Origin of the sequence: Spirosoma spitsbergense DSM 19989 (assembly GCF_000374085.1) — a bacterium.
Classification (GTDB): domain Bacteria; phylum Bacteroidota; class Bacteroidia; order Cytophagales; family Spirosomataceae; genus Spirosoma; species Spirosoma spitsbergense.
Map to the genome: position 1 here is coordinate 115,344 of NZ_KB893388.1, position 57,671 is coordinate 173,014.

Consider the following 57,671-nt stretch of genomic DNA (forward strand, 5'->3'; position numbering starts at 1 on the left):
GTCGCTTATTTGCCCGCGTGGCTTTTGCTCGTTGTTTCGTATAAATTAGCGATGATCGGCTACGTCATTGCCATTGCTTACCTACTCACCAAAGACGCGTTGCCCGAGACCGCTGGTTTTCTGGGTGGACAAAGTGTCGGTAAAAAGCTGATGGGTATCAAAGCGATTAAAGAGGATACTGGAGCGAGTTTGGTGGGTGATTATGGCACCGCCATTACCCGGCAGGTATCGCTGATGATTCCATTTTTTGGTATTATCGATGCCCTGATGGTGTTTAGCGATGACCGGAAGCGATTTGGCGATAAATGGGCGAAGACAATTGTTGTCAAAGTATAAAAAGCCTGATTAGGTATCAGCCTGTTTGGCTGAAAAAGTCCCACCCGCGCCGGTTGGGGCTTTTTTTATGACCGCTTGTACTAGTGGTTGACTGTTCATCCGTAAATTAGTTGCCAATACACGGGTGCCGTGTGTAGCTTGACCCACTGGTAATCGTTTCTCTGGTCTTATCCTAAGCTAAATGACTAACAATATCCTTGAAACCCATCATATCGTTAAGCAGTATGCTGCCCACCGGGCATTGGACGATGTGAGTCTGGTTGTGCCCAAAGGCAGTATTTTTGGGCTGCTTGGCCCCAATGGAGCCGGTAAAACATCCCTCATTCGTATCATCAATCAGATTACGGCCCCCGATTCGGGCGAGGTGATTCTGGACGGTGAGCGACTCAAACCCGACCATATTAAACGCATTGGCTATCTGCCTGAAGAGCGGGGACTGTACAAAAAAATGAAGGTGGGCGAGCAACTGCTGTACCTGGCCCAACTGAAAGGACTCACCGAGAAGCAGGCGATGGATAAACTGAAAATATGGTTTGTCAAATTCGATATCAAGACCTGGTGGGAGAAGCAGGTTCAGGACTTATCCAAAGGGATGCAGCAGAAAATTCAGTTCGTCGCTACAGTCATGCACGAGCCAGACCTGATTATTCTGGATGAGCCCTTTTCCGGGTTCGACCCCATCAACGCTAACCTGATAAAAGACGAAATTCTGGAACTGCGCGATAAGGGCAAGACCATCATTTTCTCCACCCACCGCATGGAGTCGGTCGAGGAGTTGTGTGATTATATCGCGCTCATAAACCGTTCCCGTAAAGTACTCGACGGGGCCAAGCGCGACATCAAGGAGCAATTTAAAACCCATACTTACCATGTTGAGTACCAGGGTGATTTAACGAATCTGCCAACGGCGTTCGAGGTGATGAGCAGCCGCGAAACCGAGGATGGCTTTATCCGGGCCGACATAAAAATTCCGCCCGATGCTGCCGTTAATGACCTGGTCCGGCACCTGCTCGACCGGGTTGCCATTCGCTCTTTCGGCGAAAACATCCCCAGCATAAACGACATCTTTATTCAAACGGTAGGCGAGAATAATGATTGAAAGAATGAAAGAGCGAAAGAGTGAAAGTGTTCTTCATTAGATGACTTTCGCTCAATCGCTCAATCGCTCATTCACTCAATCTCTCATTCACTCAATCGCTCTTTCACTCATTAAAACTATGCATACGATCTTCCTGATTATTAAGCGCGAATACCTGGTCCGGGTACGAAAAAAGTCGTTCATTATCATGACGATTCTCGGGCCATTACTCATCTTTGGCTTCTATGCTATCATTGGCTGGGCAGCGGTTAGCTCCATCAACCAGAAGAAAATTGCGGTCATCGATGAGAGTGGCCGCTTTGACGGGAAATTTAAAAATGACGATGAAACGGCGTACTCCTTCCTGAAAGTACCCCTGGCAACGGCCAAAAAAACGTTCGTAAAGAACGATTATAACGCCCTGGTTTTTATTCCGAAAGACGTGATCGAACAGCCGAAAACGGTCCAGATTTTTGCCGAAAAGAGCGTTAGTCTATCCCTGCAAAGTAATATCGAACGGGATATTGCCAAAGAGATTGAAACCATCAAACTGGGTGAAGCGGGTATTACCCAGAAAATTATTCAGGATGCCAAAGTCAACGTCGATGCACAGACGATTAGTTTGAGCGATGCCGGGGAGAAGAGCAGTAACGGTATCGTTACCACCATTATCAGTGGTTTTTGTGCCATCCTGATTTACATTTCCGTCCTCATTTATGGAACGCAGGTGATGCGGGGCGTAATGGAGGAAAAAACGAGCCGGATTGTGGAGGTTATCATCTCATCGGTGAAGCCCTTTCAGTTGATGATGGGGAAAATTATTGGGGTAGCTCTTGTAGGGTTGACCCAGTTCATGCTCTGGATTGTGCTCACGGCCGGGCTGTTCACCATCGGCACCAGACTGATTGGGCAACCCAAAGAAAAAGCGACTTCGGCCATGGATAGCCGGATGGGAGGGATGCCCGGCCAGGCTGATGTTCAGCAGAAAATGGCCAACGGGAACAACCCCGTTGCCGATGTGATGAAAGCCATCGACACGCTGAATATCCCCCTGATTATTGGCTGTTTCCTGTTCTATTTTCTGGGTGGTTACCTACTGTATAGTGCCCTGTTCGGGGCCGTAGGAGCCGCTGTGGATAGCGAAACGGAGACGCAGCAGTTCATGTTTCCGATTATGATGCCCATCATTGCGGCCATTGCTTTCGCCCAGATTGCCGTACGTGATCCCGATGGGCCATTGGCGGTCTGGACATCCATGATTCCGTTTACCTCGCCTGTGGTCATGATGGTTCGTATTCCGTTTGGGGTGCCCGGCTGGCAACTAGCCATATCGATGGGATTATTAGTAGTGGGCTTTATAGGCACCACCTGGCTGGCCGCCCGGATTTACCGCGTCGGTATCCTGATGTATGGCAAGAAAACCTCTTTCCGCGAACTCTCGAAGTGGGTGTTTTATAAGGGGTAGAAAGAGGTTTATGGTATACGGTTTGTAGTTTACGGTGGGCTGATGCGAGATAAATACTTGTGTCAGCCCACCGTAAACCATATACCTTAAAATCCTATATCAAGTACCAGTGGCTGCACGATCCATTGCCCGTCGGTGACGCTGTAAATGGTGCGGAAGCCAGCCTCGAAGGGAATGCGGAACCGCAGCGCATTGAAAATGAACGACACATCCAGCCCCGTCGTCTGAAAATCGTGATGCTGGGTTTCATACCCGCGTAAACGCCCGTATACATCCCGTACTTCCACTGAACTCTGGCCCATTGACTGGTCGTAAAAAACGTTGGCTTTGATGCGTTGTACATACAGCCAGCGCCCCAGCGACCAATGCGTATCGGCAACGGGAAAGCGGTATTCCACGCTACCCGCCTGAATCTGATCGTCGGTCAGATACAGTTTGCCGCGTGGGAAAAAGATTAGTGGACCAAAGGTATAAGTACCCTTTACCTGTTGTTGATAGCCCCCCCGCAACCGTAAGGAATGGTGTTTCATCAGACCGGGGAAAAACAAATTTCCCTGAATGCCAATCTGTTCGGCAGTTAGTTTGCCACCGAAGGGCGTCGTCCGGTAATTGACGGAAATCGCTTGTCCCCAGCGCGGAGCAACGTCGCGCTTATTCTGCCGGAGCAGGTGAGAATAGCTAAACCCGTAGATGAGCGCACTGAGCGACCCCGCCGAACCAACTTCGGTGGGGTACCGAAAGGGGAGATCGTAGCCCGTTACCTGTAGGTAGTTGTAATAAGCCGACAGGCTCATAGTCTGACTGTATTTGGAATTGGTCAGTTGTAGCGGCAACCGAAAACCAGCCGTTAACTGATTGTACTGCCAGCTATCCGACCGCAGACTGTCGAGGGGGAGGATCCTGTCGACGTATAGGGAGGTACGGCGAGTGCCGTGCTGGAAACTTAGGTCGATGATGGGATAAAGCCCCTGATAACTGAGCAGAGCGTAGGCGTTCCCGGCCCGCTCGGCCTGATTGTAGGTATAGCCCACGCCAATCTGGGTCGTACTCAGTAAATCCTGCGAACTCAGCCCTACCGACAGGGCCTGCCCTGTACTGGCAACCGTTGGGCCCCAGCTGTAGACGTTGATGGCATTGGCCAGCCGCCGGAACCGACTCGCTTTGTACAGGGTATCCGTGGTGGCCGAATCCGCCAGAATAAGGCGACCCTGCGCGGCACCCGGTTCCAGTTTGGTCAGGGGGCCAAAGTACCGGATGAGCCGTTGCTCCTGCGCCGGTTCGGGCAGAAGTTTCCAGGTAGCGGGGGTTAGGGGCATTGTAGCAATACGGTAGCCGGTGGCCGAGAAATCGTCAAAAGCCAGCCGGTTTCCCGATGGCGACACGGCAGCATGGTACCCCGCCAGCGGCCGCGACGTGACCTGAAACACCTGCTTTGACCGTACATCGACCGCATATACATTATCAATGCCCGACCGGGGCGAATTGTACAAAACGTAGTTGCCCCAGGGTTGGGGATGACTGATGTTTTCATTGGCCAGTGGGAGCAGGGCCCTATAGGTATCTGACTTTGTATCGATTTGCTCAATGGTTTTCTGGTTGTCTTTCAGCGTAACCGCCACAATCGTCTGGTTGTCTTCCGCCCATCGGGGGTGCTGGTAGAACACGTTATTGGGGTTGGCAATGGTTTTCAGAACGTTCCCCGTTTGGGCATCAAGTACCCGCAAAATGGTTTTTGATCGGTCGGTGTTATCCACAACCACCAGTTTTGTGTTGTCGGGGGAGAGCGTAGCCACCGTGTACCGGGCGCGGTGGGTGAGCCGGGTCAGTTTTCCGGTGTTGATATCGAGAATCCGGATATTGGAATAATTCCGCTGCCCCCAGCGCGGGTCGTAGCCAAACTCAATCCAGCATGCCTTGCTGGCTGTGGCCGAGAGCAGGTCCGGGTCATTCGGATAGCCCTGTACGTGTAGCGTTTTCTCGTATCCATTGCGGGACAAAACAACCAAACGAGGGGTATCGCCCAAGCCGCTTTTCACACACAGGATAGTCGAATCGGTCAGGAATTGGGGATGCCGGTAGTTGGTGAAAACGGGATGGGCGGTCGACTGTTTTTCGATTTTTCCCTTCGTAGGGTAAAGCGTTGCCGGGGTTAAACTCAGTCCTGTCTGTTGTTTTTGCCAGATTTCGGTCAGGTCGTCCATCGTTTTCCGGTACAGATCTTCCGTTCGCAACTGGGTTTCGTCTTTGATGCTGGCCGAAAAGGCAAACGGCCACGGAAACCGGCGATAGTTGCGGGTAAGCACCCGGCTCCAGATATCGGGGCCATAGGTGCGCTTGAGGTAGGTGGTCAGAAAATAGCCCAGCACGTAGTGATTGGGTACGTTATCCCGGTAAGAACCGCCAACGGCTTTGGGATAGTTGAACGGTTTTCCCGCCAGCAGATTCGCCCGCATTCCCAAATCGAAATTGGGAATGCGCCCGCGTCCGCTACTACTCAGGAGCGTTTCGTTACTAACGGCGTCGCCCTCGGCAAACCAGTCGGGCACCGTCAGCAGGGGGAAGAATAAACCCGCGTTGCCCAGCGCGGTATATAACACCCGACCATAGCCCTGCAACGCCTTGTCGTTCTGAACCACGTGCCGGTATTCATGAACGGCCAGCAGATCGAGCCAGTTATAGGTACCCAGCTGAGCGGGGTCCTGGGGAGAAACGGCAAAAAACTCAGACCGGCGTGGAAACAGGGTAACAAACCCATTGCTAACGGTCGTCTGATTCTGAAGCAGTACCGATATTCGCCGAGGCTGTTTACCCAGTGATGCGCTGGCCGGTTCGTAGAGGCTTTCAAGCCTATTGGCCGTTCGCTGCGCGGTAGAATCAAGTCCGTTGGGATACAGCACCCGAAAGTGCGGAGTGGATAACCGGTACCAGTGCAGACTGGTTGGATTTTGATCGAGAACAGGCAGGGTTTGCGCGTTGATAGCTACGGTTGTTAGCAGGCATTGAGCCGTCAGGAATAGTCTTCGTACCATACGGTTTCAAGGTACGATGAAAAACAGCGTTCCTATATACGCTCACGGATAAATTTCGGGATGCTCTGACGAGTCAGGCTTCGGGAAAGCCAGCGTCGCCATCTACCACTTTGCGCATTTTACTACCGTAGTGCACGTAACGAAATGGGAAGGACAGATTTAGGCTGAGCCTATCCGTAGTGATTTACCAACCAAACGGCTCCATTTGTGTTTACTATCCGAATCCTGGTTGCAGGATCGGCTAACTAACTCAACGGTATGAATCGACTACTTGCCCTGTTTTTGCTGATAGGTGAATCAACCATCGCGCAGACAAAACCCGAAGTGTCCGTTCCGGCGGCCATCGTTTCGGTCATCGAAGGCCTGACCAGCAAACGGTTCGTGGCCGATACTGCTTTTGCTGCCCTGTCGAAGGAGGACCAGACCTTACTGGCCGAAGAACCTATTGCCAATTGGAGCCTGCTTCAGGAACCGAGCAAAGAAATGGCCTACTCCAACCTGATTGTGGGTACCCGTTCCTACCAGCTTGTTATCACCCGGCCACCAAAATCGGACTACCCAACGGCTACCTTACTTCGGTACACAACCCCTAAATCGAAGCCCGAACCCATTGCCCGTGGCTCACTCCAGCCCAGGGCAGAGGAAAAAGCGAAATAGGACTTACCCATTCGCCATCTTTCTGAAAACCAGATACCATCTGCCAGCCATTCAGATATGGCTTGATTGGTTTGCAAATCGAAATCTTCAGCCACGGCGTTGTATTCAGTACTTCGTGAGAGCGAATCGTTTTTATGTGGAAAAATGATGGGGATAGAAACGGAAAGCTATTGATTGCTTCTTGCCGTGACTTATTTTTCTTTGCTGCGCTGCGAAAAATCGTAGACCTTGATGGATGAACTTTGCTCGCTGCCTTTGTTGTAAAAAAACACGTACTCACCCGCCGGTACATTCTGCTCAAAATAAACCCGGTATAAACCAGTGGCTATTTTCTTGAAACGAAAGGGAACCGTATTGCCGGTTACTCCGCGTTCGCTGGTGTACGCCGATGACCGCCCGACGGTAATCTGACGACCCCGCCCGCTCGTATTGGCTTTTATCAGCACAAACTCATTGGGGCTGGATACGCCACTCCAGAAACCTTCGGCTACATCGTCCATTTGTTTACGCGTGTCGTTGAACCGGAAATAAAACACGGGTCGGATGTCGTCAATGACGAAATTGGACGACTTGTTAGCCAGGCCCACCCGTTGAGTGGAACCACTGGCCCCGTTGGTATAACCGCCTAAAAGTGCTTCACCGAAAGAGCCGGATTTAGCCATGTTTGTGGTGGTAGATTCCAGCTCCATGTACTCCCCTTTTTTTCTGAATTCTTCGTAAAAAATGCCAGGTTCCGGAAAAGTGGCCAGCGTAGGAACGGGTAAGTTTCCGGGGTGGGTAGCCGTTTCTGGAGTGGTTTCTTTGCTGAAGGCGGTACGGGAAATAGTTTTGTTTGCTGGGGTGGCGGCTACGGCTGGCGCTGGCTCAACTGAAGAAGCCGCCGGTGATGGGTTCATCATCAACCTAACGATTGGCTCCGGTATTTTAGCCGTTTTCAACTGAATCAGCCCGCTGGTGCTCAGGTCGAAATCGGTTTTAGTGTCCTGAATTTTCCGGGTGATGATGGGTCGGGAAATACCTCCCTGGTACAGGTTGACGATGTCATTATTGTGCAGCACATCCCGGTGCGTGGCTACTGACAGCATGACGTCGATGAGTGCATCGGGTACGCGTTCCGTTTTTAAACGGAGCAGGCCAATGGTGGATAAATCGAATTTGTTGGGCGATGTGCGGATCTTGTCTTCAATAAGACTGCGCGATAATTTCGCCTGCTGCATGGCCACAATGGACTCATTTGTCAGGGTTTCCTGGGCCAGAATCTTATGACAGGAGAAAAGAACGATGAGGAAAAATAAACGGAAAAATGTGCTCATAAGCGTAAGGTTTAATGACAGTATTCTGATAATCAGTGTTATAAGGTGGGTAGTACAACCCAGTAAAACGTAACAACCCGCCGTCGGCGGTCGTTGGCGGCCAAACGGTCCGACATGCCACGTGGGATAGCTTCGCCCCGGCCCAGCACCGTTACACTGATGTCGAGTAAGTTGGCATTGGCTTGTTTTTTGGTGTCGATAAGGGATTCTAACAGGCTTTTTACGGCACTGGCCCGCAGTTCGGAAAGTTTCTGGTTCAGGTCGCTGCTGCTGGGATTGGCCACATTATCCTGTTGTTGCAGGTGCTGAACCAGATCCCGGTACAGGCGGCTACCCGGTTCTACGGGCGTGGCATCGGAGTAGCCCGTAACAATTATTTCACCTTTCAGACTTTTGAATGACTCTTTATACTTATCGGCAAACGTGAACAGTTTTTCCACGATGGGCCGGAAAAGTCGCTGCCCCTCTTTCACCTGTTCGGGTATCAGATGGTACTCGCCGGGCCGAAACAACGCTCCAATCTCCGATTTGCTGTAGGTTTCGCTACCCAGAAAATCAACGATGACTTCGGTTTTCTTTTCCAGGATCCGCATTACCGCTGCTGATTGGGTAACAGCTTCATTCGCATTTTTAATTATTTCATTTTCAGTGGCTTTTATTTGCCCTGCACTGTAGGCTCCGACGTGTTCCAGCTGGCTCTGTAACTTTTGGGCCGTTGTGGCTAGCTGCGTTCGTTCGGTGCTGACGTAGGTCTGGATTTCTGCGTTGGCCGATGTAGCGATTTTCCCCTCCTGCTCGGCTTTTGTGGCCTGTTCTGATAGCTTGTCCAGCGCTCTGTTGGCACTTTCCTGCGATTGAAGAGCAGTCTGCAGGGCCAGAGATGCCCGTTTTACTGCCACTGTATTGCGCGAACACCCCGACAGGGACAGTAATAGGCCAGCGAGTAAAAATATAGGTATTAGTTTAGGCATGGTGTTACTGGTTTATTTCTGGATCGTCAATGAACAGGGGTTCACGGGATTTTATCTTCTTCATAGGGACCGACTGCCGGACCATTGCTTTAGGGCGCACGTTCGCCAGCCGGTTTAGCCGTTCCCGCAAGTAGGGTAAAGGTTTTAGGGAGTAGGCTGTTCGATACCATTCCAGCGCGTATTTTTTAGAGGCCGGGTCGCCGTTTTGCTGATGAGCCAGAATCGACTGCGCCCCCCGGCCCACGCACATCGTGTAAATCGAATCGACAGTTCGTTCGCGACCCGGTGTTCGGCGAAGGATTTCAAAAGCCATTCGGGCATCGGCGAAAATGGCGGGGTGCTTTTCGGCTGGAATCTTTTCCAGCAGACTCAACAGACGCACAGCCTGGGAAGCCGAAGGAGACGCCATTGCCGATGCTGACTTTGCTACGCGTTCGGCTAGGGCTGGAGCTGTAGTAACCAGCGTGGCCTGGGTAATCGTATCGGCAGGGTCTACGGTGGTAGCTGGGGTGAGCGAAGCGCGGAAAGCCCGCCCATAAGCCAGTATCGGCTTTCGGTAAAAATACCCAACCAGTACAATTGCCAGCAGGAGTATAGTGATCAGAACTGAACGCAGCCAGTTGCTATTGGGTACGGCTGGTGATAGGGGAGTACCCGATGGCCCGGCCGGAACAGGCGCCGAAGGGGGCGCAGTTGGCCCGGTCGGTACGACTTTAATCGGTGGACGATTATCGTTGAACCACTCGACTTGCCCGTCGGCGTGGAGCCGGGCAATGAGCGGCTGCCCCGTTTGTCGGTCCTGCACTGCCCAAACCTGCTGCCCCATTTGCGGCTCGAAGGATAATTCTTCTTTGAGCACGAAGCGGTTTTGTAGTACCGTATTGGGGGTTAATCGCTGCATGGTCTTTTTGTTTGGGCGGGCCTTACTACTACCTGTTCTTCAATGCGTACCTCGTCCCTATTATTATTCATCTTTCCTGCTTGATAGCCTGGGGCGGGTTTTGGTAACAGATGTAGAGTGAAAAAGTATTGCAACTGTCTAGTGGCTATCGTTCGTCAGTAGTCCCCGTTCCTGGTATTTGCCTGCTAAAGCCCAATAGCCCAGGAAGAGCATAGCGAGGATAAACAGATAAAACGTCAGGGTCAAAAACTGTGATGCACTGGGTACGTTTTGCGCCATTTGCTGTGAAAGCCGGTTGGCCTGTGGAATAAAACCGTCCAGAGTAGAACCAACGGCCCCCATAGTGGCTTTCGCCTTCGATAGCTGGGAGAAAATACTATTTTCGTCCATAAACGCGACAACTGTCCCCAGTACCATAACCCCGTAGCCCACCACAAACCAGCGCCACTTTAGCCCACCCGCGCTGGTAATCAGCATAACCAGCGCAGACAGTACCACCATACTACCCAACGAGCTGCTTTTGATGGAGTAGGTAAGCCCTGCCATTTGCCCTAGCGAGGTGGACGAATCATAACCGATAACGGCATACGGGCTTAGCACGGCGTAGAGAACGAGTAGGGTAGTCAGTACGGCAGGCCAGTTTGGCACTTTCCGGAGTACACTGCCTAACTCGACCGGAGGGGCTGGCGTACGGGGCAGGGGCGTTTTCCAGAAATCAGGCATCGGTTGCCCCGTAACTGGCGATGTATCGGGTAGCGGGGCTTCAGTGGCGTGTGTTTGAAAGCCAGTGGGTTGCTGCACAACTGGTTCGGCTGAAAGGCTGACCAGCGGTCGTACGATACTGCTTTGCCCACTGGCTGGATAGGGAGCCAGATAAGGAACGGGTGCCGGACTGTCTGGCTGATTAAATGGATTGCCAGGTGAGGGAACGGGGCTGGGTTGCGGCCTATCGGAAGTGACAGGTCCAATTGGTTGACCACTTAGCGTGTAGTCAATGTTGGAAAGCCGGGTATGAATCTTGAAAATAACGATCAGAAGTTCATAAAATAACCGTACCACAAATGGACCAATTACCAGTCCGAGCAACCCTATCAAAACCATGGCCCCTCCGCCATAGGACGTGCCCATACCCCTTTGTACGAACCACAAACTGGCTATAACGGAGGCAGTCGTGTGGATATAGTAAAGAACGGTTAGGAATGTGGGCGCAATCATCTTGTCGAAACGAAGCATATCGCGCCAGTTAAAGGAAGGGTCCATCGGGGTAGTTGTATTAATGTGAAGAGCAAGAAGATGTGGATAGTGTTGTCTTTAAAAGGGTGTGGATAGAAAAAAGTATGGATAGAAATAGCGTTGGGTACCAGTCGGAATGCCGTTGAAACAGGTAGTCGTTCGTTTGGTTAACCCTCTCTGTAATTGGTTTGACGTGAATTGATTACCTTGACAAACAATGGTATATCGACTCAGAAGCCGACAAAAACGAGAATAGGCCAGTGTGGCAGCTTCACTAATAAGCGTTACAACTGGCTAATAACCGTAAGGAGGATACAGCGAGGGTAACCGGCAAAGCCGATGTCTACAGTCAATTGATGCCGGGAAAGAAGGAAAGCGCAGGCGTAAATTTTTCATCATAAACCCAGGGAGTTGAACGGAAAAATCAATTACTGCCACGAAGAAGCACTTATTTCGATATGACAATACGACAAACTTCCCAATAGCGGAATATTACTGACAAGTAACCGGTTTTTACGAACGAACTATTTTGGGTTCCGCTAACTAGCTTACTGTCAGTTGTTACCTTCTGCCCTGATACTGTAATAAAAGGACGAACAGGTATTGTTTTTTTATCGTATTATTACGGTCAGGCATGAACGTAAAGCTTGTTGTGATTCATAATTCTACCCATAAAAATTTTATGCAATCCCGGAAACAGCGTAACCTATGGACTCAATCCGTACTCACCCTGGTGCTACTACTTCCCGGAATACTACCCGTACCGACGGCCCCGGCGCAGGTTCCCCCAACGGGTCGGTTGCTGTATGATAAGCTAGCTAAAACGCAGCGTGACTATCAGGCCGCTATGGCTACCGGGGATTCGGAACAGGTGGCTCAGGCGTGTTACGACATGGGTAAACGCTACGGTGCCTTCGGTGAATACGTTACGGCGGAGAACTGGTATGTGCGCTCGCTGCGCATCCGCGAACCACACGGACCATCGGAAGTTATTGGCAAAACATACCTGCGTTTGTCCGAAAACTGGATGCGTCAAAAGCAGTATCAGTCTGCCATGCGCTGCGCTCGCCTTGGCATGAGTAACGTCCGGATTGTCAACTCAAAACATGGCATCATGAGTGCCTACATTGTCCTGGCGGGTGTACATCAAATGGGCTGGAAGGTAAACCGGGAAAACCCCGGCTCGATATCCGGAGCCTCGTTAGACAGTTCGCTGTATTACTTCGGACAGGCTGAGCGGCTGGCTCTCAAACTGAACAAGCCGCTGGACATCGGTCTCGTGTATTACTGTAAGGGAGAAGCCCTGATGCTGAAAGGAAGCAGGCAGGCGTTGCCGTATCTTAAAAAATCCTATGCTATTCAGCAATCGCTCAAACAGGCGTATGGTATTATGAATCTTTCCATAGAGTTGGCCGAATGCTACCTGTCCCTGAAACAGCCCGCCAAAGCAAAGGTATGGTTAGACCAGGCGGCCATTGTCCGCGATACGACCCGGCACGGCGAATACTGGCAGAATAGCCTGCTCGAGGAAACATACGCTAAACTTTACCAGCAAACCGGCAACTGGCAACAGGCGTTTGCACATCGGGAAAAATATCACGACTATCAGCTTGCCTCGCTGAACGCCGACCGTGAAGGAGCTATGAGCCGGATTGCCACCCAGTATGAGAGCGAAAAGAAAGAGATAGCGCTTAAAGCCCAGCAAAAGCACCTGGACACCCAAAAAAGACTTACGCTACTGGCCACGCTGCTCGCCTTACTGTTCGGGGTTGCCTGCGTACTGTTATTCCTGTTATTCAGGAAGTACCGGCGTATCAGCGAATACAACGCCCGGTTGGTAAAAGAGCAAAATCATCGGGCTAAAAATAACCTTCAGTCCATCACCAATTTGCTGGGACTACAATCCAATCGACTCACTGACCCGGCCGCCCGGAAGGCAGTAGAAGAAAGTTTGATGCGGGTAGAAGCGATGGCACTGGTCCATCGGCGACTGTATGACAGTGACCACCTGGCCGAAGTTGATCTGATGCAGTTTATTCCTGAGTTAGTGGAGGGCGTCCTGCGGAGTTATAGTCTGGGCGATATTCAGCCTCTTTACAGCCTGAGTCCAATATGGCTACGGGCCGACGTGGCAATCAACTTAGGTTTGCTACTGAATGAACTGGTTACGAACGCCTGTAAGTACGCATTGCCGCATCATCCCGCTCCAGTGCTGGAAATCGGTTGTCAGGAAGAGAAAGGACGGATTCTGCTCTGGTTTTCGGATAATGGACCCGGCTTTACACCTACCGTAGCCGGAAACTCATTTGGTATGAAACTGATCGATATTATTACCAAAAAGTTAAACGGGAAAGGGAAGTTCGAGACTGAAAAAGGGTGCCATTTTACGCTGTCGTTTGACGTTAAACCTTCCTTCGTGTTGCAATAGACTTTACGATTTCAGGTTTAGTGTTGCGGTTCCGTACCCACCGGTAATAACGCAAAATGCTGACGTGCCGTAAACCAAAAACTACATACCACCGACTCCCTTTTCTATGGAAACACCTTTACAGATTTTGATTGTAGAAGACGAACCATTGATGGTTGCCGAAATTGAAGAAAGCCTGCTGAAAGCGGGCTATCAGGTCTGTGGACAGGCTACCAGTTACGAAACGGCGCTGAAAGCCATGAAACAAACCCAGCCCGATCTGGTGCTGGTCGACATTAAACTCGATGGCCCCGCCGATGGTATTACGACCGTAAAAGAGTTGATGCGGATAAAGTGGGTACCGGTCATTTATTTGACCGGTAATGCCGACAAAGAAACGCTGAATCGGGCTAAAAGCACATTTCCGGCGGCTTTCCTGTACAAACCATTTCGGATGCGTGAACTGTCGGCACAGATCGACCTGGCCATGCATAACTTTTACGCAGGAACTATTGCCGGGGCACCCGACCTGCCCGACCATACGTTTCTACCAATCGGCAGTGGCTATATCCGCGTTGTTAAAGCCGAAATCCAATACCTGAAAGCAGACCGGGGCAATAGTGAACTGTATTTGACAACGGCAGGCTATTACCGAATCTACCCCGACAAACCGTACCGGGCTATCATTATATCGCTGAACCTGGGTAAACTGATTCCTTACCTGTCGACCGGATTTTATCAGTTGTCGCGGTCAATCGTAATCAACCTTGCTTACCTGGACCGTATCGAATCCAACCGATTGTACATCGGTTCGCAGGAAATCCCGATTCCCGATGGGGCCAGAAAACCGCTCATCGACCGGTTACAGGTGGTCAGAACACGCTAAATGTGCCGTTGAAACGTATTCTCCTACACCACGAAACTCTGTTTACCCTTCGTACTTCGTCTCGTACTTAGTGCCTGGTCGGCTCCTGCTCAAAGCCCGCCCACGATGATTGATTCCCAAAAAAAAGGAAAAACAGTATATCAAAAAACATACTACCCGAATAGAGGTGCTGGCAGGTAATATCCAGCGAGAAAGCGGGTGCGTTTGGGAAGGGTGCGGTGACAGGTCGATAAGCGGCAAAAGCAGACTGCGCTACTGTCCGGGGAAAATTGCCAAAAGTTCATCCACGGTTCATCCCGCCTACATACCATTTCAGCGAACGGTTATACCGGTTGAAACCAACTGTGTTTTACCCGACCGGATTGAGCTGCCAATTTTGTCTTGTCAGATCGGCCTGAGTACTTCAGTGCGGGCGACTTACTTCCTTTTTTTAACAAAATAACCAACATAATGAAACAGAAGCAGGCTTCCGTTTTGTAAGGCTCGCCCTGTTGCTACGTTCAGTCTTGTTCACCGCCCACAAGAAAAATTCAGACAATGGCAAATCTCCCCGCCAGACTACGCTGAAACGTACGATCAGCGTAACCTGTCAGGGGGCACCACGGTCACGATGAATCTAGTACTCTTCCAAAATAGAGATTAGAGTAAAATGGTTAGCTTTGTGGTATGGGCCAAATCGCAACACCGTTCGTCCTGTCGGAAGCCGACCAGACAACACTTAGTCAATTAGTCAGCAAAGGAAAAGAGTCCGTTCGCAAACTCAATCGAGTCAGGGCCTTGCAGTTTTCGCATCAGGGTCAGCACCCTGAGCAGATCAGCAATTTGTTGGGTATCAGTGTAGCAACGGTTTATAACGTGCGAAAACGCTATCGAGAAGATGGACTGCAACGAGCTATCAGTGAGAAAAAACGGCCGGGTCAGCCCCGTAAAGTGACACAAGAAGTGGAAGCTCAGATTACCCAGTTGGCTTGTAGTCAGGCACCTGACGGCCGTACTCGGTGGACAGTAGCCCTGATTAACGAACGGTTGGTTAAACTCCAGATTCATATTGATGACGAGTCAGTTCGATTAGCGTTAAAAAAAGTAAGCTCAAGCCCTGGCTCAAAAAGCAGTGGTGCATCGGCCAGATAGACGGGGAATATCTGGCTAAAATGGAGGATGTCCTGTGCCTGTACAGCCAACCGGTTCAGGTCGATCGAGCGCGGCTCTGTTTTGACGAGCGACCTTGCCAGTTGCTCGACGATGTAGTGGCTCCCCTGTTGGTCAAGCCTGGCAGAGCGGCCAAAGAGGATAATGAATATGTTCGCCAGGGCACAGCGGTAGTTCTATTAGCTTACGATCTGGATAGGGGCATCCGATATACACAAACGCGAAAGCAGCGAACCAAGGCGGATTACGCACAGTTTATGCACCAAATAGTGACTACCTATTATGCTGATGTTGACTACATCGACTTAGTTCAAGACAATCTGAACACACATAAGTACGGCTCTTTTTACGAGCATCTTCTGGTGGCTGAGGCCCGGTCATTGAGTCGTAAATTGGTGTTTCATTACACGCCCAAGCACGGCTCCTGGCTAAACGTGGCTGAAATTGAGTTTTCGGCTTTAGCCAGACAATGTCTGCATCGACGGATTGGTAGTCTGGATGAATTGGCTCGTCAGGTGGAGTTGTGGACGAATGAGCGTAATGAGCAAGCAGTAAGAGTGCATTGGAGTTTTACAGTCGTTACGGCTGAAACCAAACTCAAACGGTGGTATGAGCAGGTGAACCCAGCTAACAAACCGGACTCCTGTAATAATTAAATTGGAAGAGTACTAGGCATCCTGCCATGTTCGGTTCAGCGTGGGCGCAACAAAATAAGTATTCTGGTTCCCTTTCTCATCTCAAAAACATAATGAAACGGTCAAACAAAAATGTGCTGCTGGCTTTAGTAGCCCTCACCCTGTTGGGTTTCTTATCCTCCTGTGCAACCGTTTTTGGCGGTCGCGTTACCGTTCACCAAAAGCAAAAACCCCTGCCGGGTGCGCCTACCCGGCAGGTGCGGGTAGGCGCACTGATTGCCGATATTCTGCTGTTCCCGCTGGTGAGTGTTCCGGTGGATTTTGCCACTGGAGCTATTTATAAGCCGAAGCAACCCGTTGCTCAGCAAAGCCCCGAAAAACAGCCCGTGGTGGCTGGTAAAGTTGCCCGGAAATAACATTCGCATAGGTTAGGTTACGATCAGAATCCCTGGCGAAAGGCTCCTGCCAGGGATTTTTGTTGAAACACGAATTCACCGGGCAATACTCCTTCGGTTCAACGGCGCTTTTTACGTTTCATGGCCGTTTTCTTACGCTTCATCCGATTGGGTATTGGCTTAACTTCTTCAGGCAGGCAACTTTGCCGACGGCAATCAAGCCCTGTCTCTTCCTCTTTTATCAACTTTTAGTAAAGTTAATCATGAAAAAAGTAATGAAAATCCTCGGCTTGGTACTGGGTAGCGTGGTGCTGCTGCTGGCCGGGTTCTGCGCGTATGTAGCAGCTGTGGGCGTTCCCATCTATGACCCACCCGCCATCCCGAAAACTACGGTAGCCGTAACACCCTCCCGCGTGGTACGGGGTGAAGTAATCGCCCAGATCCAGTGTATGTCGTGCCATACCGATAAGGATAAACACCTGACGGGTAAGTATCTGGCCGAGGTGCCTGCCCTGTTTGGGAAGCTGTATTCCAAAAATATCACTCAGGACAAAGAGAAGGGCATTGGTAACTGGACTGATGGCGAACTGATCTATTTTCTGCGAACAGGGATCCGGCGGGATGGTTCCTACGCAGCCATCATGCCCCAGTATCCCAACATGGCCGACGAGGATCTACAGTCGGTAGTGGCGTGGCTGCGTTCAGATCGCTTTCCGGTGCAGGCATCGAAACAGGAACCCCAATCGTCGGAACTCAGTTTTGTGTCGAAACTACTGACGCATACCCTGATGAAGCCCCTGCCGTATCCACAGTCATTTATTCCGCAACCCGATAGTAATGACCTGGTGGCGCTGGGTAAATACACGGCCGATGCCATTGGGGATTGTTACAGTTGTCATTCCGGCGATCTGGTTGATCAGGACAAAGTGCATACAACTAAAACCAAAGGGTACTACGGCGGTGGTATTGAAATGGTTGGCGAAGGGGGCCAAAAAGTAATAACGGCTAACCTGACGTTCGATGAGGAGACCGGTATTGCCCGGAAATACACCAGAGAACAGTTTATCCGGGCGGTGAAGTCGGGCGTGCGGCCCGACGGCAGCATACTGAAGTATCCGATGGAGCCGAAAATAGTGTTGTCGGATCGGGAAGTAGGGGCTATTTATGACTACCTGAAAACGGTCCCGAAAATTAAAAATGACATCGCCAAAAAGAACGCTGAGTTACAACTGGTAGAAAAGTAAACCCTGTAGTAATGAATACTGGATATTGCCTGTCACTAGCCATTATCCGGTATTCATTTTACATTCGGTACCCTAAATCGTGATCCGGTGTAAATGATTAGTTGATGCCGCAATTGAATGATAAATGGATGCGCATTGTGGGCGTTCCCATGCTGGCCCTGACAGGCCAGTGGATGATGTATGGCTATACGAATGTACCTTACCCGGACGATTGGCGCATTCCGGTTTTTTTTATACTGGGAGCCATCATCGTCTGGGAGTGCAACCGATGGGGGATCATTCTCTCCCGTCGGCGTTATCCCGGTCTGGCGCAAACTGCCCGTCGGGTACTGGCTCAGTTACTCTGGTTCATTGTGTTTGCCGCCCTCATTCGCATCAGTCAGACGTATCTGTACCATCGTATCGGATTATTTCCATCGGAAGACTATTTCCTGCTTAAGCCCTATTTTTTCAACACGCTCGTAGCCGTTTTTGGTACGGTTCAGGTGGCCGCAATTTTCGAGGGCATTTACCTGTATCATCGCTGGAAAGTTACCTACACCGAAACGCTGGAATTGAAAAAGTCGAGTTTGCAGAGTCAGCTTGAGTCGCTGAAAATGCAGATAAATCCCCATTTCCTGTTTAATAACCTGAACTCCCTGTCTTCGCTGATTACCAGCGATGCCGGACAGGCCGAACTGTTTCTGGATGAGCTGTCATCGGTATATCGGTACCTGCTCCAGCAGAACAATCGTGATCTCTGCCCGCTGGCTGACGAGTTGAATTTTATCAAGGCCTATTTTCACCTGCTCAAAACCCGGCATGGCAACGGTATTGTTCTGGAAACGAACATCGACTTGAAGTATATGCTGTATCTAATGCCGCCCCTGACCCTGCAGCTTCTCTTCGAAAATGCGATTAAACTCAATGTTATCTCGGCAAACAGTCCCCTGATAATCAGGTTGTATACGCAGGAGGGGAATCTCTGCGTACAGAATAATCTGCAACCAAAAAAGACGCTGGTGCATTCGAACCGGATTGGGTTACAGAATATAATCGCGAAATATAAACTGATTGGTCAGGCACCGGTTGTGGTGCGGCATACGGGGGAGGGGTTTCTGGTGTGTATACCCCTGCTCGCGCCATCGGCAACGTTGCTGTAACACCTGCTTCTTAATCGACTTATACGAGGGGTAACGTCACGCGAAACGCCTGACCATCGTCTTCAATGGTTGGTGCGGGCTGGTCCAGCATCTGGTATTTGGTCAGGATGTTACTTAATCCCACCCCGTTCGACAGGGTGCGGCCGGGTTTTCGCTGCAGGTTGTTGCTGACAACCAGGCATTGGGCGGTGGCGGTGAGGGTAATAGTAAGGGGTTGCTCGGGCAGGATGATATTGTGTTTTACGGCATTCTCGATCAGCAGTTGTAGCGTCAAAGGTGGCAGTTGTCGGGTTTCGGCACCGGACTGAACCGTAATGGCCAGCGTGAGTGAATCGCCATGGCGGGTTTTCAGCAGATGGTAGTATGACTCGATAAAGTCAAGTTCGCTGGCCAGGGGTACCAGCGGGGATTCATTACTCCGGAGCAGATACCGGTATACCGTACTCAGTTCTTCGGCAAACGCGCTGGCCTGGAGGGGATTTTCATCAATCAACGAGATCAGCGAGTTGAGACTATTGAACAGAAAATGCGGATTTACCTGTTGCCGGAGCGCATCCAGCTGCGTCTGTAGCTGGGCTTTACTGAGCGTTTCTACTTCCTGTCGTGACTGTTGCCAGTAGTTGAAACTGTCCATACCCTCGTACGTTACGACCACAATGGCCACAATAACGGTCGTATACAGAAGGGCAAACCCCAGTCGGGTAAAGCCAAACTCGAACCCCGGTAAATTGACGCCCCAATAGAGGGCATACAGAAGACTGGCATTGACAACGGACGATGCGGAGGTACTCGCAAATCGGTAGAGAGACCGCCTGATGAATGGCATCTTGCCGTATTTTCGATTGATGTATAAGGCAATCTGGTTATTGAGCAGCCAGTTCAGAAACGATTCGATGAAGGCGAATAGCGATGCCAGGACAAGGGTTGTACTGTTGGACCAGTAGGCATTGCCGATCATAATCCAGTTGAGCAGGCCGATGTAAATGGGCAACACAATCAGCTGCAGAAGCCAGTCATAGCGGGAGTAATGAATTGACTTCATAGGGCCACGAGGACGGGATTGGGAAATAGGGTACTCAAAACTACAGATAAACACCATACACCCGTCGCAGACCAGTTATGAAAAAGATAGCCTATCCCGATAAACTTGCACGCGTAGTGGGCATCCCGGTTTGGTCCTTCCTGTTTCGACTCATCGGCGATCCATCGCCCCTGGGCGACCTGCTACAAAATTCCCTTTTTTACCTCGATGTCGTTGTTGTGATCGGGGTCAATATACTTCTTTGGGAGTCTAACCGATGGCTCATTCAGCAAATGGATACCCGCTATTCCTGGGCTATGCAGCCTCTCCATCGTTTTTACGTGCAGGCTGGGGTAGCCTTTATCTGGACGGTGGGCGTTATCGCCCTGTTCAGTCTGGGGTATAACAACCTTATTCTGCAACGTCCTGCTCCCTTCAACCTGTCTATCACGATTTCCAATGATATACCTATTGGCCTGCTGTTTATCCTGCTTCTGCATATGGGCTACACCATGTACTGGATGGTCCGGTATCACCGGCATACAGTGGCCGGGTTGCAACAGAAAATTGCCCGGCTGAAATCTGCCAGCCCAATCATATTTTCGGGGGGCAACCAACCAGGGGCAAGAACGCTGCTGGTCAACCACGGCAAAGCACAGGTACCGATTACTACCGATCAGGTAGCATTTATTTTTATCGCCAATGAAGTTAGTATTGTCAAAACGGCCGATAGCAAATCATTTGTCCTTGACCTGACGATGGAACAGGTAGCCGAACGCCTGTCGTCGGCTGATTTCTTCCGGCTCAACCGCCAGTTTCTGGTAAATCGGCAAGCCATCCAGCGTGTAGAAAACGATGGTGTCGGGCGAATTGTACTTTATCTGAAACCATCCCACGCTGAAGAAGTAGTCGTTAGTCGCCGTCGGGTAGCTGAGTTCCGGCAGTGGATGCAAACATAGGCAAATGGGCCTTTTTGCCGGTTACCATTCACCTTTTCATTCCGACCATTCACCTTTCTTTGTGCGCCAGTGGGGGTTTTAGAGCCGACACAGGCTGTTTTTTACCCCCACTTTTGTGGCGTAAACAACGCTACAAAAGCATAATGAAAACGATAGAAATTACCATCCTTACCTGGCTGTCGGCCCTTGCCGGTGTCACTGCTCAGGACTTGTCAGCTGCCCACCAGGGCCTGCCGTTGACCATCAGTCTCTTTATCGAGTCGATCAGCCTGCCTACGTTCAGGAACATTCAGAGAGGAGGACTTGGGCTTAAAATAGGCACTGAATTTTACTACCGGAATAGCCCCGGCTCTCAGGTAATCCAGACCCTGACGGTGGGCTACTACCACCATCCCCGTGTTCAGAGTGGGCTATTTGTCAACACCACAATTGGTTACCGGAAATACATTGGCGGCTTTTTTACGGATGTCTTCATAGGTGGTGGTGCGTTGCTGCTTCGGCCCGTAGCCCATTCATACGTCCGCGACGAGAGTACGGGTAATTACCGAAAAGCCCCGGCTACGCAATGCAACTTTATGCCAGTGGTAAAGACGGGTGTCGGTTATCGTTTTCCGAACCGGACACTGGTTTTTGCCCGTTACGAACTGTTCGGCGAAATGCCTTTCCGCTCGCTTATTCTGCCTCATCAGTCAATCAGTATTGGTACGCAACTTGCCTTGCCGAATTAACACCACGGGCATCGTCAATCTCCTATAAACCAATGAATACGAAACAAACCGCCCGCACACTGGCACTCGTATGGCTAATGATAACGGCCTGCGCTCAGGAACCCATTGCACCGGTAACCGATTCCGTTACGGCATCGAACCCGTGGCAGCGGCACCTCAGAAATGATATGTACCGACAGGCTCTGCAAATGTTCAACCAACGCTGGAAGCAACCCGGCACCACCCTGCTCCTGAAACGGGCCAACGAACCTGTCTGGATGGGAGCGGTTGGGAAATCGAACCTGGAGCTGCAAACCAACCTGCGCACTACCGACCCATTTCGGGCGGCCAGTATTACCAAAACATTCGTAGCGATTGCCGTTATGAAGTTGCAGGAACAGGGTGAACTTCAACTTGATAACACGCTGGGTATGCTACTGCCCGACATGGTCGGGCGGGTGGCCGGGGCCGACCGGATTACCCTCCGGCAGATGCTTTCGCACACCAGCGGCCTGTTCGATCCGACCAATGACGGTGTTCAGTATCAGCTCGATCTACTCAATGACCCCGCCCTTCGACTGGCTATGTCTACCCAGCAGGTACTGGCCAGATACGTTTACGGGCGACCGCTCCGGTTTGAACCCGGCGAGCAGTTTGGATACAGTAACACCAATTACTGGTTGTTGGGTATGGTGATTGAGAAGATAACAGGTCAGCCCCTCCAATCGGTACTTGACACGGTTATCTTCAAGCCTGCTGGCCTGACACATACCTACCTGGAGTCGCGTGATGACCGGGATGTGGTTCGGGGATATACTGATTTTTACAACAATGGAAAACTCATGGATATAACCGCGCTGGATCGGGCCGACAGTCAGGGACGGGCCAGCGGGGGACTTATTACGACGATTGAAGACCTGTTTCGATTTAGTGAAGCCCTTTTTAGGGGCACGCTCATTCGTAAAGCATCCTTAACCGCAATGATGACGCTCCAGCCCGTTCGGCGTGGAACGACTGAATATGGGTTGGGGCTGGATTCCTATGCATCGCCTTTGGGTGTGGCCTGGGGTCATAACGGCACCCTGCTGGGCGTTGATGCCAACTGGTTCTATTTTCCTGACAAACAGGCTACCTATATTCTTTTCGGCAACAACGGGAGCGGAGCCGATAAGTCGTTTATCCATGAACTATTGACGAGTTGATGTGCTGAAGAGCTTATAAATGAACCTCTTCGGGAATTCTGTGAACCGCTACACAAAAGTCGCTTCATCAGCGGCTTTTGTCGTTTCAGCGAAGTTGCCACTCGTTTGGCGACGGGTACTGCGCACCTTTGGCCCTGCAAACACAATGGCGATTCCTTAGAGCCTTTTTCAACTACCGGCGCGACCGGTGAAACTCCTGCGCCAACACGCCCCAATGAACTCATTCTCCAACGATTAGTAAACAACAACAATCTATGAAAAAGCCAATCTGTTTCTTCAGTCTGATCGCTGCTGCACTCCTGAGCCTGGTAGCCATGCACCCGACCGATGTGCTGACCGACACGGGTGTTACGATGAACAATATTCAGTGGAGTACACTGGCGAATCTACGTCAGGAAGGCAAACTGATTTTCCAGACTAACACCTTAATGCGCGAGACTTCCCGGCGCATTCCAGCCAGTGCCCGGGTAGCCACTGTACGCATGTTAGGCAAGGTGGTTCGCAGCTACGTGGAGTCGGCGTCGTTCAAACAGGCTTACCGTCAGTCCATGCGCGAACAGTTTCCGGTCGATGAAACGTACAGTGATGACAACATAGCCCGGCATGAAGCCGAGGTCAACGGGTCCGATGCCGCCGTGGCCAGTCAGATGACGGCCATGCAGCAGGCTTTTGCGCAACTGGAGCCGACCATGCTCTACACTGCCATTCAGATGCAGCTACACCAACAGGAAACGGAACTGGCAGGCGTACAGGGTAGCGAACGCCAGACGATGGCCCGGAATATTGCCGAAATAAAACGGCTGCTAGCGGTCAATGCGGGTAAACCAGCCGAATTTAAAAAGCAGTATCTGGCCTATCAGCAGCAACAGATGAAGCAAAGTGCTCAGCAGAACGTGGGCGAAGCCCGTACTCAATTAGCTGAAGTGAAAGCCGGTAATGAAGCCTATCGGCAGCAGAAAGCCGCGCTGGATGCGCACAGTGATTTCCTGCCCCGGCTGCGTAACCAGTTACAGACGTTTATTACCCTCTGCAACAACGTTGATTTTGAGGCTCGATTGATGCCATACGGGTCGAAGCGGGAGTTTGTTAACCCAACTTACCGGAACAAACCAGCGGAGTGGAAACTGCTTTACCGAATTGGAAAAGAGCCCGTTATGGCCGCACGGGATTTTGCCCAGTCCTGGCTGGCTGATTTATCCCGCTAAAGCAGGCAAGTGCCTTTAATTTGCTTGGATTGCTTGTTTGGACAGGGCTTTTCTACCAATAAGAACCTCGTAGAGCCGGGCCACCATTGTCGTGGAAACATCGTAGAGAAAAAACATTCACACGTGGGCAAACACAAAAAAGCCGCGTTCAGTCTTGCTGACGCGGCTTTTCTTACAGTGATCGGGGCACACGAACGGGTTATCAGGGTTGCCCGTTGCCCCCTGCCGATCCGTACACCTGTCCGGTAGCAAAACTGGCATCGTTGGCTGCCAACTGAACATAAATGGAGGCCAGTTCGGCGGGTTGGCCGGGTCTTCCCAGAGCCGTGCTGCCACCAAAGTTCTTTACTTTCTCCTCAGTAGCTCCTCCACTGGGTTGTAGGGGTGTCCAGATGGGGCCGGGTGCTACGCCATTCACCCGGATTCCTTTCGGGCCGAGCTGCTTGGCCAGCGACTTGACATAATTCATTGTAGCTGCTTTGGTTTGCGCGTAGTCATACAGGTTGGGTGAGGGGTCGTATGCCTGTTCTGAGGTCGTACCAATAATGGTTGAGCCGGGCGGCATGTGCGGCAAAGCGGCTTTAATGATCCAGAAGGGGGCATAAATGTTGGTCTTCATGGTTGCATCGAAGTCCTCCGTGGTCATATCCAGAATCGACTCACGAGCCTGTTGTCGACCCGCATTGCTAACCAGAATGTCCAGACCACCCAGCCCCTTCACGGCTTCGTCAACCAAGCGTTTGCAGAAGGCCTCATCGCGAATGTCGCCGGGAATGGCAATGGCTTTCCGGCCTTCCGCCTTGATCAGCGCAATTACTTCCCTGGCATCCGGTTCCTCGGCTGGTAGGTAGTTAATGGCTACATCCGCCCCTTCGCGGGCATAGGCAATGGCGTCTGCCCGTCCCATACCCGAATCTCCGCCGGTAATCAACGCTTTCCGACCAGCCAAACGTCCCGATCCTTTATAGCTGGTTTCGCCATGATCGGGACGAGGGTCCATCTGGCTGGCGAGGCCGGGAAAGGGCTGCATGGGCGTGTTAAACGGTGGCCTGGGGTACTTAGTGGTTGGATCGCTGAGGACTGCCGAAGCGGCTGCATCTGGGTGTTGCGTGCCCGAAGTTGCCAACACGGGTGTGGCCATTGCCGTGGCTATGCTACCTCCTGATCCGCCAATGACCTGACGGCTGCTGAGTTGATTCTCCTGATACATGGTTGTCTATTCTTGTTGAGTAAATACTTATCTGCAGATGATTGATATTTAATCTACCGACATTATAGTTAACCGGCGGCTCGTATTAATGTTAGTGCCATCGTCTGTTTTTTTGCCCAGGTCTGGTTCCCCGAACGCCTTGTCGACTGGTGATATTCATGGCAGACAGACACTTTTGTCTTGGAATCGGCGGCTATTTATGCCGCTTTGCGATTAGTTATACAACCATCAGCCAGTTGTCATAGTTGTTAGGTAGATGCCCGGCAAACAGGTTTCCGGCTGACCGCCGAGCTGGTTGTATACGGCTGGACCTATTGGAACGCCATACCCTGTTCCCTGCGGCTGCATCCCGGACGCCCGCATCCGGTCATAAAAGTAAACTGCCGGATGTGGGCGTCCGGACTATACCATGATGGAAAAACGTATTATTGGCAGTTCTGATCTGTCAGTCGCTCCGCTGGCTTTTGGCGGGAATGTATTTGGGTGGACAGCCGACGAATCCACGTCGTTTCAATTGCTGGATGCCTTTGTCGAAGCGGGTTTTAACCTGATCGACACGGCCGATGTGTACTCCCATTGGGTGCCCGGTAATAAAGGCGGGGAGTCGGAGACGATTATCGGGAACTGGCTGAAAAAAAGCGGAAAGCGGGATCAGGTCATCATTGCCACCAAACTGGGCGCCGAAATGGCTCCCAACAAAAAAGGGCTGTCGAAACAGTATATGCTGCGTGAGGTGGAAGCGTCGCTCCAGCGGTTGCAAACGGACTACATCGACCTGTATCAGTCGCATTATGATGATCTGGATACGCCTGTTGAAGAAACTCTCGACGGTTTCGGGCAGTTGATCAAAGAGGGGAAAGTGCGGATTATCGGCGCGTCGAACTACACACCCGAACGCCTGAAACAATCGCTGGAAATTAGCGCAAAACAGGGCTATCCAACCTACCAGAGTCTACAACCCGAATACAATTTATACGATCGGAAGAAGTACGAAGAGCAGTTTGCGCCCATTGTTCAGCAGTACGGTTTGGGTGTTATCAATTATTACGCGCTGGCAAGCGGCTTCCTGACCGGTAAATACCGCTCCGATGCCGATTTGTCGAAAAGCCCGCGTGGGCAGCGCGCTAAAAACTACCTGAACGACCGCGGATTTCGTATCCTGCAAGCCCTCGATGAAGTAGCCGCGCAGTACAACGCTACCCCTGCGCAGGTGTCATTAGCGTGGCTGATGGCACAACCAAACATTGCGGCACCCATTGCCAGTGCTACCAGCGTTGACCAACTGCACGACATTGCGAAATCGGTCGAGTTGAACCTGGATGAATCGGCTATCGACAAACTGACGACGGCCAGCGCCTGGTGAGCGAATGAGCACCTGAACGCCGGGAGCAGGCGAAAACATCACGCTTTTTAGGATTCTGAAGCCATCAATGAACTGTATAACGAATAATTATACGGTTCATTGATGGCTTCTTCCGTTTCGTCGGCTTGCTGACTGGGGGTAGAGGATGGGCCATGCAACTTTGCGTCATCCTCCTCTAAATGACCAGGCTTATGAATGCTTTTTCGTTTTCCTTTATAGTCGTATTGACCAGTATGCTGGCCTGCACCACACCTGCCACTGATGCCGTTACGCCGGGCGGTACCACGCCTGGGTCGCCTGGTCGTGGGAAAGCCTATACGACCATCACCACCATTGCGGGTACCGATACCAAAAAAGGATTTGCCGATGGGGCAGGAAAGGCTGCTCAGTTTAACTACCCTGGCCAGATGACCATCGACAAAAACGATAACATCTACGTTATCGACCAGCAATACAGCTATATCGGGGGCAGCGTAATCCGCAAAATAGACCCGGCGGGCAATGTCACGACTTTTGCCAAAGGTATGTTCTCCATCACCGATCTCTGCGTGGACCCCCGCGACGGTGTTACGCTTTATGCCATTGAAAGTGGAGACGCCCGCAATGTACCCAACGGCATTTTTCGTATCAGCAGCAGTGGGCAGGTAACCCGCCTGAGCACTACTATCGGGTTGCCAGGTTATAAGGATGGCCCTTTAGCGGAGGCTAAGTTCAACCTGCCGCAGGGCATTGCAATGGACAACTATGGTAACCTCTACATCGGCGATGGCCTGAATCGCTGCATTCGAAAGGTGAATCTCAGCACAAGTACCGTAACAACCCTGGCGGGCAAATACACCGGCGATGCGGTATGTACGTTGCTGGATGGTAAAGGCAGCGAAGCCCAGTTCTGTACCGTCGCTGATCTGACACTCGACGAAGCCGGAAACCTGTTTGTACCCGACTGGGGCAACAACTGCGTCAGGAAAATAACCCCCGATGGCACCGTATCGACGTTTATTCCCCTCGGAACGGGCTACACGACCGAGCGTCCCCGTAGTCAGGCGGGCGTATATCAGCCCTACCGAATTCACTACGATACCAACTCGAAGCAACTGTTGATCGTGTGCGGCACGGGCAGCTCCCTGTATCTGCTGGGCACTAATGATTATCTCTATAACCTCGGCCTTTCCATTGTCAGTAACGATTATGCCGACACCAACCCCGGCGCACAGCATGGCCGCTATGGTATGGTCATTAACCGGAAGGGCGACATTATTTATACCGACACGTACAGTCACTGCATCCGTAAAGCCACTATCGAGTGGAAATAGGTGACTATCCCTCTTTTTATAACCATCAAGTTCAATGAAAACCCTCCTCTTTATTACACTCACCGCGCTGGTGCTGGGCCTTGCCGCCTGCAAAAAAGAAGCGGATTCTGTTACACCTGGTCAACCCGGCAACGCCCATCGGGGTACCGTCGAGACCATCGGGCGTTCTCTGGGAGCGGGCGTTAAAAAACAGATCGGTCCCGAAGGCGGTAGCCTGCAATCGGCCGATGGCTCCGTCAGGATCACCGTACCCGCCGGGGCCCTGACGGCCCTGACGGAGGTGGGCATCGAACCCATTACCAATACCTGCAACGGGGGAATCGGCAACGGCTGGCGACTGACTCCCCACGGCAAAGCCTTTGCGAAGCCGGTTCAACTGACGCTGGATTATACGGCAGTGAAGGACAGCGTAACCTTCGCCAACGCGCTGGGACTGGCGTATCAGGATAGTAATGGAATCTGGCAGTTCATAGGGGCTACCGCCATCAATGCCAATGCGCACACGCTGACCATGCAGACCAACCACTTCAGTGACTGGACACTGTTGCAGTGGCTGACCTTATGGCCCATTCACGAAACGCTTCACGAAGGGGGGCAGGTGACGCTAGAAGCCCGCGAGTACATTGCTATTCCAGATGGACTGACTGTGCCCATAGTCCCTGACTACGAAAACGGCTATCCGGTGGGTGATCCGGAATATATAGCGCAGAAATACGTCAAAAAATGGTCATTGGCGGGAGTAGGGGCGCTTAATCCACTCAGCACGGCTCCGGAAGCTGTTTATTTTGCTCCCCTAAAGGTAACGAAAACGCAGACCGTAGCCGTCAGTCTCGAACTGAATCTGCCCGGCTCAGGGCAGGCCTTTCTGGTTTCCTCCATTGATATCCTGGGTAAAGAACCGTTTATCGACTACCTCCAGGTGGCGGAAAAAAAAGGCCCCAACGGCCGTGATAGTGAACTGATTATTTACGGTGCCAACTTCGGGGCGCAGGACAACGCCAAATCCAGCGTGACGATTAACGGCGAAGTAATCGGCCGTGAGGACATTGGCCTGTGGGGTGATAACATCATCGTTTGCCGCATACCGATGCTGGGCAATGCCGCATCGGGCGAAGTGCGGGTAAACACGGCGTCGGGTGTCGCCAGCCAACCCCATATGCTGAACGAATGGACGGTGGCCATGCGCTACAGACGTCCCTGCGCGCGGGTAGGCCAAAGTCTATTCGAGGCCAGTACCATCTACCTGCGTATCCGGGGCGATGCGTCACCACCGCCCCAGAACCTGAATCTGCTGATGGGCGACAACAACCCCAATACGGCCGCGTTCAGGTCGTATGTACACTGGCAAGCCGGTGGCGATGGGTTCTCCTCCTATAATAACGAGGAGTCTTGCGGGTCCGAGAAAGAAATCTGGTCGAAAAGTGAGGGCGATATTGAACTGACTCCGGATGGCAGGATTACCGATCCACAGTATTTTCGCGTTGCCCTGTATCATCTGCCGGGTCGTGGATTTGACGCGGTTATTGAATACGAAGCCAAAAATGTGGTTCCTTCCAACTTCGTTTTTACCCCCTGCAAAGGCAATCCCGTGTTGAATAACCGGCCCTACACCGTTCATTTACCTACCGAATTTCATGAAGAACGTTTTCGGTTGTTGTTCAACGGAAATGGGCTGAAAGGTGGAAAATCAGCGGTTCATCCGGTGGGCATCGGTTCGTACAACCTACACTGCGATGTATCGGATGTTCCCAACTGGATGCAACAGGTCTCCGTGGAGTGGGATAACACAGCGGGTAAGTACTGATTATTTAGGCATTCGACCTTGTAAAAACTGCGTAAGCCATGAACACACAACCTGCATTCGCCATTCTGGGTGGGGGCATCGCTGGCCTAACCACCGCTATTGCACTCCAGCGAATCGGCATCCGGGCCACGCTTTTTGAGGCCGCACCCGACGTGAAGCCGGTAGGAGCAGGGCTTGCTCTGGCGGCCAACGCCATTCAGGCATTCCAGCGTCTGGGTATGGCCGACCGGGTAATTGCCAGCGGGCGCCAACTCGACGCGTTTTCTATTCTGGATGAGTGGGGCAAAGCCATTACGCGCAGCGATAGTCGCGCTATTAGCCAACGCTACGGCGTGAATAATTTTGCCATTCATCGGGCCGAACTGCACCGGGTTCTGTTAGAAAGCATTGATTCGGATATTGTTCAAACGGGTAAGCGGGCTGTTCGTATCGTACAGGAACCGGATAGCGTTACCATTTTTTTCGATGATGAGACGAGTTACCAGACGCCCTACCTGCTCGTTGCCGATGGTATCCATTCGCTGATCCGGCAACAACTCGTGCCTAAGTCGGTCCCGCGCTATGCGGGCTACACCTGCTGGCGGGCAGTGGTCCGCCAGCCCGGCTCTATCCTGCACGAAGCCACCGAAACCTGGGGCAGCCGGGGGCGGGTAGGCATCGTGCCGCTAGCCAATGAGCAGGTGTACTGGTTTGCCTGCGTAAACGCCCCCGCCCAACACAAACCGATGCGCCAGTTGACCCCGTACGATCTGGCCGACCGGTTTAAACACTACCACGCCCCCATTCCTGAACTGCTGGCGCAAACACCCGGCGAAAACCTGCTCTGGAATGACATCATTGATCTGAAACCGCTGTCCCGTTATGCCTTTGGGCGAGTGCTGCTGTTGGGCGATGCGGCCCATGCCACCACGCCCAACATGGGGCAGGGAGCCTGCCAGGCCATAGAAGATGCTGTCGTCCTGGCCGATGAGCTGGCCAGAGGTCAATTGGTGGAAGAGGCTTTTGCCGGGTTCGAGCGTCGGCGGCTGGCACGAACTCATTACATCACTACGACGTCCCGGCGAATCGGGCAGGTGGCGCAAATCACCAACCCGCTATTTACGATGCTTCGTAATGGGCTGTTTCGCCGGTTGCCCGACCGTATCAATGAACGGCAGCTGGAGCAACTGTATCAGGTTAATTTTTAGCGGCTCTGCCAGGGTGAGCGGACGGTACGACCCAAAGCGGGGTTGACCGGCGAATCGACGACTAAAGCCAGCGTAACGCGGAATGTTTCCCCATCGTCTTCAATCACTGGCGTAGGTTGGCCCAGCATGCGATACTGATGCAGGATGTTGCTCAGGCCTATCCCGTTGGATAATACGTTGCCGGGCTTGCGCTGTAGGTTGTTACTCACCGTTAGCCGCTGCTGCTCATCGGTCGTGAGCGAAATGGTCAGGGGTTGTTCGGGCAGAATTGCGTTATGCTTCACGGCATTCTCAATCAGGAGTTGCAGGGTTAAGGGAGGGAGTTTTCGATCTTCCAGACCGGGCTGGATGCGGGTGATGAGCGTGAGGGAGTCGCCATGACGCGTCTTCAGCAGGTGGTAGTAGGACTGAACGAAGTCGAGCTCAGCGGCCAGGCTGGTTAGTGGTAGTTCGTTGGCCCGGAGCAGATACCGGTACACGGAACTGAGTTCTTCGGCAAACATACCCGCCTGGTGGGGATTTTCATCGATCAACGAGATCAGCGAGTTGAGGCTATTGAAGAGAAAATGGGGATTGACCTGCTGTCTGAGCGCGTCGAGTTGTGCCCGCAGCTGCGCCTTGCTAAGCGTTTCTACCGTCTGCTCCGATTCCTGCCAATGGTCGAACGAGTGAATACTTTCGTAGGCAAGGAGCACCAGCGCTACTACCGTCAGGGTTACCGATAATCCCAAAGCAAGCCGGATCAGGGGCGGCTGGAAATCATTAAAAGCAATAAACCTGTACAGAAAAAACAGCAGGATGGTGTTCAGGGAAGAGTCGAAAATACACAGAACAGTCTGCCGGGTAAGCCGTTGCCGGTACTGCTCTTTTCGGGGATACCGGCGATGCATGGAGTTGGCAGCGACATTATTTATGAGCCAGCCCACAAAGGAGAAACAGCTGGCAATGAGCGTAGCAACACCGAATATGAACCAGTTTTGCCAATAAACCGGCCCAATCAACGCCCAGTTGAGTACGCCAATGTAGATAGGTATCACAATGGCCTGTAGCAACCAGTCGTAACGGGAATACTGCGGTACGTTCATGGGTAAGGGATAGCGGGTTGGATAGTCAAAAATACATAATTGTACCGGTCAGACAAACTCCCTGCCTTACTATACGAATCGTAAGGAATTACTAATCAGACTGCTTCATCGGTAGTTTTTTCCGTTTCATTGACTTCATAATGGGCTATGTACCCAGACGAAGTCAACTTTGACCGGTAAACCAAAAACAACTTCGTATGAACACATCAACTGCTTACACCCGTCAGGTGGGTCTGCTGACGCTCCTGTCCGGTCCCCTGGCCCTGCTATCCCTGGTTCTATCCGGCGTAGCCCTGGCCGATCATCCGGAAGCCTTTTCCGATCCGGTGCAGATACTGGCTATTCCAATGGTTAATGCCGACCTGTTGCGCTGGTCGATGCTCTTCGATATAGCCGGTTATTATCTGCTGCTGCTACCGGCAATCTTCTGGCTGCGGCAATGGTTGCAGGCGCAAACGCCCTGGGCGCGACTTATTACCTACTGCGCTACCAGTTACGTGCTGATTGGGGCGATTGGAGCAGCCATCCTGGCGGTCCTGATCCCTATGTTACTGGCCGACTACTCGTCGGCCGCTGCCAGTGAGCAGGCTACCATCCGGCTTATTTACAAAACAATAGTCGGACTGGTGTACGGTGGATTATGGAATACGCTGGAGGTGACACTGGCCGGTGTCTGGTGGTTGATGACGGGCTATTATCTGACCCGGTTTGGCCGGGCTTTCCGCTGGATAACGATCCTGCTGGGCCTATCATCCCTGCTCGATGGTTTGGGCGAGGTTTTGGAGCTGGAAGCAGTAGCTACGGCTGGATTAAATGGTTACCTGCTGCTGGCTCCCATCTGGGCCATCTGGTTGGGTATAAAACTCCGGTGGTTTGCACGGCATAGTACGCCCGTGGTTGCGGAAGACCAATTGATGCCTACGGCTTACTAGCCAGCCGGCAAACAGCCAGTCTGTTTACTAAAGCCGCTTCATCAGCGGCTTTTTCCGTTTCATCGGGTTCGCTCCTGTTACCCTGTAAAGGGGCCAATATCTTTGAATCAGTAAATAATAAACCGCCACTCATCCGGCGACTTCCTCTTTTTTTAACCAAACCGGCTTACAGCCAATACAACAAATCAGATGGAAACACTTACCCTTGAATCCAAAACGGCCGTTGCGCCAAAAACGGTTATCACTCCCGACCACATCATACAGATCGGTATGGGCTTCTGGGCCTCCAAAACCCTGCTGGCTGCCGTTAAACTAGACCTGTTCACTGAAATTGGTGATGGTTCATTTACCGGCGAAGAACTCCGCGAACAGTTGGGCCTGCATACACGTAGCAGTACCGATTTCTTCGACACACTGGTATCGCTGGGGTTACTTTGCCGTCATGATAACGGCGCTACTGTCCGCTACGGCAATACACTGGAGACCAGTATCTTTCTGGTGAAATCATCGCCAGCCTATGTGGGTGGCCTGCTCGAAATGGCTAATGATCGGCTTTACCCGTACTGGGGGAGTCTGGAAGAAGGGCTTCGTACCGGCCAGCCTCAAAACGAAATAAAGCATACCGGCAAACCTGGGTTTGATGCTATTTACGCCCAGCCTGCCGTGCTGGAGCAGTTTCTGAACGGAATGGCCGGGGCGCAGGCAGGCAACTTCATGGCACTGGCCAACGTGTTTGATTTCGGGCAGTACAACTCGTTGTGCGACATTGGTGGAGCCAATGCTACGCTGTCAATCTGCGTAGCCCGGCAATACCCGAACCTCGATTGCCTGTCGGTAGATTTACCGCCGGTAGCACCCATTGCCGCCCATAACGTAGCGCAGGCGGGTCTGGCGCATCAGATTCAGGTGGGAACGTTCAATTTCCTTGCCGACTCATTTCCAACGGCCGATGTCATTACAATGGGCAATATCCTGCACGACTGGAACCTGGATATTAAGAAGATGCTGATCCGAAAAGCGTACGAAGCTTTACCCGAAAATGGTGCCCTGGTGGTGATTGAAAACATCATCGACGACGAACGGCGACAAAATACCTTCGGACTGCTGATGTCGCTGAATATGCTCATCGAAACAGACGGGGGCTTCGACTACACCCACGCCGACTTCAACGGGTGGGCCCTGGAAGCGGGTTTCCGGTCAACGGAAAAACGGTCGCTGGCCGGTTCGGCCAGTATTGTGATTGCCTACAAATAATACCCCCTGATCCGGGCAGTAAACAACAATCCGGGGCCGGGTGAATCAATCCGGCTCCCTTTCTATCTTCCTGAAAACAGGCATTCCAATGCCTGTTGATGATTCTCCTCTTTTTGTATGAAAATTCTCGAACTCGATCTTTACACCCCTGATCTGGAGGCCACCCGGCTTTTCTACGTCCAGCGTCTGGGCCTGTCCGTATTGGCTCGGTCAGCCGACAGTCTGACTGTACGAATTGGCTGGACACAACTAACCTTCCGGTCCGTCTGCCAGCCAGTAAATCCGTATCATATCGCCATCAACGTACCCCGTGGGTCGCTGGAGGTGATCATGCACTACTTCGATCTGGATTATCTGGATACGCAGCAACCCGGCAAAACCATTGCCGACTTCCCCGACTGGCGGGCCAGAGCCTGTTATTTTTATGATGGTACCGGCAACCTGCTGGAGTTTATTGCCCGCACAGACTTGCCATTGGATAACCCCAACCTGACCATCAATGACCTGTTTCAGGGCGTTAGTGAGATTGGCCTGGCTACGGAAGATGTTGCCTGCACATCGGAACAGATCCAGGAGCGGTTTGCCGTTCCGCAATACGATAAATCGACGCCCATGCCTGATTTTAACGCTTTGGGCGATGATAATGGATTGTTTATTCTGTCGCGGGTGGGCCGTAAATGGTTATTTTCTGCCACCCCCGCTGGCTTAAACTACTGCCGCGTCCGGTTCCTGAACGGGCCGGACAGAAGTTCGCAGGAGCTTTATTTCTATGAAGTTAACCGGCTACCCATCGGCTGGAGTGTTCGGTCGGTGTCTGCTTCTGAATCTCGTTCATCCCTGGCCGTGTAACGGTTTAATCCCTCTTTTTTCCGGTTGAAACAGCCCCTTTGACTGTTGGTTGGTATGGTCAGCGGCCTTTGGTACCCCAACGGTCAACTTTGTCAGGCCAACCGGCAGTAATCCTTTCTCTAAACAACACATATAACAATGAACCATTTTCCATTACGCTCGCTCAATATCCTACTAATCGGCCTCCTGCTGCTTACAGCTGCCTGCCGGAACGATACCGATATTCGTACTACTGGCACCAGTGCCAACCCTGCCTTTGTGGGGCCCCGCTGGCAGATGACTGCTTTTGTGCTGAATCCTGCTATTGATTTCAATGGCGACGGTACGCTGGAGTCCGATCTGTTTTCGTTCATGCCCGCCTGCGACCGGGATAACTCACTCGCGTTTAATGCAAACGGAACGATGGTTACCTCACGTGGGCAACTTCAGTGTTCCGATTCTGCCAGCAACAGCGACAGGATCAACACCTGGCAATACGATTCTGCCAGCCGCACCCTGACCATTACTGATTCCGGTAAGTCCACAGAGCCTGCGACCTGGACGGTGATCGAAGCTTCTGCCAGTGTCCTGATCATTGAAAAGACAGACCTGGAAAAGGGTAAACCAGTCAAAAATACGGTTCACTGGAAGGCCATCTGATCAGAAAAATCACGTTTCAATCCATCTGTTCGTATTCGTTTCAGCTCCCCAGTGTATGAACAGTTCACGTTAAAAACGGCTCTCTCAATGGGGTCTGGGGCTTCCTCTTTTTTTATGAAACCAACAACATACCTCTCGCTGAACCTGAGTGTTCAGCCCATCCTGATTCAAACCGGCCTCCGGTTAGTTTTCCTGATGATGGCCAGCCTGTTTCTGCTAACGGGCTGTAAAAAAGGAACCGGTGATGACGCCATCCAACCCGTTCCAACGGTGACAGATCCCATTCTGCTGAGTACGAACATCACGACCAAAACAACCCTGGTGGATCAGGTTGCCAACCCCGACCTGCCGGATTATATCGTGACCAAATCCATTGATGTGAACAGCGAACTGACTATCAACCCCGGCGTGGTGATCGCTTTTGAGCGCGACGTACGGATGAACGTTAATGATGGGGGCGGTATGCTCATCGCTAAAGGTACTGCCGGGCAACGGATTCGGTTTATAGGAGTGCAGAGAACGAAAGGCTACTGGGCGGGCATTACCCTCTATTCGGGCAGCAACGTCAACGCGCTGGAATATGTTGATGTGCTTCATGCCGGGAGCCGTACGGCGTACAGCCTCACCAAAGCCGCTCTATTTTTATCGGGTAGCAGTAAAGCACAGATCGGGCTGAAAAACTGCCTGTTCTCGGAAAATGATGGCTACGGAATCTATGTGTACACCGGTGGCCTGTTGCGTGAGTTTGAGAAAAATGCCTTTACCAATAATACCGAAGCGGGCATCCTGCTCGACGCCGACAATGTAGCCAGATTAGATCCAGCCTCAACCTTCACGGGTGGCAACGGCCGTAATGTGGTAGAGGTGGCTCAGTCGGCTGTAACCGGCGGTAGCGAAATCGTATGGGCTGGCTTTGCCGACAAAACCCCATACCGGCTCAATGGCGTACTGGATATCAATGCGGGCTTTAGCCTGAAACCCGGCGTAACGGTAGAACTAAACCGGGATGCCATAATTCAGGTCAACACCACTGGCTATTTAAGTGCCAGAGGGACGGCAACGGAAAAGATAGTATTCACCAGTGCCAGTCATACGGCGGCCTACTGGCGCGGTATTATCTACTATTCGGCCGATAGTAAAAACGTGCTGGAAAATGCGGAAGTCAGCAATGCCGGCAGCATCCAGATTGTCTCGAACAAGAAAGCCAATGTGGCCGTCTGGGGTACCCGGGCTTCCATCAGCATAAAAAATACCCATGTCAGTGGCAGTGGGGGGTACGGGGTTTTTGTAGGCTACGGAGCTTCGGCCAACACCGACATCAGTACCGCCAACACGTTTGAAGCCAACACGCAGACGAACGTACTGATTGACAAATAAGGTCTGTCATTGCCGGAATAAACCGCTTCATCGGCGGTTTATTCCGTTTTATCGTACCGGGGATCGGGGAAGAGGCATAATTCATTAATTTTTGCAGCCCTTAGCCTTATTTTTACCCACATGGTAGTGAGTACGCTGAACGATAAATGGTTACGGGTGGGCGGTATTACCGCGCTGATGCTGATGAGCCTGGTCATTGATGACTACTATGAACGGCCACTGTCGACCGGCTTGATCGTTCGGGCACTGACTACGTTCGTTGCCATTGTGGTTACCTGGCACGTAATGCGGGCACTCATTTTTTACTTCCGACAGCAGTATCCGTCTAAACGACAGACGGTTAAACGATTACTGCTTACGTTTCTGGCGGGGAGTCTGTCCAGTACACTGATTTTCTGGCTGACGGGGGCGATACGGCATTTGCTTGCCTATGGTACGCTGGCCAATTATCATCCCGAAAATCATGGGGCCAGCATTACTATCAATAAACGGACAATTGCCCTCAACCTGTACGGCTTCGACTTTGTGCAGGCCGTTACCAATTTTATTTTCTTCCAGGCCATTTACGAAACCCTGTTTTTCATCCGCGATTCGTCGCTGAATCAGAAACGGCTACGGCAGGCTGAACAGGAGCAGGAAAAGCTACGGACAGCTAACCTGCAAAGTCAGCTTGATGCCCTAAAACAGCAGGTAACCCCGCATTTTCTCTTCAATAGCCTGAATGTACTGGATTCCCTCATTGACGATGATCCCCGCCAGGCACGGGTGTTTCTGGAGCAACTCAGTACGGTATACCGGTATTTGCTCCGCGCCAATGATCAGCATCTGACCGATTTAGCCAGCGAGCTGGATTTCGTCCGGGCGTATTTTCATTTGCTCAAAACCCGATACGGAGCCGGTATCGGTCTGTGTATTACCGTTGACGCGGGGCTGCTGGACTGCCGGGTTCCTCCACTTACCCTACAGTTGCTGGTGGAGAATGCCGTAAAACACAATATAATACTACCTGAACAGCCCCTATCTGTAGCAATACGAACGGAGGGGCACCAGTTGATCGTTCAGAATAATTTGCAGCGCAGGCAGACATCTATACTCTCAAACAAGGTTGGACTGGCCAATATTGCCACCAAATATCGCCTGCTTGGTCAGGGTGACATCCTGATCGGGGAAGAAAACGGGCAATTTGTGGTTAAACTGCCATTGCTGGCCGCAGAACCCCATTATAGCTCCGGACTATGACAGCCCTGAACGATACCCGTCTGCGTTTGCTGGGTCTGGTTTGTGGCTTTCTTTTTTCGACTCGACTGGTATACCCGGTTACCGGTTGGCACATTACTCTTCAACGATGCTATCGCCCTGGTAGCAGGTATCTTTTGCTGGCAACTAGCCCGCTGGGTTGTGTTGCGGATTCAGCAGCATTTTCCCGGCTTAGCCAACATCCGCCGACGGCTACTATGGCTGCTGGTGGCGCTGCCCATATTGGTCAATCTGGCCTGGGTGCTGCGGTTGTTGTCACGGTTCATGATCGACGGCCATTTTTTATACTTCGGCAGCACCGTCGAACTCAGCCGCACGATTGGTATTCAGCTTTTCTGCCATTTTATCTATTTCTCGATTTACGAAGGGTGGTATATTCTACAGCAGTGGCAGCGCGAAACGATAGAAACCAGCCTGTTAGAGAAAGTATCGCTGCAAAGTCAGCTTGTATCACTACAGCACCAGGTAAATCCGCATTTTCTGTTCAACAGTCTTAATTCGCTCTCGTCGCTGATTGGCGAGAGCCCGGTGAAGGCCGACCTGTTTCTTGATGAACTGACGGCGGTATTTCGGTATCTGTTACAGGCCAGCGAACGTAATTTTGTGTCTCCTGGCGAAGGAATCGACTTTATCCGCTCCTATTTTCACCTGCTGCAAACCCGTTACAGGTCCGGTCTGTAGCTCAATCTGATCATTGATACCCATCAAAACGACTTACTTATTCCGCCCCTGCAAACGCTGATTGAAAATGCGGTGCGTTATAACGTAATTCTCCCCGACCAGCCCCTTCATATCCACATTTATACTACCTCCGCCTGTCGGCTTTATATCACCAATACACGCCAGCGAAAAAGCGTCCGGGTTGATCGTGTTGGCCCCGGTTTAACGAACCTGGCGACCCGGTATCGGCTGCTCGGGGCGGGCGACCTGCTGATTGAAGAGCAAGCGGGCTGGTTCGTGGTAAGTCTGCCGCTGGTACAGGAAAATCAGCTTACTTCCCCATCCATTTCTTGAAATCGGTGGCGCGTTCGCGGCTTACCAGCACCTCCTCGTCGGGGTTGGGCCTGAGGGTAAGTTTCAGCTTGTTATTGAAATACGGGTGAATCTGTTGCACTGAACCAATGTCGACGATAAACTGGCGGTTGGCCCGGAAAAATTGCGCAGGGTCGAGCATGGCATCCAGTTCATCAAGTGTGTAGTCAACCGAAAACTTCTGGTTCTTACGTGTACGGAACAGGCTGACTCCATCTTCGGAACAGAAATAAGCAATGTCAGTCACTTCGATAGGCACCCACTGCGCGAGGTGACGGACCAGAAACCGCCGTCGGTAATCGGTTGGGGCTATCTGCTGACGAAGTTGCTGGACCAGCGCATCAATGGATACGGCCGGGGTCGTTTCGGGAGCGACTCCACTGCTGATTCGCCGGTGTTTTTCCAGACTGGCTTCCAGTTCCTGGCGCTTGATAGGCTTGAGCAGGTAGTCGATGCTATTTACCTTAAAGGCTCTCAGTGCATATTCATCATACGATGTAGTAAAGATGACGGGAGCCGTAACGCGGGTCTGCTCAAAAATTTCAAAACTCTGTCCATCAGCTAGTTCGATGTCCATCAGGATTAAATCAGGTGCCGATGATTGACCGGGCAGGTTATCTTCCAGCCACTTCACCGAGGCCCGAATGCTGGGTGTTGTCCCCACTATGGTGAGGGTAGGGTCCACATCCTGAAGCAGTTTAGTCAGTTTTCGGACCGCCAATTCTTCATCTTCAATAATAAGTACATTCATCGCACCCCGATTTTACGTTTTCTAAACAGCATAAAACTACTAATTTACTTGTGCGATTGCCCTATTCTTTGCCGATGGAGCTGGAAAATGCAGCCGTGAAACCGCACAACAGGCACTTGAAACGTACCCACTGCTCTCACAAATCCGGCGTTTTTCCCAGTCTGGCTTTGTGAGAGCAGCGGGTACGACAAACAGTCTGCCTGCTTCAATACCTGCCCAGGCAGGTACGAACAGCCGTTAAAAAACCTTAAATCAGCCGGAATGGGCCAATTTTGTTTTCAACATGAGCGTTGCCCTTTCGTACTGCATTTGGAAATGCTATATGCCAACCGCTACGAATCTGGTTATCGACTGGGGAAATACACGCCTTAAAACCGGTTGGTTTGCCGGTACTGAATTAATTGAAACGGGGCAGTATACCGATCTTGACGCATTGGTAACTGCGCTTGCCAACCGGTCGGTTACACAGGTAATCGCTTCCTCAACGAGTCGGCCGGCCGAAGAAATTAAGGCACGGCTGGCAGGCATAAACGCCGGTCTTATCGTGTTCGATAGCCAGACACCCGTGCCCCTGCGTAAAGCGTACGATACACCCGGCACGCTCGGGGCCGACCGCCTGGCTGCGGCAGTGGGGGCTATAACGCTGTTTCCGGGGCAGGATTGCCTGATTCTTGACGTCGGCACCTGCCTCACGGCCGATTTGGTCGACCGGGATGCGGTGTTTCAGGGCGGATTGATTTCGCCGGGGTTACGCATGCGGTTTAGGGCCATGCACGAGCAAACGGCCCGGTTGCCATTAGTCGACACACCGGCTGACTGGTCCGGGCTGGATTGGCCGGGCCTGACCGCTAAAAATACGCAGGCTGCCCTGCAAAGTGGGGTGATGAATGGATTGGCTTTTGAACTGACCGGTATCGTGGAAAGCTACCGGCGGGAGCGGCCCGGTTTGGTGGTATTACTCTGTGGGGGTGATGCCTCCGCCTTTGAAAGTCGTCTTAAACCCCCGATATTTGTAGTGCCCGAATTAGTGCTCATGGGATTGAATCGAATTTTACGCTATAATGTTGAAACTATACAAGCGAATACGCCTGACGTTAACACATAGTTTGCTGGCTGTAGCCGCTACATCGCCAATGGTATTGGCGCAGGGATTAGGCAATTCACCCTATTCGGCACTGGGTGTTGGTGAACTATACAGCCCGGCCAACGTAACGAATATGGGTATGGGGGAGGTGGGTATCAGTAATGCCAGCCCATTCTACCTGAATCTGCAGAATCCGGCTCTGCTCGCTCGCCGAACCCGTTTTACGGTATTTGAAGTGGGCCTGCTTGGTCAATCGAAAGGGCTTAGCCAGAACATCGGTAATCAGTTGCAGAATCAGCGTAACGTGTCCGGTAACCTGGGGTATCTGGCACTGGCGTTTCCGGCCAATTCGCGCTGGAATATATCGATCAGCCTGCGTCCCTATACGTTCGTCAATTATAACACGCAGGAAATCTCTACCGTACCGGGAACAACGTACCCCACCCGATATGAATATACGGGTCGTGGCGGCTTGAATAAAGCATCGATAGCTAACGGGGTTCGCATTACGAAAAATATCTATGCGGGTGTGGAAGCTTCTTTCCTGTTTGGCAACATTACGCACACCTCCAGTTCCAGAGTATTTACGGGGAGTGCCGAAGACGTACTTATCAATCGGCTGAATCGAACGAACTACAGCGATATTGTCTGGAAACTGGGCGCTGCCTGGCGGCCTAAACTGTCTGAGAAACTGACATTAAATGTAGGCGCTACGTACGACCCCCAGATGCGGGTTGGTGCGCAGCAAACGGATATTTATCAGCAAACCAACACGGCTCAGCAGGTGGTGGCGGCTCCCGACACCCTGCGGCTCAACTCCTCCGGGGCTACTACCCTGCCCCAGCAGATGCGTTTTGGCATAAGCCTGGAAAAAGGAAATTCATTTCTGGTTGGTGTCGATGTGGGATTACAGCAGTGGAGCCAGTATCGCACGCCCGATGGTAAATCAGGCAACCTGGTCGATGCCATGAATATTGCGGCCGGTGCCGAGTTTACCCCCAAGCCTACGTCGAACCGGTATCGCGACCTGATTACGTACCGGGCTGGTTTCCAGTATAATCAGATGCCTTATCTGGTGTCGGGTTTGAAAATAAATGACATAAACGGTAGCCTTGGATTCTCCCTGCCACTGGGTTCTTACCTGGTCAATCACATCAGTGTTTCGGTCGTGGCGGGTCAGCGGGGCGTGCTGACGGGCAACCAGATTCGGGAACGCTATGTACGGATAGGCATCGGCTTCTCGCTGAACGACTGGTGGTTCCGGAAACAGGTGGTTGATTAACTTTTCTACTGTAGAATGGATAATGTAAAATGGATAATGGCTAACAGACAGGCAGTGCTACTGGTAATTAGAAATCAGTACTTGCAGAAAATGGTCTATTATTCATTGTTCATTGTTCATTGTTCATTCATACTTCTGGCCTGCGGTGAGCCGAAACAGGCCAAAAAGGTAGTTCCGTATAGCGGACCGATTGAAGAAATCAACGATGTAAAACTGCTGTATAGCGAGGGGGCGGTGGTAAAGGTTAAACTCACTACGGCGAAGCAGCTACGGTATGAAAACGAAAACCGGCGCTACCCCAAACCGGTCCATATCCTGTTTTATAACCCGGCCGGACAGGAGATAACGACCATCGATTCAGATTCCGGTCGTTATGACAAAGCCAAGGATATATACGTTGTGATGGGCCACGTGGTGGTCGTTAACAAGCAAAAGCAGGAAAAGCTGCTCACACCCGAGCTAACCTGGAATCCCGTTACCAAAAAAGTATACACCGATAAGGACGTATCCATCCTGAGCCAGCTGACGGGCGAAAAACTATACGGAACAGGGCTGGATGCCAATCAGGATTTCTCTAAATACGCCATCCGCAAGGTGAACGGGGTGTTCAACGTGCAGGGTGGTATATAAAATCCGGTTGGTTAACGTCACTTCATTGTGGCATTGCTCAACTCGGTTCGGCACTGCTCCAGCACGGGAGCAACCGATTTTACATCCGTCACCTTTTTCTCTCCTCCCCACTGATTGTAGATGTACGTAACCACCTCGGCTATCTCGAGGTCGCTGAGTTGCGGGTGGGCGGGCATAGGGCGGTTGTATTGTTTGCCATTGACCCTGATTTTACCCTGTTGCCCGTACCGGATCAGGCAAATGACCTTGTTCTTGTTGACCAGATAGTCCGACTTGGCAATGGGCGGGTACAGTGCCGCCAGTCCCTGGCCTTTGGTCTGATGGCAGTTGGCGCAGTTTCCTTTGTATACCAGAATGCCTTCTGTGATGTACCGTTCCCGTTTTATTTCTTCCTCACTCTGGCAGGAAACGAAGCAAACGCAAGCCAGGACGGCTAATAGACTGGGTAATATACTCATGATTTGGGTGCGGCCTGCTCAGCCAGTAGCCGATCCATGTCGGTCATTAATTTATCAACGCCCTCTTCGGTCGTGCCGTCGTAGATACCCCGTATGTGTTTGTCTTTATCGACCAGAATAAAGGCGCCACTATGAATAACGCCCCCCGGCGCGGTTGAATCGGCCTGCGCGGTTACCATATAGCTCTTCTGGCCGAGGTCATATATCTTGTCCCGGTCGCCCGTTACAAATAGCCATTGCCGACCGGTTACGCCCAGGTTTTGTGCGAACTCTTTGAGCACGGATACTGAATCGTGGGCGGGGTCGATGGTGTGCGAGAGCAACATCACATCCGGGTTTCCTTTAAACTTTTCGTACACCCGTTTCAACTGTACCTTCATTTTTGGACAGATGGTCGGGCAACTCGTAAAAAAGAAATCGGCTACATAGATTTTATTATCGAGGGTTTTGGCCGTAACGGTATCCCCGTACTGACTGACGAAGGCAAAGTCGGGAATGGTTTGATAGACTGAGTCCGTCACTTGCTTTCCGTCTACTGTTTTCGTTATGGCTTCGCGTTGTCCCAGAATCGGAAGTCTGTCGCTGCCCGCTCCGCCACAGGCCCACAACAGGGTCAGGAAGCCCGGGAGTATAAGCCATTGTTTATTTTTTGCCCAAAAACTGGCGGGCCTGCTCAATACTGGAGTTAACTTTTGTTTTAACATCGGTGATTATATCTTTTTGGGTAGTCAGGTAATACAAGGCTTGATCGGACGGTAACTTATCAAGCGTATCCCCATTGTATTGCGCCATCCAGTGGTTCATCAGGCTATCGGCAACGGTCAGGTTCTGACTCAACTGCATGGCCTGCGCTTTTTCCTCGTCTGTTCGTAAAACAGCCGCTGCCGAACCGCTGGCTTTCACGCTATCCAGCGAGGTAACGCGTTGATTAAGTTGTTTTTTCAGGTTAACAAGGTCACCCATTACTTTGGGCATGATTTCATCATGAATGGCGAAAACTTCATTTTCGGCGGCTTTTACCGAATCTTTACCTCCATTACAGGACCAGAAGGCCGTAGCAGCTGTGAATAAAAAAGCAATCGTTTTAGTTGTACTGTTCATAAACTGGAAAGGAATAGTAGTTTTTTAGAAAGAGGATGTACTGGTAATGCAGGTTCGACAGGAGAAAAGACGTAAGATAATAGCTGCCAACATCTTGCCTCTTTATTCTAACATGTCACGGTTCAAAACATTATTTTACCGTTGCCCGTTGTTTTATTATTTCGCGGGCGTTCTTTAACGCACTGGTCGATGGGTTTTTCCCGCCAATCATCTGGGCAATTTCACTGATTCGTTCATCGAGGGTTAGTTTCTTAATTCGGCTCACCGTTTTGTCGGCCGAGTGGTCTTTGTATACAAAGTAGTGCGCAGTTCCCTGTCCGGCAATCTGGTGGAGGTGAGTAATGGCAATAATCTGGTGGCTGTGTGCCATGTCATGCATCATATTTCCCATCTTGATCGCAATTTCACCCGACACCCCTGTATCAATCTCGTCGAAAATAATGGTGGGTAACGACCGCTTGCTGGCCAGGATGTACTTAATGGCCATCATCAGCCTTGAAAATTCACCCCCCGAAGCCACGGTTTTCAACTGCTGCGGCTTGATACCTTTGTTGGCACTAAACAAAAACTCAATCGTATCCACACCCGCCGGCATGGGTTTGGTTGTTTCGGCCTGAATTTTCAGCGATGCATTGGGCATGCCCAGGTCGTGCAGCAAAGCACCAAGTTCGTGTTCTATGGGCAAGAGGGCCGTTTGGCGGGAAACGGACAGGGCTTCGGCACTGGCCAGAAGTTTCGAGTAAGCTGCCGTCGTTTGCGCTTTGGCCGCATCCAGCGCATCGTCCAGATTCAGTACTTTACTTACCTTACTTTCCAGTTCATCCCGAAGAACCAACAAATCCTGTACAGAACTGGCCTGATGCTTGGTCTGTAACTGATAGATTAGGTTCAGCCGTTCGCGGATGGTTTCCACGCGGGCATCATCTACCTCCACGCGGTCCTGCTCACTACCGATTTCGTCGGCAATATCGCGCAGTTCGATCAGGCTACTCTGGGCGCGTTGATGCAGTTGTTCATACTGGCCCGACAGTTTGCTGATGTAAGCCAGATTGCTGAGCGTACCCTTTAAAAAGTCAATGACGGATTGCTCCGCATTATCCAGGTATTCGTACGCCAGCTGTAATCGTTCTTTAATGTCTTCGGCGTTCTCCAGTATCGTCAGTTCGTTCTCCAGTTGTTCCTGTTCGTCGGGTTGTAGCTGGGCTTTGGCTAATTCTTCGTACAGGAAATTATTATAATCGAACTCTTTTCGCATGGCCGTTGCTTCAGTCTGCAACTGGTCGTACCCCACTTTTTTTATTCGGTAATCCTGATAGTCTGTTCGGTAGGTATGCAGTAGATTTTCGTTCTGTGCGTATGTATCGACAATTTCCAGCTGGTATTCATTAGAGCCGAGCAGGACGGAGTCGTGCTGCGAGTGAATATCCATCAACTGGCTCGTGACGCGCCGGAGCGTTTCCAGATTGACGGGTGTATCATTCACAAACGCCCGGGATTTACCACTCACGCTAATCTCCCGGCGAACGATACACGTACTGGAATAATCTAGTTCTTCTTCGTCGAAAACCCGCTCTATGGCGTAGCCGGATACCCCAAAGGTGCCTTCGATAACACACTTTTTTTCCGGATTATAGAGGGCACGAGTGTCGGCGCGGTTGCCCAGCAACAACCCAATGGCACCCAAAATGATCGACTTCCCCGCACCCGTTTCGCCCGTTACGATATTGAGTTCGTGGTCGGGAGAAAGTTCGAGTTCGTCAATCAGCGCGTAATTTTTTATGAGTAAATGCGATAGCAAAATCAGTAAGCAATTAGCCGTGAAAAGGAAGTGTGTCAGCCATAACAGAGCGCTGACAAATAAAAACAAAATTACTCACTCTAACCGGCCGTTGGCCATTCACTGTATTAATTTTCGGTAGTTTTCAGTCTTGGCTGGGTCCAGATAGGAAAGTAAATCAAAGGCTTTCTGGCGTTCTGCCGATGTCCCTTCGAACAGGATGTTGTACAGTTCCTGCGATTTGGCATCAAAGAAGGAACTGATCAGCACCGAGTTTGGAAGCTGTAGCCCGATGGTTCGGATGGTGGTCAGCAAATTGAGTGTCTGTTTGCGCACCTGCACCGGATTAGCCGCAAAAATGTCCAGACCCAACCGGTGGTAGGCGTAAATACCATCCCGGAAGGGGATTAACTGCTGGTTTTGCAGGTTCTCGACGAGCCAGTACCGATTCCGCCGGTCGCCACTGGGTTGCCAGGATGCGTTCGGTGACCCCTGTTGCGCCAGGTTCGTGATGGAAAAAGCTTTCTGTATGAATGGGTTACCGCCCTGCTTGCTGAATGTATCGTAGTCAACTGCCATAATGACATTGGCATAATAGGCCAGCAGCGAGGTCAGGTCATCGGAAAACTGATTTTCCCGGAAATACACGGGTGTGGTGGGTAAATAGACGAAGTTGAAGGCGCGGTCCACGTAGCTGAACGTGGTGGTTTCATACCCCGTCCCGTACACCGGTCGTGATACGGTAATCTGGGCCGTCGCTTCAAAAACACCCTGCGCCAGGGATTTCACCAGGTTAATGTTCATGGCGCAGTTGATTCGTTCATTCACCGCAAACTGGTCGTTACTCCAGCGTCGGTTGTTCATGAACTCCGTGATGATTCCCTTCAACTGACTCACGTAGGCAAAGTCCGTTTTTTGTTGGGCAAATAACTGGTCGGAGTTGATCGTTACCTGGCAGTTCAACTCCTGAGCCTGGGCAACCCCACCCCAACAGACCAGGAAAATTAACATCTTTATTACATTCATGATGGATGAAGCTATGGGCTAATCCGAAAGGAGGGTTAGCCGTTGGTTAATCAATAGGGTGTACTAAGCCATCTTTGTCAACGATTTTTACCGGGCCTTTAGCGTATCGGCAATCAGATTCACCAAATCCCAGGCTATTTCATCTTTTGATTTCAAGGCAAATTCGTGACTTTGTTCGTCTTTATCAATAACCGTAATCTTGTTGGTATCGTGCCCGAAACCGGCTCCCGCATCACGCAATGAATTCAGAACAATCCAGTCCAGGTTTTTCGAATGAAGTTTCTTAACGGCGTTCGCGTGTTCGTTCTCCGTTTCGAGTGCAAAGCCCATCATCCACTGGCCGGGCTGTTTCCGGCTGCCCAGCGTAGCGGCAATATCGGTGGTTTTGGTTAGTTCAAGTGAAAAAACAGCGTCCTTCTTTTTTATCTTCTGGCTGGCTGGGTGAGCAGGCGTGTAATCGGCAACTGCTGCGCTGAGCACCACAATATCAGCCTGCGCAAAAACGGCCTCTGTTGCCAGAAACATGTCCTGTGCCGACAGTACCGGAATGCGTTTAACGGCGGGGTCGGGGAGGGGTAAGGCAGTGGGGCCACTTACCAGGGTAACGTGGGCGCCAGCCTTCGCAAAAGCACGGGCAATGGCATACCCCATTTTCCCGGTCGAATGGTTGCTGATGTAGCGAACCGGGTCAAGGGGTTCCTGCGTCGGCCCCGCCGTTATAAGCACCCGTTTGTTGAAAAGAAGGGAAAGGAAGGCATCGTTCTTTCCTGCTTTCTCCCCTTCTTCCCAGAATTTTTCCAGCGTTTGTACAATCGTTTCCGGCTCGGCCAGCCGACCTTCACCAATCAGGCCACTGGCCAGTTCGCCGTGTTCGGCCCGGATAATATGGTTACCAAAGGATTCGAGTCGACGCAGATTCTCAACCGTGCTGGGGTGGTGGTACATGTCGACATCCATAGCGGGCGCAAAAAATACGGGACACCGTGCCGACAGATACACGGCAGATAGCAGATTATCACACAGGCCGGTTGCGCACCGGGCCAACGTACGCGCTGAGGCAGGGGCTATGATAAGCGCATCGGCCCACAAACCTAATTCCACGTGGTTATTCCAGTTCCCGTTACCTGAGTTATCTGTAAAGGTCGATACTACGGGTCGCTTCGATAGGGTGGCCAGCGTCAGTGGGGTAATAAATGCCTGTGCCGACTCGGTCATGACAACCTGTATTTCGGCACCTGCTTTAATCAGAAGTCGCACCAGAAGGGCTGATTTATACGCCGAGATGCTACCGGTTACGCCCAGTAAAATTCGTTTACCCGCAATTGACATGATGTATACCGATGGCTCTATTGTTCGAAAATCTGGCTTGCGCGCCGAACTGTCTAAAAACGCCAAAACCGCACGGGTAGTCTTGCCGTGCGGTCGTGAAACGTGATAAATGAGCCAGCATTACGGCTGAGGCTCGTCGTTGTAACGCCAGTAAACCTTTCCTTCCAGAAACTCATCGGTCGCAATGGACGTGGGCTTTGGCATCCGTTCGTAGAACTTGGAAATCTCGATTTGCTCACGGTTTTCAAATACTTCTTCGAGGTTATCGACCGCCGAAACAAACTCCGATAGTTTGTTGCTGAGCTCCTCTTTGTTTTTAGAGGCAATCTGCCGGGCACGTTTCGAAATGATGGATACCGATTCGTACAGGTTGCCGGTCTTTTCCGCAATCTTATCGTTGTTGCGGGTGATAATCGATTGATTGGTTGCCATATTGTTGGTTTATCCTTTCTTATTTTCGGTTTGTAGTTGCGGTTTCCTGCCAGGACTAACCTCACCGGCGGACCGGTAGAAGTAGTTGGTGCGCGCCAACCAGAAACCTTACATTCACTTAATTTGCTGCCGTCACTTTTGCCGGCGGGTTCTTTAGTTTTTCTTTTTCCTTCTCGCGTTCCTGCTCCAGTTTGTCCAGACGATCTATCTCTTTCTGGCTGGTTTCAAACATCTTTTCTGACTGCTTCAAGTATTTGCTGTTCGGGAATTTGTCGATAAATGCCTGATGATAACTAATGGCATCCTGATAACGTTCCTTCTGTTTGGTTTCCAGACTATTCTGGGCCAGACTGAATTCGGCATCTACTTTCAGGTAGGCTAACTCTTCATTGTACTCAGAGTCGGGAAATTCACGCTGGAAATTATTGATGGAAATAACCGCCGATTTGTAGGTGGCAATATTAAAGCCACTGGTTTTGTAATAGAGTTTGGCTTTTTCGTAGGCTTTTCGCTCCAGCTTTTCCCTCAGTTCCTGAATTTGTTTGGTGGCATCGTCCCGGTATTTACTGTCCGGATAAATATTAATAAAATCCTGTAGGGCCGCGGTTGCCGTCAGGGTATTGGACTGGTCGAGGTTAAACGCGGGCGTATCTTTATACAGTGAGTAAGCGTACATGTACATGGCTTCCTGCGCGTAATCGGATCGGGCAAACGTTTCGTAAAACTTCTTGAACAGCGTAGCACTCAGCAGGTACTGACTTTGGCGAAACTGCGTGTAAGCGTAATAAAACTGGGCCATTTCTGACTCTGTGCTCCCCTTCAGAACGGGAATCAACTCCTCGAACAACAGACCTGCTTTATACCAGTCTCCTTTGTTATAGTACTGAACAGCACCTTTATACTTTTCTTCATCATTCCCGCTCTTCTGTAATTTCGAAAACGGACTACATGAACTCAGCAGGAACAGGAGCCAGGTTCCCAGCAGAAACTTACCAATATGATGGTGTTGCATATGTGTGCAAAGATACAAAAAAAATACAGGCTACATCGGTTAAAACGGCGATGTAGCCTGTCGTATTACCAAAAGCCGTTGTGCACAGCCTTATTTAGCGTATTTTAACAAAAAGGCCAGAAGTTACTGATGGCGAACGAGCAGCCGCTTTGTGGCTACTTTTTTACCGTCAATGGTCAACTGATACAGATAGTAACCCGTATCCAGTGGTCGGGTAACAATCCGAACCTTGTTGTTATTCCGATCCAGTTCTATCTGTTCATACCCTGAAACGGGAGTGCCCAGCACATTCAGCAACACCAGCTTCGCTTCGGACACGGAACCAGTGATCTGATAGTCCAGTTCAGCCACATCGTCGGCTGGATTGGGGTACGCATTGGAAACCCATAACTTGTCATTACTGAACAGTTTGCTGTCGGCCTTTCCTTCCGAAGCGGGTGCTGGGCGGGATTCTGCTGAGGCAACGGGAGCGTTGTCACCAGCCCCTGTCCGGGCGGCTGCCTTGGTACTGGAACGTGGTATCATCAACGACCGGTAATGTTCGTTGATGGCCGCGTTCTTATTGACAGTTATGGACCGGTCCAGTCCCGATGACAAAGCCGGATTGGCCACGATAGAAAACCGGCTGACTGGCAAATGAGTCGCGCTCGTTTTCGGTGAAGAAGCAGTTCGGCCCAGTTCCAGTCGGCTACCTTTCCGGCCATCCGAATCCCGCTGGGCGACCTGCGCCTGGAGGGGAATCGTTGCCATCAGCAAGCCCGATACTACACCAACAAGTATAATTTTTTTCATGAATGTCAATTACAGGTATACGACTCGTCAATACAAACCTATCCATCAAAAAAGACAATGTCAACGGGGCATTGCTTAAAAAATTGTTAAAAAGGTCATTTATTAACTTTTTGAACCAATTTTTGAGCCAAAGGTTTAATCGGACCCTTGTTTTTTACTGTTTTTTTTGCTTTTGGCTCCTCAGCCGGAGGAGTTTCCTGCCATAAGACCTGCCCTTTCGTTGGTTTTTCTGACTCGCGCCACCGAAATCCGTCGAGTTCCTGTGTCTCGCCGGTGAATTCCTTTGGTGGAATAAGCTGAGAATCCGGGTGCCCGTAAAATCGAATCCTGCCAACTTTATTGTCGTTGAATTCAATATTCATTCGGCTACATTCGACGTGGTTTAATCCAATCAATTTATTTTTCTCACTCAGGGCGTAATAAATGCTTTGTCCATTACCATCGACGAGTACCCGTTCGAGCGTTGTTTTTTCCTGAAGCCGTACGGTATCCGGGGGCACCATCTGGCTTTTTCTTTTCGATACGTCTTTCTTGGTGCTATTCGTTGCAGCCGACGGAACATTTTGCCGGGTAGTGGCTGTCATCATGGCCTGTTGACCATCTCTTTCGCTTTGTGTATTCGGCAAAAGCGTATCGGGATTGACGATTTTTGTGGTGAAATACGCCGTTACGGTACGCCCTTTTATCTGATTGAAATTTTTGAGTGTATCGAGCGAAATAACGAATGATTTTGTCTTCAGAAACATTGTATGAATTTTGTTGTTTTTGAGCAAAATTCGCATCGAATCGGCTTCCATCTGGTATTTATTCTGACTCCAGACGATGGGTTTTTTATAAAAATAAATGGTCGAATCTGCCGCGTCATAAATGAGTGAATCGCACTTGCTCTGCAAGTCAGATTTGTAGACAAATACGTTTTTTTGACCTACCAATTTACGCGTATTGGTGACCTTGTTATCGAAGGAAAATAACGTGTCGGCCCGTAAATAAAGGGTGTCTTTGGTGGCTTCGTTCGCAATGCTTTTGGCAACGGCGTGGCCTGTTACCCGCGAGATTCCGACCTTGCCATTATAACGCACATGGTCGCCGGTAATAACTACCTTTCTGTCTTTGGCAACCATAATAACATTACCCCGTGCAATACCCAGTTCGGATGGGTTATCGTAGTAAAGTGTATCGCCCGTGAGCCGGTATTTGGGCGTTTCGACCGTAGCCCGGCGTTCGAAATTGGAAATGCCCGTTGTGGTATTATACTGACCGGCAACGGCCGTAAGTACTCCATCTTTATTTTTAATACGCGTTGGCCCCTGGAAGGTGGCAATCCGGGTGAGCGAATTATACAGCAGCGAATCGGCCGTAAGTGTACCTTTGGGGTTCACTAATACAACGTTCTGACGGAAGGTGAATAATTTGGAACGCGTGTCATAGTACCCTTCCCGACTGGTCAGTACATTGTCTTTATCGACAATACGGCCCGGGGTAGGGTAGTGGGCAATGCCCGATAACATGTCGTAATCGAGCTGCCGGGTGGTCAGGGTCATTTTGCGGTCGCGCATGATTACATGACCCCGCATATTAGCCTGGCGGGAGTTACCGTAATAAAACATGGTGTCGCCCCGGATGTTGATGGTATCGCCCTGCACAAGCCGAACGTTGCCGTACGCTTCGATCACGTTGGTCGTTACGTTCTGGATGGCCAGATTACAATACATCAGGACTCCTTTATGGCGCAGACGAACGTTGTTGTACAGTTTACGGACAGACTCGCCCGGTACATTGAGCACAACCAGGCTATCGGCACCAAACAGTTCCACTTTATCATCGGTGCTGCCGGCTGCCGGAGACGCACCAAACTGGGCCATTACCTCATTGGATGTAACCAACAGGAAAAGACAGATAACGATAAATAAAGAGCGTACAGGCATACGATTCATAACAACAAAACTACGGCTTTGGGCCGATACCGGATGTTGGAACAGGATTTTTTAGCATTTATTAACGATAATCACCTGTTTGATACTACGAAGCGGGTGCTACTAGCAGTGAGCGGTGGGCTGGATTCCATAGTGATGGCCGAACTGGTTCACCGGATCAAACAGCCGTTTGCCATTGCCCACGTCAATTTTGGCCTGCGTGGTACCGACTCTGATGCGGATGCTCTCTTTGTTAAAAACAAGGCCGACGATTACGGGGTTCCATTTCACCTAACCCACTTCGATACGGCTGCACTGGCTGCTGCACGAAAAGTATCCATTCAGATGGTTGCCCGCGAACTTCGGTACAACTGGTTTGCCCAACTGATTCGGGAACAGGAGTATACCGGCGTAGCTACCGCGCATCACCTGAACGATGTGCTGGAAACAATGCTATTTAACCTGACGCGCGGCACCGGGCTGGCTGGTTTGCACGGTATTGCCCGTTATCAGGATGGGGTGGCGCGCCCACTCCTGTTTGCCACCCGTGCTCAACTGGCCGCGTTTGCCGACGAACAGGCATTGGCGTATCGGGAGGATAGTTCCAACGCCGATGATAAGTATGCCCGTAATCGAATTCGTCACCACGTAGTACCCGTACTGACGGAGCTTAATCCTGGCCTTTGGCAAACCCTGCCGCATACCCTTGAGCGACTGCGCGCTGCTGAAGTGCTCATGCAAACCGAACTAACCCGGTCCTGGCGCGAAACTACTGTGCAACAGGGCAGCCAAACGCTGCTGCCCGCAGCTACACTGAACGGTTTACCAGAACCGGCGTTTCGCCTGGCCGAATGGCTAAAGCCGTTCGGTTTCACAACCGATCAGGCCGGGAAGATGGTTGAATGCCTGACCAAACCGGCTGGTCAGCTATTTGCCTCGGCTACTCACCGGGTTATGCACGAGCGGGCTGGTTTGGTTCTCGAACTATTACCTGTGCCAGCCGATTACGAAATTTCCCTGCCCGACTGGTCCCAAACCCCTATACTTGTACCCGGGCGGTTTACGCTCACTGTTGACGTGATGCCCAGGCCCACTCGGTTTGAACTATCGGCAAACCGGGCCGTGGCGTATCTGGATGCTGATAAACTGCAATTGCCGTTAACTATTCGCCCCTGGCAGCAAGGCGACCGGATGCGGCCATTGGGCATGGGCGGGCATAAGCTGGTCAGTGATGTACTGAATGATCTGAAACTGAGCCGAATGGAACGGGAGCAGACCGCCGTAATGGTGTGCGGCCATGAGATAGCCTGGGTCATTGGCCTCAGGATTGATCACCGCTTTCGGATTACGTCCGAAACGAAACGAATTGCCCACTTTCGTTGTGATGCCTGGCAATCTGAACCAGTTTCCTGAAAAAAACAGTAAATTGAATTTTTACCGTAGTCGACCGTTAATTCTATAGCGTTGTAGTAGGCCGTTTGCTGGCTTTTATAAAGTTGGCATTCTATTTGTAGGGTTTCGGGCAGACCCAAGTTTTACCAACATTAGTAACACCATGAACCGAATTGTACGTGTCCTATTTCTCCTGGGACTTGCCTTCTGGAGTCTGAATGTTCAGGCACAAAGTGCGCGGCTACGAGCGGCTAACAAACAATTTGATAATCTTAGCTACGTAGGTGCGGTACGCGCTTATGAGGATTTTTTGCGGGTCGATAAAAAGAAAGACCCCGCCGAAACCCGCGAGGCTATGATTAAACTTGGGTACAGCTACCGTCGGTTAAATGACTTTCGTAATGCCGAGCGGGTTTATGGTGAGTTAGTAAAAGCATATACCGATCTGGATAGCGAAATCTACCTGTATTATGCACAGGCACTGGCGGCTAATAAAAAGTATCGGGAATCGCAGAAAATGTATAGTCAGTACGGCGAAAAACAAGGCCAGGACCTGCGCGGTCGCCGTTTTACCGTTTCGTACATGGACATGAACCGATTCTACCAGGATTCGTCATCCTACAAGTTGTACGACCTGCCGATTAACTCCCGGCAGGCAGATTTCAGTCCGATGTACTATAAGGGGGGGCTTGTGTTTGTGTCGGCCCGCGACGAATCCGGACCGGTAAAACGCGTATTCAGCTGGAACCAGACGCCTTTCCTTGACTTATACTTCCACCCCGATACCAACCAGTTACGGGTTCCCAACCCTGAACCGGTACGTGTCGTAAAATCCTCTGTGCTGGGCGGTGGGGGCGACGCGAAAACGGATGTGGCTGAGGGGGAAGCGGAGACTCCCCCCTTAACGAAGGCGGAGATTTTTAGCCGCACGCTGAACACCAAGTACCACGAAGGTCCGATGACCTTTACGAAAGATCAGAGTTTTATCGTCTTCACCCGCAACAACTCCAGCAAGGGTAAATCCGGCAAAAGCTCTGACGGCGTACGGAAACTGAAATTGTATTCTTCCGTGAATAAGGGCGGGAAATGGGTTGATATTCAGGAAGTGCCTTTCAACAGCAATGAGTACTCGGTGGGTCACCCGGCTTTCTCGGCCGATAATACTAAAATGTATTTTGTTTCGGATATGCCTGGCGGCTATGGCGGTACGGACATCTACGTAGTGGAGTACAACAATGGCCAGTGGGGAACGCCCGTGAATATGGGTAAAGAGATCAATACGGAAGGAAACGAGATGTTTCCCTTTGCGTCTGATGATGAAAGTCTTTACTTCTCCTCCGACGGGCATGAAGGCTTGGGGGGGCTGGATGTATTTGTGGCCGAACTGAAAGATGGCATTGCCTACCGGGGCGTTCAGAACGTTGGGGCACCGATCAACTCAGAAAAAGACGATTTCGGGTTCATTACCGATAAAAATCGTACGACCGGGTACGTGAGCAGTAACCGGAAAAAGGGTATCAGTGATGATGATATCTACTCGTTCCGGCGCGTGTGCAAGCAACTCAATGTGCTGGTGTTCGATGCGAAAACCAACACCCCGCTTGAGAACGCCGATGTCCGGATTCTGCGGAATGGTGTGAACCAGGAGATACGCCTGACGGATGTGCAGGGGAAGATGGACCTCTGCCTCGATTCCAATACGGAGTATGAATTTAAAGCCATCAAAGAAGGGTACGCGATGAACAGTATTCGCTTCTCTACCCTCACGCAATCACCCAAGCCGGTTATGAACGTGTCCATCTACCTCGAAAAGTCGGAGAATACGCTGGTGAAAGGGATTGTGAAAACGGAAGTTAACCAGAAACCGGCCACCGGCGTGAAGGTGACCCTGCGGAATGAGAAAGATAAATCGGAACAGACCGTAACGACCGGGCCGGATGGGGGGTATGAATTTGATGTGAAGCCCAACGCTCCGTACACGATTACCGCTCAAAAAGACCGTTACGCGACCAAGAAAACGCAGTTTAGCAAAACGAAGCGTAAGTCAAACATCGTTCCTGACTCGTTGGGACTGTATGGGGAAGGGGATATTTTCCAACTTAAGAATATCTATTATGACCTGAACAAGTTCTTCATCCGGGCCGATGCCGCCCGCGAACTCAATCATGTTGTGGATTTGCTGAAGGAGTATCCGCAAATGAAAATTGAGCTTCGCTCGCATACCGATGCCCGCTCCAGCGATGCCTACAATATCCGATTGTCGGAAAACCGGGCCAGGGCTGCTATGGACTATCTCGTATCGCGCGGTATCCCGGCCAGTCGGTTGTCGGCCAACGGGTATGGCGAATCCGAAATTATTAATGGTTGTGTCGATGGGGTAAATTGCTCGGAACACGAGCATCAGCAAAACCGCCGGACAGAATTCAAGATTTTAGCGGTGAAGTAAAAAACTGATTCTACCAGCAACTGGTTTCGCTGGCTAAAAAAGGGAGAGCGTTGTTCCAATCGGTACAACGCTCTTCTTGTATGCCTGATAGGCGTAAATCTAAAACTGGTTGCTGTTTCCATTTAACCGCAAAGAACGCTAAGCCAAATCCGCAAAGGTTTCGAAGAAATTAAGTCAGCCACTTAGTGCTCTCTGCGGTCAAGCCCAGGTACTCTGGAACTATGGGGAAATAAGTTTAAACCGGGTTCTATTTAAAACGTTATAACCCGCACCGTAACGGATAACTGCCCAACGTGGCGCATCGTATGTTCGGCCGAATGCGTCAGCAGGCCAATAACCGTAGAGGGGATATTGGCCCGACCTACCCCACGAACGTGGGTTAGTGTTTGTTCATCCGTACTACGGAGTTGGCTGATGGCGCTGTCAACTTGTTCCTCAAACCGCCGAACCAATTCCTGAGCGGTGTTATCCGTTTGGTCTGGCTTTCCTTCGGCTGCTAAAGCGGTCAACTGGTCTGGTGATAATGGTTCATGCCGTGCGTACGTAAACAGTCGGTCCAGCACACCCGTCAGGTGCTGCAAATGAAATCCGACGGATGCCACGTTGGCGGGGCGTTCCCAGAGTTTGTTCTCCGGAAAATCGCGCATCAACGTCACCACTTCCTCGCGTGCCTGCATCAGCGCATGAGCTATGGGTTGCAACAGGGGCGGAAAACCGGGTAGTGGGCCGCGCAGCCAGACTTCGCGGGTTTCGGTACTGGGGCTATTCATACGTTGACAGGTACAGGGTTGGAGATGTGGTTTTACGGCTTGAGAAACGAAGATAGATTGGCCTTCGTGACTAACTGGAACGGGATGAGGGTTTGTTTTTCGTAGGCTTCTCCTTTGGCCGCTTTGATGGCTGTTTCGATGGCTTTTGACCCCTGTTGCTCGGCATTCTGGAAAATGGTAGCATCCAGCGCGCCTTTCTTTACCCCCTGCAAGGCATCTGGAATGCCGTCGATACTGAC

The 57,671-nt window shown here is 51.2% G+C and carries 53 protein-coding genes (2 of these 53 cut by a window edge); 32 read left to right on the forward strand and 21 right to left on the reverse strand.

Features of this window, described 5'->3' with window-relative positions:
- From B157_RS0101415 to B157_RS0101425, 3 genes are all read left to right on the forward strand, one after another.
- Positions 1-336, forward strand: partial view of an RDD family protein gene (locus B157_RS0101415; RefSeq protein WP_020601590.1) — the 3' portion only. The gene continues 93 nt to the left of window position 1, outside the view; 336 of the gene's 429 nt are visible here — the last part of the coding sequence; its start codon lies off the left edge, out of view; its stop codon occupies positions 334-336.
- 181 nt (positions 337-517) lie between these two features.
- Positions 518-1,435, forward strand: coding sequence for an ABC transporter ATP-binding protein (locus B157_RS0101420; protein ID WP_020601591.1), 918 nt, complete (start codon positions 518-520; stop codon positions 1,433-1,435).
- A 118-nt stretch (positions 1,436-1,553) separates the two neighbouring features.
- Positions 1,554-2,879, forward strand: coding sequence for an ABC transporter permease (locus B157_RS0101425; protein ID WP_020601592.1), 1,326 nt, complete (start codon positions 1,554-1,556; stop codon positions 2,877-2,879).
- An 86-nt stretch (positions 2,880-2,965) separates the two neighbouring features.
- On the opposite strand, the gene B157_RS0101430 is transcribed toward B157_RS0101425, so the two are convergent.
- Positions 2,966-5,908 (reverse strand): TolB-like translocation protein, encoded by a 2,943-nt coding sequence (locus tag B157_RS0101430; protein ID WP_020601593.1) that lies wholly within the window; start codon positions 5,906-5,908, stop codon positions 2,966-2,968.
- Between the two features lie 258 nt (positions 5,909-6,166).
- Between B157_RS0101430 and B157_RS0101435 the strand changes: the two genes are divergently transcribed.
- A complete protein-coding gene (locus B157_RS0101435) occupies positions 6,167-6,565 on the forward strand; it encodes a hypothetical protein (protein ID WP_020601594.1) in 399 nt (132 codons plus the stop codon).
- A gap of 191 nt (positions 6,566-6,756) precedes the next feature.
- Here the strand turns inward: B157_RS0101435 and B157_RS0101440 are convergent, their stop codons facing one another.
- The 4 genes from B157_RS0101440 to B157_RS0101455 form a co-directional block, all read right to left on the reverse strand.
- Positions 6,757-7,878, reverse strand: coding sequence for a hypothetical protein (locus B157_RS0101440; RefSeq protein WP_020601595.1), 1,122 nt, complete (start codon positions 7,876-7,878; stop codon positions 6,757-6,759).
- A 38-nt stretch (positions 7,879-7,916) separates the two neighbouring features.
- Positions 7,917-8,849, reverse strand: coding sequence for an OmpA family protein (locus B157_RS0101445; protein WP_020601596.1), 933 nt, complete (start codon positions 8,847-8,849; stop codon positions 7,917-7,919).
- A 4-nt stretch (positions 8,850-8,853) separates the two neighbouring features.
- Positions 8,854-9,750, reverse strand: a complete 897-nt coding sequence (locus tag B157_RS0101450) for a hypothetical protein (RefSeq protein WP_020601597.1) — start codon at positions 9,748-9,750, stop codon at positions 8,854-8,856.
- 138 nt (positions 9,751-9,888) lie between these two features.
- Positions 9,889-11,010: a DUF4282 domain-containing protein gene (locus B157_RS0101455; protein WP_020601598.1), complete on the reverse strand. Its 1,122-nt coding sequence runs from the start codon at positions 11,008-11,010 to the stop codon at positions 9,889-9,891.
- 655 nt (positions 11,011-11,665) lie between these two features.
- Between B157_RS0101455 and B157_RS0101460 the strand changes: the two genes are divergently transcribed.
- The 7 genes from B157_RS0101460 (at position 11,666) to B157_RS0101490 (ending at position 18,841) form a co-directional block, all read left to right on the forward strand.
- A complete protein-coding gene (locus B157_RS0101460; protein ID WP_020601599.1) occupies positions 11,666-13,411 on the forward strand; it encodes a sensor histidine kinase in 1,746 nt (581 codons plus the stop codon).
- Positions 13,412-13,517: 106 nt separating this feature from the next.
- A complete protein-coding gene (locus B157_RS34135; RefSeq protein ID WP_020601600.1) occupies positions 13,518-14,276 on the forward strand; it encodes a response regulator in 759 nt (252 codons plus the stop codon).
- A 666-nt stretch (positions 14,277-14,942) separates the two neighbouring features.
- A complete protein-coding gene (locus B157_RS0101470) occupies positions 14,943-15,407 on the forward strand; it encodes a helix-turn-helix domain-containing protein (RefSeq protein ID WP_020601601.1) in 465 nt (154 codons plus the stop codon).
- Positions 15,404-16,081, forward strand: a complete 678-nt coding sequence (locus B157_RS34140; RefSeq protein ID WP_245565007.1) for an IS630 family transposase — start codon at positions 15,404-15,406, stop codon at positions 16,079-16,081. Before B157_RS0101470 ends, B157_RS34140 begins: the two co-directional genes overlap by 4 nt.
- A gap of 92 nt (positions 16,082-16,173) precedes the next feature.
- On the forward strand, positions 16,174-16,476 hold the full coding sequence (locus tag B157_RS0101480; RefSeq protein ID WP_020601603.1) for a hypothetical protein: 303 nt from the start codon (positions 16,174-16,176) through the stop codon (positions 16,474-16,476).
- A 242-nt stretch (positions 16,477-16,718) separates the two neighbouring features.
- Complete coding sequence (locus B157_RS0101485; RefSeq protein ID WP_020601604.1) at positions 16,719-17,699, forward strand: c-type cytochrome; 981 nt, start codon at positions 16,719-16,721, stop codon at positions 17,697-17,699.
- 104 nt (positions 17,700-17,803) lie between these two features.
- On the forward strand, positions 17,804-18,841 hold the full coding sequence (locus B157_RS0101490) for a sensor histidine kinase (RefSeq protein ID WP_020601605.1): 1,038 nt from the start codon (positions 17,804-17,806) through the stop codon (positions 18,839-18,841).
- A 19-nt stretch (positions 18,842-18,860) separates the two neighbouring features.
- Here the strand turns inward: B157_RS0101490 and B157_RS0101495 are convergent, their stop codons facing one another.
- The gene (locus B157_RS0101495; protein ID WP_020601606.1) at positions 18,861-19,883 is read right to left on the reverse strand and encodes a sensor histidine kinase; all 1,023 of its coding nucleotides are present in this window, start codon (positions 19,881-19,883) and stop codon (positions 18,861-18,863) included.
- A gap of 77 nt (positions 19,884-19,960) precedes the next feature.
- On the opposite strand from B157_RS0101495, the gene B157_RS0101500 reads away from it, so the two are divergent.
- From B157_RS0101500 to B157_RS0101515, 4 genes are all read left to right on the forward strand, one after another.
- Positions 19,961-20,821 carry a LytR/AlgR family response regulator transcription factor gene (locus B157_RS0101500; RefSeq protein WP_020601607.1) on the forward strand — a complete coding sequence of 287 codons (861 nt, stop codon included), beginning with the start codon at positions 19,961-19,963 and terminating at the stop codon, positions 20,819-20,821.
- Positions 20,822-20,964: 143 nt separating this feature from the next.
- Positions 20,965-21,549: a hypothetical protein gene (locus tag B157_RS38795; protein WP_020601608.1), complete on the forward strand. Its 585-nt coding sequence runs from the start codon at positions 20,965-20,967 to the stop codon at positions 21,547-21,549.
- A 32-nt stretch (positions 21,550-21,581) separates the two neighbouring features.
- A complete protein-coding gene (locus B157_RS34145; RefSeq protein WP_020601609.1) occupies positions 21,582-22,730 on the forward strand; it encodes a serine hydrolase domain-containing protein in 1,149 nt (382 codons plus the stop codon).
- Positions 22,731-22,984: 254 nt separating this feature from the next.
- Positions 22,985-23,935 (forward strand): hypothetical protein, encoded by a 951-nt coding sequence (locus tag B157_RS0101515; protein ID WP_020601610.1) that lies wholly within the window; start codon positions 22,985-22,987, stop codon positions 23,933-23,935.
- A gap of 202 nt (positions 23,936-24,137) precedes the next feature.
- Here the strand turns inward: B157_RS0101515 and B157_RS0101520 are convergent, their stop codons facing one another.
- Positions 24,138-25,145, reverse strand: coding sequence for an SDR family oxidoreductase (locus tag B157_RS0101520; protein WP_020601611.1), 1,008 nt, complete (start codon positions 25,143-25,145; stop codon positions 24,138-24,140).
- Between the two features lie 409 nt (positions 25,146-25,554).
- On the opposite strand from B157_RS0101520, the gene B157_RS0101525 reads away from it, so the two are divergent.
- The 4 genes from B157_RS0101525 (at position 25,555) to B157_RS0101540 (ending at position 30,812) form a co-directional block, all read left to right on the forward strand.
- Positions 25,555-26,508 carry an aldo/keto reductase gene (locus tag B157_RS0101525; RefSeq protein WP_020601612.1) on the forward strand — a complete coding sequence of 318 codons (954 nt, stop codon included), beginning with the start codon at positions 25,555-25,557 and terminating at the stop codon, positions 26,506-26,508.
- Positions 26,509-26,699: 191 nt separating this feature from the next.
- On the forward strand, positions 26,700-27,821 hold the full coding sequence (locus tag B157_RS0101530; protein WP_020601613.1) for an NHL repeat-containing protein: 1,122 nt from the start codon (positions 26,700-26,702) through the stop codon (positions 27,819-27,821).
- A 34-nt stretch (positions 27,822-27,855) separates the two neighbouring features.
- The gene (locus B157_RS0101535) at positions 27,856-29,625 is read left to right on the forward strand and encodes a hypothetical protein (RefSeq protein WP_020601614.1); all 1,770 of its coding nucleotides are present in this window, start codon (positions 27,856-27,858) and stop codon (positions 29,623-29,625) included.
- Positions 29,626-29,663: 38 nt separating this feature from the next.
- Entirely contained in the window at positions 29,664-30,812 is a 1,149-nt protein-coding gene (locus tag B157_RS0101540; protein ID WP_020601615.1) for an FAD-dependent monooxygenase, read from the forward strand.
- Here B157_RS0101540 and B157_RS0101545 read toward each other — a convergent pair.
- On the reverse strand, positions 30,809-31,897 hold the full coding sequence (locus tag B157_RS0101545) for a sensor histidine kinase (RefSeq protein WP_020601616.1): 1,089 nt from the start codon (positions 31,895-31,897) through the stop codon (positions 30,809-30,811). The two genes, B157_RS0101540 and B157_RS0101545, sit on opposite strands and share 4 nt — an antisense overlap.
- Before the next feature lie 197 nt (positions 31,898-32,094).
- Here B157_RS0101545 and B157_RS0101550 point away from each other — a divergent pair, with 197 nt between their 5' ends.
- The 8 genes from B157_RS0101550 (at position 32,095) to B157_RS39545 (ending at position 39,219) form a co-directional block, all read left to right on the forward strand.
- Positions 32,095-32,829, forward strand: coding sequence for a hypothetical protein (locus B157_RS0101550; protein ID WP_020601617.1), 735 nt, complete (start codon positions 32,095-32,097; stop codon positions 32,827-32,829).
- A gap of 189 nt (positions 32,830-33,018) precedes the next feature.
- Positions 33,019-34,083, forward strand: coding sequence for a methyltransferase (locus B157_RS0101560; protein ID WP_020601619.1), 1,065 nt, complete (start codon positions 33,019-33,021; stop codon positions 34,081-34,083).
- A gap of 117 nt (positions 34,084-34,200) precedes the next feature.
- Positions 34,201-34,932, forward strand: a complete 732-nt coding sequence (locus B157_RS0101565) for a VOC family protein (RefSeq protein ID WP_020601620.1) — start codon at positions 34,201-34,203, stop codon at positions 34,930-34,932.
- Between the two features lie 138 nt (positions 34,933-35,070).
- On the forward strand, positions 35,071-35,571 hold the full coding sequence (locus B157_RS0101570; protein ID WP_020601621.1) for a lipocalin family protein: 501 nt from the start codon (positions 35,071-35,073) through the stop codon (positions 35,569-35,571).
- A 114-nt stretch (positions 35,572-35,685) separates the two neighbouring features.
- The gene (locus B157_RS0101575) at positions 35,686-36,948 is read left to right on the forward strand and encodes a right-handed parallel beta-helix repeat-containing protein (RefSeq protein WP_245565004.1); all 1,263 of its coding nucleotides are present in this window, start codon (positions 35,686-35,688) and stop codon (positions 36,946-36,948) included.
- Positions 36,949-37,068: 120 nt separating this feature from the next.
- Entirely contained in the window at positions 37,069-38,187 is a 1,119-nt protein-coding gene (locus B157_RS0101580; protein WP_020601623.1) for a sensor histidine kinase, read from the forward strand.
- Between the two features lie 42 nt (positions 38,188-38,229).
- Positions 38,230-38,886, forward strand: coding sequence for a histidine kinase (locus B157_RS39540; RefSeq protein WP_020601624.1), 657 nt, complete (start codon positions 38,230-38,232; stop codon positions 38,884-38,886).
- A gap of 72 nt (positions 38,887-38,958) precedes the next feature.
- Positions 38,959-39,219: a hypothetical protein gene (locus tag B157_RS39545; RefSeq protein WP_020601625.1), complete on the forward strand. Its 261-nt coding sequence runs from the start codon at positions 38,959-38,961 to the stop codon at positions 39,217-39,219.
- Here B157_RS39545 and B157_RS0101590 read toward each other — a convergent pair.
- Positions 39,197-39,988, reverse strand: a complete 792-nt coding sequence (locus B157_RS0101590; protein ID WP_020601626.1) for a LytR/AlgR family response regulator transcription factor — start codon at positions 39,986-39,988, stop codon at positions 39,197-39,199. The genes B157_RS39545 and B157_RS0101590 overlap by 23 nt on opposite strands.
- A gap of 283 nt (positions 39,989-40,271) precedes the next feature.
- On the opposite strand from B157_RS0101590, the gene B157_RS0101595 reads away from it, so the two are divergent.
- Genes B157_RS0101595 through lptC form a run of 3 tightly spaced genes read left to right on the forward strand, consistent with a single transcriptional unit; the run spans position 40,272 to position 42,984 of the window.
- Positions 40,272-41,093 (forward strand): type III pantothenate kinase, encoded by an 822-nt coding sequence (locus tag B157_RS0101595; RefSeq protein ID WP_020601627.1) that lies wholly within the window; start codon positions 40,272-40,274, stop codon positions 41,091-41,093.
- Positions 41,094-41,121: 28 nt separating this feature from the next.
- Entirely contained in the window at positions 41,122-42,354 is a 1,233-nt protein-coding gene (bamG, locus tag B157_RS0101600) for a BamG family beta-barrel-assembly machinery protein (protein WP_020601628.1), read from the forward strand.
- Between the two features lie 15 nt (positions 42,355-42,369).
- Positions 42,370-42,984, forward strand: a complete 615-nt coding sequence (gene lptC / locus B157_RS0101605; RefSeq protein WP_020601629.1) for an LPS export ABC transporter periplasmic protein LptC — start codon at positions 42,370-42,372, stop codon at positions 42,982-42,984.
- Positions 42,985-43,001: 17 nt separating this feature from the next.
- On the opposite strand, the gene B157_RS0101610 is transcribed toward lptC, so the two are convergent.
- From B157_RS0101610 to B157_RS0101655, 10 genes are all read right to left on the reverse strand, one after another.
- Positions 43,002-43,442 (reverse strand): c-type cytochrome, encoded by a 441-nt coding sequence (locus B157_RS0101610; protein WP_020601630.1) that lies wholly within the window; start codon positions 43,440-43,442, stop codon positions 43,002-43,004.
- Positions 43,439-44,050: an SCO family protein gene (locus B157_RS0101615; protein WP_020601631.1), complete on the reverse strand. Its 612-nt coding sequence runs from the start codon at positions 44,048-44,050 to the stop codon at positions 43,439-43,441. The genes B157_RS0101610 and B157_RS0101615 overlap by 4 nt, the downstream gene beginning before the upstream one ends.
- Before the next feature lie 34 nt (positions 44,051-44,084).
- On the reverse strand, positions 44,085-44,543 hold the full coding sequence (locus B157_RS0101620) for a hypothetical protein (RefSeq protein ID WP_020601632.1): 459 nt from the start codon (positions 44,541-44,543) through the stop codon (positions 44,085-44,087).
- A 130-nt stretch (positions 44,544-44,673) separates the two neighbouring features.
- Entirely contained in the window at positions 44,674-46,341 is a 1,668-nt protein-coding gene (gene recN, locus B157_RS0101625) for a DNA repair protein RecN (protein ID WP_026308411.1), read from the reverse strand.
- A 99-nt stretch (positions 46,342-46,440) separates the two neighbouring features.
- Positions 46,441-47,346 carry a type IX secretion system protein PorD gene (gene porD, locus B157_RS0101630; protein ID WP_026308412.1) on the reverse strand — a complete coding sequence of 302 codons (906 nt, stop codon included), beginning with the start codon at positions 47,344-47,346 and terminating at the stop codon, positions 46,441-46,443.
- Positions 47,347-47,433: 87 nt separating this feature from the next.
- Positions 47,434-48,675, reverse strand: coding sequence for a bifunctional phosphopantothenoylcysteine decarboxylase/phosphopantothenate--cysteine ligase CoaBC (gene coaBC, locus B157_RS0101635; protein WP_020601635.1), 1,242 nt, complete (start codon positions 48,673-48,675; stop codon positions 47,434-47,436).
- Between the two features lie 120 nt (positions 48,676-48,795).
- The gene (locus B157_RS0101640; RefSeq protein ID WP_020601636.1) at positions 48,796-49,107 is read right to left on the reverse strand and encodes a DNA-directed RNA polymerase subunit omega; all 312 of its coding nucleotides are present in this window, start codon (positions 49,105-49,107) and stop codon (positions 48,796-48,798) included.
- 118 nt (positions 49,108-49,225) lie between these two features.
- The gene (locus B157_RS0101645; protein WP_020601637.1) at positions 49,226-50,119 is read right to left on the reverse strand and encodes an outer membrane protein assembly factor BamD; all 894 of its coding nucleotides are present in this window, start codon (positions 50,117-50,119) and stop codon (positions 49,226-49,228) included.
- Between the two features lie 123 nt (positions 50,120-50,242).
- Positions 50,243-50,911 carry a T9SS type A sorting domain-containing protein gene (locus B157_RS0101650; RefSeq protein ID WP_020601638.1) on the reverse strand — a complete coding sequence of 223 codons (669 nt, stop codon included), beginning with the start codon at positions 50,909-50,911 and terminating at the stop codon, positions 50,243-50,245.
- A gap of 95 nt (positions 50,912-51,006) precedes the next feature.
- Entirely contained in the window at positions 51,007-52,773 is a 1,767-nt protein-coding gene (locus B157_RS0101655; protein WP_020601639.1) for an OstA-like protein, read from the reverse strand.
- Positions 52,774-52,878: 105 nt separating this feature from the next.
- Between B157_RS0101655 and tilS the strand changes: the two genes are divergently transcribed.
- Positions 52,879-54,237, forward strand: a complete 1,359-nt coding sequence (gene tilS / locus B157_RS0101660) for a tRNA lysidine(34) synthetase TilS (RefSeq protein WP_020601640.1) — start codon at positions 52,879-52,881, stop codon at positions 54,235-54,237.
- A gap of 142 nt (positions 54,238-54,379) precedes the next feature.
- On the forward strand, positions 54,380-56,662 hold the full coding sequence (locus tag B157_RS0101665) for an OmpA family protein (RefSeq protein WP_020601641.1): 2,283 nt from the start codon (positions 54,380-54,382) through the stop codon (positions 56,660-56,662).
- 251 nt (positions 56,663-56,913) lie between these two features.
- On the opposite strand, the gene B157_RS0101670 is transcribed toward B157_RS0101665, so the two are convergent.
- Positions 56,914-57,432, reverse strand: coding sequence for a DinB family protein (locus B157_RS0101670; RefSeq protein WP_020601642.1), 519 nt, complete (start codon positions 57,430-57,432; stop codon positions 56,914-56,916).
- Between the two features lie 32 nt (positions 57,433-57,464).
- A protein-coding gene (locus B157_RS0101675; RefSeq protein WP_020601643.1) for a sugar ABC transporter substrate-binding protein crosses the window boundary here: on the reverse strand, positions 57,465-57,671 show its 3' portion. 747 nt of this gene lie beyond the right edge of the window; the window shows 207 of its 954 coding nt (coding positions 748-954); its start codon lies beyond the right edge, outside the window; it ends in the stop codon at positions 57,465-57,467.

Bases quoted from the DNA above. Each gene is read 5' to 3' on its own strand.
- B157_RS0101445 (WP_020601596.1), bottom strand. From the start codon at position 8,849: ATGCCTAAACTAATACCTATATTTTTACTCGCTGGCCTATTACTGTCC.
- B157_RS0101530 (WP_020601613.1), top strand. From the start codon at position 26,700: ATGAATGCTTTTTCGTTTTCCTTTATAGTCGTATTGACCAGTATGCTG.
- B157_RS0101450 (WP_020601597.1), bottom strand. From the start codon at position 9,750: ATGCAGCGATTAACCCCCAATACGGTACTACAAAACCGCTTCGTGCTC.
- tilS (WP_020601640.1), top strand. From the start codon at position 52,879: ATGTTGGAACAGGATTTTTTAGCATTTATTAACGATAATCACCTGTTT.
- B157_RS38795 (WP_020601608.1), top strand. From the start codon at position 20,965: ATGAAAACGATAGAAATTACCATCCTTACCTGGCTGTCGGCCCTTGCC.
- B157_RS0101425 (WP_020601592.1), top strand. From the start codon at position 1,554: ATGCATACGATCTTCCTGATTATTAAGCGCGAATACCTGGTCCGGGTA.
- B157_RS0101480 (WP_020601603.1), top strand. From the start codon at position 16,174: ATGAAACGGTCAAACAAAAATGTGCTGCTGGCTTTAGTAGCCCTCACC.
- bamG (WP_020601628.1), top strand. From the start codon at position 41,122: ATGGTATTGGCGCAGGGATTAGGCAATTCACCCTATTCGGCACTGGGT.
- B157_RS0101520 (WP_020601611.1), bottom strand. From the start codon at position 25,145: ATGTATCAGGAGAATCAACTCAGCAGCCGTCAGGTCATTGGCGGATCA.
- lptC (WP_020601629.1), top strand. From the start codon at position 42,370: ATGGATAATGTAAAATGGATAATGGCTAACAGACAGGCAGTGCTACTG.
- B157_RS34145 (WP_020601609.1), top strand. From the start codon at position 21,582: ATGAATACGAAACAAACCGCCCGCACACTGGCACTCGTATGGCTAATG.
- B157_RS0101535 (WP_020601614.1), top strand. From the start codon at position 27,856: ATGAAAACCCTCCTCTTTATTACACTCACCGCGCTGGTGCTGGGCCTT.
- B157_RS0101485 (WP_020601604.1), top strand. From the start codon at position 16,719: ATGAAAAAAGTAATGAAAATCCTCGGCTTGGTACTGGGTAGCGTGGTG.
- porD (WP_026308412.1), bottom strand. From the start codon at position 47,346: ATGAATGTAATAAAGATGTTAATTTTCCTGGTCTGTTGGGGTGGGGTT.
- B157_RS0101575 (WP_245565004.1), top strand. From the start codon at position 35,686: ATGAAACCAACAACATACCTCTCGCTGAACCTGAGTGTTCAGCCCATC.
- B157_RS0101610 (WP_020601630.1), bottom strand. From the start codon at position 43,442: ATGAGTATATTACCCAGTCTATTAGCCGTCCTGGCTTGCGTTTGCTTC.
- B157_RS0101525 (WP_020601612.1), top strand. From the start codon at position 25,555: ATGATGGAAAAACGTATTATTGGCAGTTCTGATCTGTCAGTCGCTCCG.
- B157_RS0101590 (WP_020601626.1), bottom strand. From the start codon at position 39,988: ATGAATGTACTTATTATTGAAGATGAAGAATTGGCGGTCCGAAAACTG.
- B157_RS0101470 (WP_020601601.1), top strand. From the start codon at position 14,943: ATGGGCCAAATCGCAACACCGTTCGTCCTGTCGGAAGCCGACCAGACA.
- B157_RS34135 (WP_020601600.1), top strand. From the start codon at position 13,518: ATGGAAACACCTTTACAGATTTTGATTGTAGAAGACGAACCATTGATG.
- B157_RS0101645 (WP_020601637.1), bottom strand. From the start codon at position 50,119: ATGCAACACCATCATATTGGTAAGTTTCTGCTGGGAACCTGGCTCCTG.
- B157_RS0101650 (WP_020601638.1), bottom strand. From the start codon at position 50,911: ATGAAAAAAATTATACTTGTTGGTGTAGTATCGGGCTTGCTGATGGCA.
- B157_RS0101620 (WP_020601632.1), bottom strand. From the start codon at position 44,543: ATGAACAGTACAACTAAAACGATTGCTTTTTTATTCACAGCTGCTACG.
- B157_RS0101490 (WP_020601605.1), top strand. From the start codon at position 17,804: ATGCCGCAATTGAATGATAAATGGATGCGCATTGTGGGCGTTCCCATG.
- B157_RS0101560 (WP_020601619.1), top strand. From the start codon at position 33,019: ATGGAAACACTTACCCTTGAATCCAAAACGGCCGTTGCGCCAAAAACG.
- B157_RS0101435 (WP_020601594.1), top strand. From the start codon at position 6,167: ATGAATCGACTACTTGCCCTGTTTTTGCTGATAGGTGAATCAACCATC.
- B157_RS0101595 (WP_020601627.1), top strand. From the start codon at position 40,272: ATGAGCGTTGCCCTTTCGTACTGCATTTGGAAATGCTATATGCCAACC.
- B157_RS0101515 (WP_020601610.1), top strand. From the start codon at position 22,985: ATGAAAAAGCCAATCTGTTTCTTCAGTCTGATCGCTGCTGCACTCCTG.
- B157_RS0101540 (WP_020601615.1), top strand. From the start codon at position 29,664: ATGAACACACAACCTGCATTCGCCATTCTGGGTGGGGGCATCGCTGGC.
- B157_RS0101670 (WP_020601642.1), bottom strand. From the start codon at position 57,432: ATGAATAGCCCCAGTACCGAAACCCGCGAAGTCTGGCTGCGCGGCCCA.
- B157_RS0101580 (WP_020601623.1), top strand. From the start codon at position 37,069: ATGGTAGTGAGTACGCTGAACGATAAATGGTTACGGGTGGGCGGTATT.
- B157_RS0101420 (WP_020601591.1), top strand. From the start codon at position 518: ATGACTAACAATATCCTTGAAACCCATCATATCGTTAAGCAGTATGCT.
- B157_RS0101565 (WP_020601620.1), top strand. From the start codon at position 34,201: ATGAAAATTCTCGAACTCGATCTTTACACCCCTGATCTGGAGGCCACC.
- coaBC (WP_020601635.1), bottom strand. From the start codon at position 48,675: ATGTCAATTGCGGGTAAACGAATTTTACTGGGCGTAACCGGTAGCATC.
- B157_RS0101455 (WP_020601598.1), bottom strand. From the start codon at position 11,010: ATGGACCCTTCCTTTAACTGGCGCGATATGCTTCGTTTCGACAAGATG.
- B157_RS0101640 (WP_020601636.1), bottom strand. From the start codon at position 49,107: ATGGCAACCAATCAATCGATTATCACCCGCAACAACGATAAGATTGCG.
- B157_RS0101500 (WP_020601607.1), top strand. From the start codon at position 19,961: ATGAAAAAGATAGCCTATCCCGATAAACTTGCACGCGTAGTGGGCATC.
- B157_RS0101655 (WP_020601639.1), bottom strand. From the start codon at position 52,773: ATGGCCCAGTTTGGTGCGTCTCCGGCAGCCGGCAGCACCGATGATAAA.
- B157_RS0101430 (WP_020601593.1), bottom strand. From the start codon at position 5,908: ATGGTACGAAGACTATTCCTGACGGCTCAATGCCTGCTAACAACCGTA.
- B157_RS0101495 (WP_020601606.1), bottom strand. From the start codon at position 19,883: ATGAAGTCAATTCATTACTCCCGCTATGACTGGCTTCTGCAGCTGATT.
- B157_RS0101440 (WP_020601595.1), bottom strand. From the start codon at position 7,878: ATGAGCACATTTTTCCGTTTATTTTTCCTCATCGTTCTTTTCTCCTGT.
- B157_RS0101570 (WP_020601621.1), top strand. From the start codon at position 35,071: ATGAACCATTTTCCATTACGCTCGCTCAATATCCTACTAATCGGCCTC.
- B157_RS0101545 (WP_020601616.1), bottom strand. From the start codon at position 31,897: ATGAACGTACCGCAGTATTCCCGTTACGACTGGTTGCTACAGGCCATT.
- B157_RS0101550 (WP_020601617.1), top strand. From the start codon at position 32,095: ATGAACACATCAACTGCTTACACCCGTCAGGTGGGTCTGCTGACGCTC.
- B157_RS0101665 (WP_020601641.1), top strand. From the start codon at position 54,380: ATGAACCGAATTGTACGTGTCCTATTTCTCCTGGGACTTGCCTTCTGG.
- B157_RS0101460 (WP_020601599.1), top strand. From the start codon at position 11,666: ATGCAATCCCGGAAACAGCGTAACCTATGGACTCAATCCGTACTCACC.